The sequence below is a fragment of the Pseudomonas arabinosi genome (assembly GCF_047758675.1).
GTDB classification, from domain to species: Bacteria; Pseudomonadota; Gammaproteobacteria; order Pseudomonadales; family Pseudomonadaceae; genus Aquipseudomonas; species Aquipseudomonas arabinosi.
On record NZ_CP180480.1, the window covers coordinates 6,175,583 to 6,232,092 of the forward strand.

Consider the following 56,510-nt stretch of genomic DNA (forward strand, 5'->3'; position numbering starts at 1 on the left):
CATCACGAAATGACTGGTGCGCCGAATATGGCATGTATCAAAACTTCACCGAGGGCCGTCGCGGTACCACGCCGGATCAGGCGCTGGGGGAGCGCTGGCTGGAACGCTCTGCCAAGCATGGTTATCCGGACGCACAACAGACATTGGCCATGCACTACACCAGCCGAGGCGACCTGGCCTCAAGTTATGCCTGGGTCAAAATCATGAGTATCGGGGATGATCCGAGCAACGCTCAGACCCTGAAGGAAAGGATGACGCCGGAGCAAGTCGCTCAAGGCGACAAGCTATTTGTCGAGCTGAGAAAAGTCGTTGCCAGCAAGCAAGCCTTGTATGAAGAAGCCCGGGTAGAAGAGGCTGTTATTTTTGCCGCGGATATCCATACAGAGTCGCCTGATACGTTCAAAGGCATGTCGCCCGAAGCGCGCCAGAACTTTGTCAGAACAACCATTGCCACGGCACGTGAACGCGAGCTCTTTAAAAAGCGCGGTGCCGTCAGCAATTACGTCATCGTCGCGTGGCATGCACAGCAGCAATATCCGTCGGTCGATATCGCGCAAAACAAGCAGATCGTTACGGTACTGAATAACCTCGACCTGAGCGCGGATGAAACCGTCACTCAATCGCTGGCCATTCTGAAAAAAACCTACCCATAAAGCGGTGCTCTGTGCACCTTGCGATGACCACAAGGTGCACAGATTGATCAGTGGGAACCAGGCCTGTGGATTAATGGCGGTCTTGTTGATTCACCACCACCGTGCACGTAATCCCCGCCGCCAACAGCACACCCTCCGGCACTTCATCAATGTGAATCCGCACCGGCACCCGCTGCGCCAAACGCACCCAGTTAAAGGTCGGGTTCACATCGGCAATCAGCTCGCGACTCTCCGGGTTATCACGGTCGTAGATGCCGCGAGAAATGCTTTCCACATGCCCCTTCAACACTTCCCCGCTCATGAGTTGCATGTCGGCTTTATCGCCGACCCGCACGTGGGGCAATTTGGTTTCTTCGAAGAAGCCGTAGACCCAGAACGAGTTCATGTCGACCACGGCCATTTTCGCTTCACCGATGCGCGCGTAATCGCCGCGATGCACATTGAGATTGGTCACGTAACCGTCCACCGCTGCGCGGACCTCTGTGCGTTTGAGGTTCAGTTCGGCGGCTTCGAGCTGCGCCTGAGCGTGCTGGTAATCGGCCAGGGCCGAGTCGGCGATGTTGCTGGCGTCATCACGGTTTTCCCTGGAGATCACCAGGTTGTCCATGTCGGCGCGGCGGTGGGCATTGACCTTGCGCATCTCCCACGTCGACTTGCGTGACGCTACCAGCGACTGTGCCTGTTTGACCGCAATGCGGTAGTGCTCGGGATCGATCCGCATCAGCAAATCGCCCTTCTTCACCTGTTGATTGTCGCGCACTGGCACGTCCACCACTTCCCCGGTGACGTCGGCGGCGACGTTGATGATGTCGGCGCGCACCCGACCATCGCGAGTCCACGGCGTGTCCATGTAATGCACCCACAGGGTCCGGCCGATCCACATCGCAAGGGCCAGCACCAACAGGGTGGCGAGCAGGCTGAAAAGCTTTTTCATCAGGGCCTTCTTCAGTGATAGAGAGTCAACGGTAAACAGTCAGCGCCAGAGCGCCGAACAGACAGGTAAACAAACTCAGGCGCAGCAGCGCCGGGTGCCAGAACAAACGGTACAGATCGAACCCGGACAGGAACCGATCAAGTGCCCAGGCCAGTGCAGCCGCAATGAAAAACATCAGGGTCATGGTCGGCATGTACACGCCGTGGAAGGCGATTTCACGAGGCATGTTCAAGTCCTTGAGGCTTGGTGTTGGTGTAAGCCGCGAGCGGTGATTGCGGGTCCAGCAACGAAGTGCGGATGAAGTGCAAATAGCTCTTCACCCGACGCAGGGCCGAGGTGTCGAAGTGCGGCGCGAAAGGTTCGTCGGTGGCTTGCACGCGGCTGATCGCGTGATCGACGGCGATCAGTCCACGCTCCAGATTGCTCTGGCTCGGTTGCAGAAACAGCCGCACCAGCGAGCGGCCCATCACCCGGATTGCCTGACGCCACGGTTGGGATTCGGCATAGGCCGGATGCACCGGCAGGATCGCCTGCTCCTTGCGCAACTCGATGATCGCGTGGCCGACTTCCAGCACCACGAACATCCAGCGCAGCAAGTCCCGTTGCACCTGCGGCTGCCCCGCCGCGAGACCGTAGGCCTGATGCAGCAGGTCGCGGGTGCTGCTTTCGAAACTCGACGCCAAACCCTTGAGTTTGCCGCTGATGGCGTACACCACCTGGCCACGCAAATCCTGCTCCAGCCGACGCCACAACCAGCGGCTGTTCGGCGGCAGAATGATCGCCCCGGCCGCCGCGCACACCAGCATGCCGAGCACCATGGCGATGTAGTCATTGATGAACGCGTAAGGGTTGTAAACGGTGAGGTTGTCCGGCACCGAACCGGTGCTGAAGAAGATCAGCAAACCGAGACCGACACCGGCGTATTGCGGCCGTGAAGTCAGGAACGAACCGAGCACGATCACCGGTGCGAGCATCACGCAGAGCAACGGAAAACCGTCGATCCAGGGGAAGATGAAAAACATCTCGACGAAGCCGATCAGCGCCCCGAGGAGCGTCCCGCAAGCCATCTGAAAGGCCATGCGTTTTGGATTCGGTGTCGCCGCTGAGAGGCCCACGGTAGCGGCGGCAATCAGGGTCATGGTCGCACCGCTCGGCCACGCAGTGGCGACCCAATAGCTGCCCAGAACCACCAGAATGAACGCCGCGCGAATCCCCGAGGCGGCCGACGCCATCCAGTTGGTTTGCGGGGTGAACGGCTCATCCCATTGCTCGCGCGCATGACTGTGATCGGCCAGCGACGCGTGGGTCTGTGCATAACTGTGCAAGTCGTCGACGAAGCGATAGAGCAGCTCGTACGCGGTATGAAAATCCAGCTGCTCGGCGTCGCTCGGGTCGCTCTCCTGAAATACCGTCCGCAAGCTGCGAACGCGTGCCGGCAAACCTTCTTTATAGGCGGTCAACGCGATCACCAGACGCCCTGCATCAGCGTTGGTCAGCGCGCGGCCGCTGAAGCCGTCGAGCAGTTCGGCGAGGTCTTGCAAACCCGGTTTGATCGCCGCGACCACGTGATCGGTGCCGCTGCTGCGCAAGCGTTCGAGCAACTGGTGCAAGGCGTTGAAACGGGTGGTAATGCCCATGAACTCGCTGTTCAAGCGGCTGAGTCGACCGTTGCGTCGACGCATGTGCGGGTCTTCGAACACGGTGACACTGCGCAGCCCTTCCAATCCGACAGCCTCGGCGATGAAGCGCACGTTGCTTGCCTCGAAAGCCTCCCGTTTACTCCGACCGCGCAAGCCATCGGTGACGAATAGCGCGAACACGCCGAAGCGCTGATACAAGGCGTTGCGCATGGCGGCGCTGGCGGATTGCGGCATGATCGCGGCGCTGACCAGCGTGGAGCAAATAATCCCCAGGGAGATTTCCAGCACCCGCCACACGGCGGCCATGAACGCGCCGTCCGGGTGCGCCAGTGCGGGCAAACCAACCATCGCGGCGGTGTACCCGGCGAGCACAAAACCGTAGGCGCGGAAGTTGCGATAGCGCGCCGCGCCCGCTGAACAGATGCCCACCCAGATCGCCAACGAACCGAGGAACAGCTCGGTGTTCTGCGCAAACAAGGCAATCAACGCGACCATCACCGCCGAGCCGGCCAATGTCCCAAGGAAGCGATAGAAACTCTTGGCCAACACGTGGCCGCTTTGCGGTTGCATGACGATGAACACAGTGATCATCGCCGTGCGCGGCTGCGGCAACTCCAGGCGCATGGCCAGCCACAGGGTCAGGAACGCCGCGAACAAGACCTTGAAAATGTAGACCCAGGTCACGCCATCGCTGCGCGCCCAGTCGAAGAAACCCCGGCGCCATTCAAGGGAATACAGCCAGCGCAAAGGTGCGGGCAAGGGAGTCATGAAATCCTGCTCATAGAAATTAAGACCGGACACGGCACCTGTGGGAGCGAGCTTGCTCGCGATAGCGGTGTGTCATTCAACATCTCTGTTGCTGATCCACTGCTTTCGCGAGCAAGCTCGCTCCCACAGGGGTATGTGTTCAATTCGAGATACTTTTAAGAAGAGTCGGGGTTTTCGGTGCCGCGGTCTGGCTGTCTTTCGGCACATCGTCGCCCGCGCCCAATCCACCGCCCAAAGCCGTCACCAATTCCGCATGAGCACTCAGTCGCGCCGCCTGCACCTGCTGCTGAACCTGCTGCTGTTTGAACAACAGCGTTTGGGCGTTGAGCACGTTGAGGTAGTCGGTGAGGCCGCGCTGGTAGGCGATCATCGCGATGTCATAAGTCTTCTGCGCAGTGGCCACCGACTCGGCAGCAAAGGCCTGTTGCTTGTCCATGGATTCGCGGCGGATCAACTGGTCAGAGATATTTTTCAGTGCGTTGACCAGCGTCTGGTTGTACTTGGCCACGGCGATGTCGTAACCGGCCGAAGCTTCGCCCAGCTCCGAGCGCAACCGGCCGCCATCGAAGATCGGCAACGAGATCGCCGGGCCGACGCTGTAGTTGAGCTTCTTGCCAGTCAAAAACTCCAGCGCCCCGCCGCCGGTGGCCATGTAGCCAAGGCTGCCGACCAGGTCGACGTTGGGGTAGAAACCGGCATGGGCGACATCAATACCGCGCGCCTGGGCCGCCACTTGCCAACGACTGGCAACCACGTCCGGGCGTTGGCCGAGCAGTTGCGCGGGCAAGGTCGACGGCAACCTCAGTGCTGCGCCCAACGACAACGTCGGCCGTTGCAACTGCGCACCCTCCCCCGGGCCTTTGCCCGCAAGGGCCGCGAGCTGATTGCGGCTGAGGGCGATTTCTTCGTCCAGCGCATCGATCTGGCGGTGTGTTTCCGGCAGCGGCGTTTCGGCCTGACTAACTTCGAAATGGGTGCCGATTCCACCGTTCAGGCGCTTCTGCGCCAGGTCGAGAATTTGCTGCTGCTGTTTCAAGGTCGCGGCGACGATGTCCCGTTGCGCGTAATGCAACGACAGCTCGATGTAGGCGCGCACGATGTTGTTCTGCAATTCGAGCTGGGCCAGACGCGCTTCCGCAGCAGTCATGTGCGCCATGTCGACGGCGCGCTCGGTGGCGTTACTTTCACGGCCCCAAAGGTCGAGGGCATAGCTGAAGCCCAGCGCGGCATTGTTGTCCCAGGTGGTGGTGTTCGCCAATTCGCCCGGTCCGTAGAACTGATCAGTGGGCCAGTTGTGGCGTTTGAGGGTGGATTCGCCATTGATCTGTAGCGACTCGGCGGACTCGGCGATCCCGGCCATGGATTTGGCCTGACGCACTCGCGCCGCCGCCATGGCCATGGTCGGGCTGCCTTGCAAGGCGAGGTCGATCCAGCGGTTCAATTGCGGGTCGCCATACGCCTGCCACCATTGGGCGGTAGGCCAGTGAGCGTCCTGTGCAGCGTTCTGAATGGCTTCGTCGGTGGCCAATGAGTTGGCCTCGAGTGCCTTGCCCTGCGGGGCAATACCTCCGGTACCGATGCAGCCGCTGATTGCCAGGGTTAAAGTCAAAACACTGAGCGTCTGAAGCGCTCTGTTGATGCGACGCGGCACTGCTGCGATTTCCTGAACTGAGGGAGATCCCCTGTAGGAGCTGTCGAGTGAAACGAGGCTGCGATCTTTTGATGTTGCCTTTAAAAGCAAAGATTAAAAGATCGCAGCCTCGTTTCACTCGACAGCTCCTACAGAGGTGGCCGCAATTCTAGGGGTGGGTTTGGATGGCGATAAGCTGGGAATCCTGTGAATCTTTGTTACCGTTAACGCGATAATCCCTTGGTCGGGGTCTCAGTCGCCGTAACTTCGTGTCACAATTTGCCATCGCCTCCGAGAGCACCCCATGGACACTTTGCAAAACATGCGCGCCTTCAGTCACGTGGCCGAGGCCGGCAGCTTCACCGCCGCCGCCGTGCAACTCGACACCACGACGGCCAACGTTTCGCGCGCGGTCTCCAACCTGGAAGCCCACCTGCAAACCCGCCTGCTCAACCGCACCACCCGACGCATCGCCCTGACCGAAGCCGGCAAGCGCTATCTATTGCGCTGCGAACAGATCCTGGCCTACGTCGAAGAAGCCGAAGCCGAAGCCAGCGACGCCCACGCCCGCCCGGCCGGGCAGCTCAAGGTGCACACCATGACCGGCATCGGTCAGCACTTCGTGATCGACGCCATCGCCCGCTACCGCAAGACCCACCCCGACGTCACCTTTGACCTGACCATGGCCAACCGCGTGCCGGACCTGCTCGACGAGGGCTACGACGTGTCCATCGTCCTCGCCAGCGAACTGCCGGACTCGGGCTTCGTCTCCCAGCGTTTGGGCATCACCTACAGCATCGTTTGCGCCTCGCCCGCGTATGTGAAAGCCAACGGCTGCGCGCAGAAACCCAGCGATTTGCTGAACCACGCGTGCCTGCGTTTGGTAAGCCCGGTGATTCCGCTGGAGAAATGGACCTTCGACGGTCCTGAAGGCCAGGAAATGGTGACCATCAATAGCTCACCGTTTTTGGTGAATTCGGCTGATGCGATGAAGACAGCAATCATCAGCGGCATGGGGGTCGGGGTTTTGCCGGTGTATGCGGCGATTGAAGGCTTGCGCAACGGGACGCTGGTGCGGGTGATGCCGAACTACCGGTCGCAGGAATTGAATCTGTATGCGATCTACCCGTCGCGGCAGTATCTGGATGCGAAGATCAAGACGTGGGTCGAGTATCTGCGCGGGTCGTTGCCGGAGATTTTGGCGGCGCATCAGGCGGAATTGGTAGCGTATGAGTTGAGTGGGAGCATGGGTGGGGTTCGGGTGGCGAACTGATTTCGCAGAACCCTGTGGGAGCAAGCTCGCTCCCACAGTTAAGCGAAGGACACCCGGAAATCCGGGTACTCGCATAAAAGCGAGGAAGAATGTTAGCGTGCTTGGCATTCACCTGCGCCCGAGAGCCCTCCTCCCATGAAAAAGACCGTCCTCGCCTTCAGCCGCGTCACCCCCGAAATGATCGAACGCCTGCAGCAAGACTTCGACGTCATCGTCCCGAACCCGAAAAACGGCGACATCAACGCCCAATTCAACGAAGCCCTGCCCCACGCGCATGGCCTGATCGGGGTCGGTCGCAAACTCGGTCGCGCACAACTGGAGAGCGCCGCCAAACTCGAAGTCGTCTCCAGCGTCTCGGTCGGCTACGACAACTACGACGTCGCCTACTTCAACGAACGCGGGATCATGCTCACCAACACCCCTGACGTCCTCACCGAAAGCACCGCCGACCTGGCCTTCGCCCTGCTCATGAGCAGCGCCCGCCGCGTCGCCGAACTGGACGCCTGGACCAAGGCCGGCCAATGGCAAGCCACCGTCGGGGCGCCATTGTTCGGTTGCGATGTGCACGGCAAGACCCTGGGCATCGTCGGCATGGGCAACATCGGCGCGGCCATCGCCCGACGTGGGCGGCTGGGCTTCAACATGCCGATCCTCTACAGCGGCAACAGCCGCAAGACCGAGCTGGAGCAAGAACTCGGCGCGCAGTTCCGCAGCCTTGATCAACTGCTGGCCGAAGCTGATTTCGTTTGCCTGGTGGTGCCGCTCAGCGAAAAAACCAGACACCTGATCAGCCATCGCGAACTGGCGTTGATGAAGCCAAGCGCGATTCTGGTGAACATTTCCCGCGGCCCGGTGGTGGACGAACCCGCCTTGATAGAAGCCCTGCAAAACAACCGGATTCGCGGCGCCGGGCTGGACGTTTACGAGAAAGAGCCGCTGGCCGAATCCCCTCTGTTCCAGCTGAAAAACGCGGTGACATTGCCGCACATCGGCTCGGCGACTCATGAAACCCGCGAAGCCATGGCCAACCGTGCCTTGGCTAACTTGCGCAGCGCTTTGCTGGGTGAGCGACCGCAAGATCTGGTGAACCCACAAGTGTGGAAAGGCTGATCAAAACGGGCAGATGTTTTTAAACATCTGCCCACTGGGTTACACAACTTGCAATTCAGTCAACCCACGTAAAGCAGTTAAGCAGTTAAGCAGTTAAGCAGTTAAGCACTATAAACTCCCCGCAACTTATCCGACTCAACGGAAAACAGTGACGGAGAACACAAGCTTGAACAACCTTACAACCGACAAGCTCATCAGATATATAAAAACCCTGCTCATTATCTATATAAGCTTTTTTGGCCTGCTCGTGATGTACAGCAACTTCACCGACTACGCATCAAACTATGAATACGTCGGCCACGTGCTAAGCATGGACACCACCCGGAGCAACCCCACACTGAGTTACAGGGCAATCACCTCGCCCATGCTTCACCACCGAATTTACTGGTTGATTATTACCTTGGAAGTTACCTTCACGACCTATTGCCTGATAGGCGCCTTTCATCTTTATCGACAAATAAACGGGTCTGCGGAAGAATTTCACGAGGCAAAAAAGTTTTCACTCATTGGTTTAATGATTGGTATTTTTGTCTATTACGTTTGCCTGCAGGTTATCGGAGTCGAATGGTTCAACATGGACACCTCACAAGTATGGAACGCCAAGGACTGGGCTCGACATATAGTTGACTTCCTACTTCCATTGCTGATATTCGTCGCGCTCCGGACCGAGCGCTGAGCTACCTCAACGCTCCACCCGAACCTTTACGCGAGCTTGCCGTTCCCTTGCACCATCGGCGCCCTGGGCTTACGAAACACCAGCACATTGCCCAGCATCACCAGTACCAAACCCACCAGCGCGGGCGCGGTCCATTGGTAGCCTTCGGCAAACGCCGACACGTTCAGCGCCACAATGGGGAACAGCACGGTGCAATAGGCTGCGCGCTCCGGCCCCATCCGCCCGACCAGCGTCAGGTAGGCGGTGAAACCGATTACCGAACCCGGAATCACCAGGTACAGCAGCGAGCCGATGTAGCGCGCATTCCATTCCATGTCGAACGGAATGCCTTTGACCAGGCACCACACCGACAGCATGGCCGCGCCATAGGCCATGCCCCAGGCATTGGTGGTCAGCGGTTTCAAGCCGGCCTTCTGTTGCAGGCTCGACAGCATGTTGCCCGCCGAGAAACACAGCGTCCCGAGCAATGCCAGCCCCAGCCCGAGCAAGGTTTGCGGGCTCGCGGTGTGGCCCGCCACCTCAGGCCAGAACAACAGGCCAAGCCCAAGCAGCCCCAGCGCACCGCCCATCAATACATTGCGAGCGACTTTCTGGCCGAAGAACACGCGTGCATTGAGCGCGTTCCACAACGTGGCGGTGGAAAACACCACCGCGACCAGACCGCTGGGGATCCATTGGCTGGCCGTCAGGAAACACATGAAATTGATGCAGAACAGGCACAACCCCTGCGCCAGACAGATCAGATGCCCGCGACGGTTCATCACTTGCAGGCGGCGACTCAGCAGCAGCATGACGAACAGCACCAACGCCGCGAGGCCGAAGCGATAAACGATCGACACCGGAATCGCCACCACGCCCAGTTGCCATTTCAAGGCAATCCAGGTGGTGCCCCAGATCAGCACGGTCAGCAAATACAACGACAGGTTCATGGCAAAGCTCCTCAATAGGGGCTAAGTGTCCTGCGCCAAGGCCTTTCGCACTTGCATAAACTTGCGCTTTTGTCGGGCCACAGGCTGGCAGCCGAACGGCTACGGAGTAGGATGCAAGGCGTCAAAGAGAAGCCATCATGCCTGCACTGGAAACCCTGCAAGTCTTTCAAGCCCTCAACCGCTCGCCCAATGCTCGCCTCGAGCACAGCGCCGAGCTCGGTGACGGCATGGCTGCAGCCTTGTGGAGCAATCATCACGACGCGCAGGATTACGAGGCGCCAAGCCACCACACCCTGTCCTGCTACATCGCCGGCGGCACCGGGACCTTTCGCCGTGACCAGCCCGGCACCAAGGGCGGCCCCGACAAGCTGTGCATCCTGCCGGCCGAGCATCAATCGGGCTGGGTGATCAACGGCGACATTCGCCTGGCGCACGTGTATTTCAGTCCCGAGCAATTCGCCCTCGGCTGCGTCACGCTGCTGGACCGCGAACCTCGCGAACTGCAGCTGCGTGAAGCCACCTTTCTGGACGACCCGGCGCAAGCCCGGCGCTTTCGGCAAATGCTCACACTCAACTGGGACGAACCCGGCGAACGCGTGCTCACCAGCAGCCTGGCCCATGAAATGCTCAGCCACGTTTTGCTCGGCCAGGTCGGGATGCGTGAGGGGTTGCGGCTCAAGGGTGGACTGGCGGCGCATCAGCGGCGGCAGTTGGTGGAGTTCATCGACAACCAATTGGCCGAGGCCATCAGCCTGGGGCAGTTGGCGGCGTTGTGTGCGTTGTCGGAATACCATTTTGCGCGGATGTTTCGCGAGAGCTTTGGGTTGCCGCCGCATCAGTATGTGTTGGCTCGCAGACTGAGCCGGGCGCGGGAGTTGTTGCGTTCGACGTCGCAGCCGTTGGGGGAGATTGCATTGGCGTGCGGGTTTGCCAGTGCGAGTCATTTCACCAATCGGTTTCGTCAGGCATTGGGTGGAACGCCTGGAGAATATCGGCAGGCGTTTTTGCGGTAGGCCTGAAGATTATTGGTGCCTGTCAGGCCGACATCGCGAGCAGGCTCACTCCCACATTTGGAATGCATTCCCCTGTGGGAGTGAGCTTGCTCGCGATGAACGATGACGCGGTCTGCGGTCAGAACTCCAGCGTGCTCGACAACGAAATCTGCCGCGAATCGCCCATCGACACAAAGAACCGGCTCGCCGCCGAGGTGTAGTAGGTGCGGTCAAACAGGTTCTTCACGTTGAGCTGGAACTTGACCTTCTGCCCTTCGACTTTGGTGTCGTAGGTAGCGAACGCATCGGCCACGGTGTAGCTCGGCAGGTTGAAATCGTTCACGGCGTTACCCGCTCGCTCACCGACATAACGCGCACCCGCGCCGACCCGCAGCTGATCGCCACCAACGATGGTGCCGAAGTCATAAACCGCTGACAGCGAGCCGCTATTCTTCGCGACGTTTTGCAGTTTTTTGCCTTTGTAGGTCGGGTCTTCGGTGACTTCGGCATCGGTGTAGGCATAGCTGCCGATCATGCTCCAGCGATCACTCAACTGACCGCTCAAGTCCACTTCCAGACCACGGGAACGCACTTCACCGGCGGCGCTGTAGATCGTCACCGGACCTTCGGAGTTGGCCACCAGCACGTTGCGTTTCTTGATGTCGAACAGCGCAACGTTACCGGTGACGCGACCCGGCATGTCGAGCTTGGCGCCGATTTCCCAGGACTTGGCTTCTTCCGGTGCGACGCTGCCGTCAAGCACGGTGCTGCTGCCGCTCAATGGCGCGATGGTCGAGTTGGGTTTGAACGACTCGGTGTAGCTGCCGTAAAACGACAGTTCATCGGTGTAGCGGTACACCAGGCCCGCACGCGGCACCCACTTCTGGCCGTTGCTGTCGGTGTTGGCCTTGAACGGCACGCCTTTGCCGGCGTACTGGTCGTATTCCTGGAAGCGCCCGCCGGCGACGAAAATCCATTGATCGGTCAGGTGGATCGAGTCCTGGAGGAATACCGAATCGCTGCGCAGTTCATCGGTCTGCGCGCTGTCCGCCGGGCTGACGGTGGTGCCGGCGACTTCACGGCCGTATACCGGGTTGATGTAACTGAAAGTACTCAAGCTTTTCTGACGGATCAGGTCTTCGCGGTAAATCTTGCGGTATTCGTCATCGACGCCGAACACCAGGTCATGTTTCATCCCCGCGAGCTGGACATTGCCTTCAAGGCTGGCGGTGGTGAAGCGGTCGGTGCTGATGGCGTTTTGAGTGCCGTCCATGCTGCGGGTCAGGGTGCCTTTCTTGGTGTCGATGGCGGTGATGCGCACCTGGCTGGCGTCGTAGGTTTCGCGGTTCCAGCTGTAGCCGAAGTGGGCTTTCCAATTGTCGTTGAGCTCGTGATCGGCCTCGAAGTGATACAGGTCCGAGCGCCCTTCCATATTGTTGAAGGGCTCGTCGAGACGACGCTCACGGGAGATGTCCAGCGGATGATTGTCACGCGGGTCGATGATCGTACCGCGGTCGAACGGGGTCAGAAACTCGCGGTGTTCGTAGGAGAACAGCAGCTTGGTGCTTTCGCCGAACCAGGCCAGTGACGGTGCTACCAATGTCTCGCGGTGAGTACCGAAGTTGCGCCAGTAGTCTTCGTCTTCGTGGTCCAGGACCATGCGATAGGCCAACCCGGAATCACCCAACGCGCCAGTGCTGTCGAGGCCGCCACCGCTGCCGTTTTTGCCGTCGCCATAGGTCGAGCCGCGCAGGGTCAACGCGTTGTACTGCTCAAGCTCGGGCTTTTTGCTGACCATGTTGACCACGCCGCCCGGGTCCTGGATGCCGTAAAGCAAGGAGGCCGGGCCCTTGAGCACTTCGACCCGGTCCACGGTCGCATTCATGCCACGACCCTGCACGATCGGCATGCCGTCGCGCATGATCGAACCGTTGCGATTGTCGCCGAAGCCGCGAGTCATCACCGAGTCCTGAGTACTCGCCAGTGTGTTGCCTTGGGTGATGCCGCTGACGTTGGCCAGCGCGTCGTCCAGATTGCGCGGCGCTTGATCGCGAATAACCTGCGCCGGAACCACGTTGACGGTCTGGGGAATTTCCTGGAGCAAGGCCGATGAGCGCATCACCGAACTGGTGGGCGGCGGCTGATAGCTCATGGACTGATCAGCCACCGAGGTGATGGTGGTCGCGCCCAGGTTCAAGGCGCCATCGGTAGGCAATGGCTCAAGCACCAACGTGTGGCCGTCGGTACGGCGGAAGGTAAAACCCGAACCGCTGAGCAAACGCTGCATCGCCTGCTCGGCGCTCATCTGCCCGCTGAGCGCTGGAGCGTTGATGCCGTACGGCGCCTCATCGGTATAGACCACGCTGATGCCGGTGATCCGGCTGAAGTCACTCAAGGCCTGGGGCAACGGTTTGGCGGCCATTGCGAAGCTGAACGGCGCACTCTGTCGGGCACTGCCGGCCTCAGCCGCCACCGCCACACTCAACGGCAGCAATGCCAGCGCCGAAAAGCTCAAGGCACACGTACCCAACCACTGTTTGACCGAACCCGATTTCGCCCTGGACTTCATTGCTCATGACCTGTGTAGAACCTACGGAATGCGAATGACTCGCAGTTTCAGTCACTACACGGATGGCGTCGGGGTTTACCTCACCAGAAATTTTGAAAATATTTGAAAAAAATCAAAAGATCGCAGCCTTCGGCAGCTCCTACATGAGTACGCGTTCCTCTGTAGGAGCTGCCGAAGGCTGCGATCTTTTGATTTTGCTTCAGCGCAAAATAATCAGATGCCCCAAAACCTTGCGCTGCTCAAACCCCAAGACTCCCTGCAACGAACTCAACACCGCCTGCGGATCCTTGCTCGGAAAACTGCCACTGACCCGCCGCGCCGCGAGCTCATCGTTGAGCAGCACAATCCGTCCCGGGTAATACCGCCCCAGGTCTTGCACCACATCAGCGAGTGTCGCCTTGTAGTAATTGAGCCAACCCTGACGCCACGCCAACTGCGCTTCGCTGTCGACACTGTGGAGTTTTTCCGCCGAACCCTCGCCATAGGCCACTTGCTGGCCAGCGGTGAGGATTTGTTGCGCGGAGTTCTTGTCCGCCGTCACACCAACCCGCCCCGACAACACCGTGACCTGCGCGCCGTGCCGTTGCAGACGCACTTCGAACTGAGTCCCCAGCACCCGCGCCTGACCCTTTTCAGCGCCCACCACGAACGGCTCGCCGGTGTGGGTCACGCTGAAAAATCCGGCGCCGCGCCGCAGCTGAACGTGCCGCTCACCACGACTGAAATCCACCGCAATCGCGCTGTCGGCATCAAGCGTGACTTGCGAGTGATCCGCCAACGTGACAGTGCGAACTTCCCCCGGCGCCGACACATAGTCCGCACCCAGATCATCGACCCAGCGCGACGGTTGCCAGCCAGCGCCGAAGCCAATCATCAGCACCAGACACGCGGCCATTGCCAACGCCCCGGACCAACGCCGAACGCTGGTACGGCGCGAGCGATTCATGGCATTGAGATAACCCTGCAAGGCAAACGCGTCTTCATCGGCCAGTGTTCGGGCCGGCGTTTCGGACAACTCCCACACCACTTGCGCCTGAGCGTAAGCCTCGGCATGGGCCGGGTCGGCCTGTAACCAATGACTGAAGGTGGCCTGATCGCCGCTGCTGGGCTGGTCATGCAACAGACTCAGCCAGGCGAAGGCCGCCTGTTCCTGAGCAGGCGTCGGGGTGACGCGTTCGGTGTTGTTCACGGTGCTTTCCCTGGCGTGCGCGGTTCAGGTTCCCGCAGGCTGGCCTTGCAAGCCTCGAGGGCGCGCATCATATGTTTTTCCACGGCGCTTTGGGACAAACCCATGGCCTTGGCGATTTCGGCGTATTTGCGCCCGTGGATACGGTTGAGCAAAAAGATCTGCCGCGTGCGCTCAGGCAACGCGCGCAACGCCGCTTCGACGTGACGCAAGTCGTTGCCCGCCTCCAACGCCGCTTGCGGTTCGCTGCCGTGGCTGTCCGGTTGATCCGGCATCCAGCCCTCGTTGACCCGCACCCGCGTGCCTTCGCTGCGCAAATGGTCGATGGCGATGTTGCCGGCGCAGCGCAACAGGTAAGTGCTGAGCTCTTCGACCTGCACCAGCGGTCGACGCCAGAAGCGCAGGAACAAGTCCTGCACCAGGTCCGCGGCCGTCGCCCGACAACCGACACGACGGCTCACCAGCGCTTCCATTTGCGAACGTTGGGAAAGGAACACCTGCAAGAAATGCGCACGCGCACCGCGATGTTCGTCGTCATGGGATTCCGGGGGGCTGGTGATCATCAGGTCAGCCCTGCGCAAACGCGGCGACGGGGCTGGCGAGCACGCTCAACCCGGCCAACGCCAAGGCCAGGCGCGGGCGATACGGCATCAACAACACCAGCAGCAAAGCGCTAAGCATCAACACCGCAAACCACTCCACCAATCCAAGGCCCCAGCCCGTCGACGACACCGCAGCCCACAGCGATAACGCCAGCAACAGCCAGCCGCTGAGTTTCATCCCCTGGCGACGACGGGCCGAGGTCTTGCGTCCCAACAATTCGGCGTGATGCCGATCCATGGATAAACACAGCGCGGTGAAACCGCCGTAGCACAGCAACAAGGCCAGGAACATTCAGTGCGCCTCTTGCTCAAGCATTATCGATTTCGCCCGCGATCGGGTGACGACTCTGGCTTGCCCCGCGCGCTGCATTTTCCACGCAGCCCACGCGAAAAACAGACCACTGCCCAGGCACGTCAGATCGAAACCGGCCATGGCCCAATCGCCCTGCATCAGGGTGACGCCCAAGTGATTAGGCGTAGTCAGCACGTTCAGCAGCGGTACCGCACAGAACAGCAACGCCGCCAGCGCCAACTGTTCGACCCACGCGGCGCGACCACGGCGGACCATGGCGTGCAACACACTCAAGCCCCAGACGATGAAGAAGCTGTTCACTTCCCAATCCGCCCGCCCGGCCATTCCGACCGGCAACAATCGATTGGCCCAGAAGAACGCCGCCACGGCGACCATCAACCCCGACATGCTGGCGATGTTCAGGACTTCCACCAGTCGCAATTCAAACGGCATCACACCGCTCTTCGCATGTTTGAGCTGACGCTTGCCGAGCCAGATCACCAGCCCGGTGCCGATCATCGCAGTGCCCGCCAAACCACAAATGAAGTACAACCAGCGCAACACCGGACCGGCGAAATGGCCCATGTGCAAGCCATAGAAACTGCTGGCAATCGCCATCGGTAGTGCTTGCTTCGGCGTCATGCTGAGCAGCTGCCCGGTCACGCCATTGAATGTCAACGCGCTGCCAAAGTCGTGGACCACTCGGTCGGCGCCGTCACGCACAAGAATGACCGAGGCATTCGCATCGCCTGGATTGTTGACCGTCAGGCGCCCGGCCCGCCCGCCCGACCATTGCTCGCTGGCCCGTTCCAGCAGCGGTGCCAACGGTGCCAACTGACCCGATTCACCGGCAAGTTCGGGGACACTGGAAGCAGGAAACACCTCATCGTAAAACGTATCGAAGTCACCGCCATAAGAGGCGACGATGCTCGCCGGCATCACCATCGACATGAAAATCACCAGGCTGCTGTAAGTGATCATCAGATGAAACGGCAACACCAGAACGCCCACCGCGTTATGCCCGTCCAGCCAGGAGCGCTGGCCCTTGCGCGGACGGAAGGTGAAGAAGTCCTTGAAGATTTTCTTGTGGGTGATGATCCCGCTGATCAGCGCGACGAACATCACCATCGCTGCGATCGTCGACAGCCAGCGCCCCCATGGATAGGGCATCTGCAACTGAAAGTGGAAGCGGTAAAAGAACTCGCCACCGCGGGTGTCCCGGCCCTGCACTTCTGCGCCGGTTTGCGGGTCGAGGAGTTTTTCGGTGAATTGACCGCGCGTGCCGGGCTTGGCCGGTGCTTGCTGCCACCTCACCGACAACCCGGGTTCGCGAGCATCCGGTAAATCGATGAGCCATCGCGAGGCACCTGCGGCGTTCTGCTCGAGGTAGTGCAGGGCCAGGGTCAGACTGGCTTCGGAGGACACTGCACGGGCGGGAATTTCCGGCTGCATCCAGTGGCTGATCTCATCCTTGAAATAGGCGAGCGTGCCGGTCAGGAAAATCGCGAACAGCAACCAGCCGAAGATCAACCCGGCCCAAGTGTGCAGCCAGGCCATGGCCTGTCGAAAGCCCTCTTTCATCAGTGGCCCATCCAGTAGGCCAACCCCGACACCGCCGCCAAAACCACGCTCGGCACGATCAATCCGAACCAGGCTTGCCACGCACTGCGACAGGCAAAGCACCAGAGTACGGCGACCAGATACACCAGAAACGAGGTCATCATCCCGGTGATCACCGCTTCGCCGCGAGCCATGGGCAGCCACATTGTCAGGCTGACACTGGCCAATGCCGCGACGAGGTAACCCCCCAGCACAGCGGCCAGCACTCGGGAAGTGACAGCCAGTCGGTAGGAAACGGGGAGCGCGGTGATTTTGCCTTTCATGTTTCGACCTTGAAACGGGTGAAGCCTCGTGAACGTCACGGGACCAACAAGGTCGCAATACTAATGATAAATATTCTCATGTGCAAAAGAGATCCGACGGGATCGTTGTTACAGCAGCCAGCGGTCAGTCAGCACAAACAAAAACGGGCCTGCATAAGCAGACCCGTTTGTCAGGGGTGGAAGGTAAAAATCAAATCAAATTTCAGCCGTTTTGCGCAGCCTGTTCGTTCTCGAGAAACTCGTCTTCCAGCAGCGCATCGGCTGCGACTCTCTCGAACGGGACCACAGCGGCACGTGGTTTGCCCCGAAGTTTGCCAAACAGGTGTTCCAGCGCATGTTCTAGTTTTTCGGCCGCCCCGTCGATCGCCAGTTCCAGGGAGTCGGCTTTATGGGTTACAGAAATCGGTTGGTGGCCTTTTGGCCGCGCCTCCAGCTGACAGCGCATGTCATGGGGACCGGGCTTGTCGCCGTTCTCGTCCCGCAGATGAACCTCGACGCGTGTCAGGTCCTCTTCATAACGTTCGAGCGTGCTCTCAATGGTAGTACGTACCCACTCCTCCAGTCGGATGCTGCTTTGAATATGGTTATCGCTGTTGACTTGGATTTGCATAGTTCATCCCTTATTTCAGCTAGCTCGCGAGAGGCCCTTCGGCTGGCCCTTGGGCGTCATCACCGTGACCTCTTACTTACACAATCGGTCTGCTCGCAGAACAATTCAACCCCTAAAAAAAGATAAATTTTCATACGCAAAAAAAGCCGGACAAGGAGCAAAAGCGCTGTTAAGGTCGGGAGTTGGGTCGCCTGACTCTTTTGTCACAATTGCTCACATCTGCCGCTCCGCCAGCGGATGCAGGCTTCGAAATATCCCCGCCTCCTCCACCAGCCAGTCATGCACCGCACGCACGCCCGGATGGCTCAGCGCCCCTGGCGCATAGAGCAGCACGTAACGCTTGTGATTCGGCACCGCCAAGCCAAACGGCACGATCAACGTCCCCCGCTCCAGCTCATCGTTAAGCAACGTTCGCCGCGCAATCGCCACGCCCATGCCGGCAATCGCCGCTTCGATGGTCAGGTGATTACGATTGAAGGTGTGCCCGCGCCGCACGTCCGCACCTTCGAAGCCAATGGCGTTGAGGTAGAACTCCCATTCCGCGTACTCGTAACTGCCGCGCCAGGCGGTGATGTCGTGCAGCAACGGAAAATGCATCAGGTCCGCCGGACCATGCAGAGGCGGCCGGCCACGCAACAGACTTGGGGCACAGACCGGAAATATCTGTTCGTCGAGCAAGGTTGTGGATAACAAACCGGGATAGCTGCCGTCATTCAGGTCGATGGCCAAATCGAAGTCGCCTTCGTGTAGTGGCACGCTGCTGTCCTCGGCCACCAGCCGCAATTGAATGTCCGGGAATCGCTGTTGCAAACGTGGCAGACGGGGTGTCAGCCATTTGCTCAGGAACGATGGGATCGAGCGCACCCGCAAAATTCCGCTGATCATTCCGGCGTCCAGTCGTCGCAATTCCGCATCAATGCTGCCGTATGCCTCGTTGACAGTAATGGCCAGTCGCTGGCCTTCAGCGCTCAACTCCACGCCGCGAGCGCGACGATGAAACAGGCGAAACCCCAGCCGCTCTTCCAATTGTCGGATTTGCTGACTGACCGCACCCGGCGTGATGTGCAGCTCTTCGGCGCATCGAGTGAATGACAAGTGCCGCGCGGCACAGGAAAACACGTGCAGCCAGACGTAAGTCTGGGCGTGCAATTGGCGACTCATTGTTTAGTCCTGCTAAAGGCTGTCTTAGGAAGTTTCGTTGGTCACGTAGGACCGAGGTAGGCAGTATCGCCGACATTGCGCTTGTCCTACAAAAATGGCAGCGATTTCTCTTCCATTGCTTGTATAGGCTTTAGCATGGCTATCAGTGTTTTCGATCTCTTCAAAGTCGGCATCGGTCCGTCCAGTTCCCATACCGTCGGCCCAATGCGCGCCGCGGCAACCTTCGCCCAAGCCCTGATTGACCAACAGTTGCTGGCTGACGTACGGCGCGTGGAAATCCGACTTTATGGCTCGCTGTCGGCGACCGGCGTCGGTCACGCCACTGACCGCGCCTGTGTCATGGGCCTGATGGGCGAATGGCCGGACAGCATCGACCCGACCAGCATCGACGGCCGAATCCAGACCCTGCGCGAAACTGGCGAACTGTCTCTGGCAGGCAAAACGACCATCGCCTTCAACTGGCAACGCGACCTCCTGCTGCTCGACGAGAGCCTGCCCTACCACCCCAATGCGATGTCCCTGACAGCCTTTGGTGAAACCGGTGAGCTATCTGAGCAAACGTACTACTCGATTGGCGGCGGTTTCATCATCGAAGCGGCCGAAGCCGAGTCCGGCATCGCGCCTACCAGTGATGTGGTGCTGCCCTACGATTTCTCCAGCGCCGCCGAACTACTCAAGCTCTGCAACCAGCACGGCCTGCGCGTTTCCGAGTTGATGATGGCCAATGAATTGGCTTGGCGCAGCGAAGCCGAAATCCGCAAGGGCCTGCTGCACATCTGGTCGGTGATGCGCGAATGCGTCGAGCAAGGCCTGCGTCACGAAGGCATCCTGCCCGGCGGTCTGAATGTTCCCCGTCGCGCGGCGAAATTGCACCGCAGCCTGCTGGAAATCGGCAAGCCGAATGTCATTACCTCCACGCTGTCGGCCATGGAGTGGGTGAACCTGTTTGCCCTCGCCGTAAACGAAGAAAACGCGGCCGGCGGGCGCATGGTCACGGCGCCGACCAACGGCGCGGCGGGGATCATTCCGGCGGTGCTGCATTACTACATGAAATTCAACCCGGACGCGTCGGACGATGACGTGGTGGCGTTCTTCTTGGGCGCTGCGGCTGTAGGCATTCTCTGTAAGAAAAACGCCTCTATCTCTGGCGCCGAAGTTGGCTGCCAAGGCGAAGTTGGCTCCGCCTGCGCCATGGCCGCCGCCGGTCTGGCGGACATACTCGGCGCCACGCCCGAGCAACTGGAAAATGCCGCCGAAATCGGCCTGGAACACAACCTCGGCCTGACCTGCGACCCGGTCGGCGGGCTGGTGCAAGTGCCGTGCATCGAGCGCAACGCAATTGCTGCCGTGAAGGCGATCAACGCCACGCAAATGGCCCTGCGCGGCGACGGCAAACACTTCATTTCCCTGGACCGGGTGATCCGCACCATGCGCGATACCGGCGCCGACATGCATGACAAATACAAAGAGACTTCACGGGGCGGCCTGGCTGTTAGCTGGGTGGAGTGCTGAGGAGCACTCCCTGACCGTCCGCACGTGAGCCCGAGCAAGAACAATAACGAGGCCAAACGATGACCGATGTACGTACACCTGCTGCCGATAATCCTGCTGTAGACCTGACACGCAATAGCGAAATAACCCACAAAGGCTGGAGTAAACACGACACCACCTGGATGCTTGGCCTTTATGGCACCGCCATCGGTGCCGGCACGCTGTTCCTGCCGATCAACGCCGGCGTGGGCGGCTTCTGGCCGCTGCTGATCCTGGCAGTGCTGGCGTTTCCGATGACTTTTTTCGCCCACCGCGGCCTGACCCGCTTCGTGCTGTCCGGGCGCTCCGGAGACATCACCGAAGTGGTGGAAGAACACTTCGGCATCGGTGCCGGCAAGCTGATCACGCTCCTGTATTTCTTCGCGATCTTCCCGATTCTGCTGGTGTACAGCGTGGCGCTGACCAACACCTTGAGCAGCTTCATGGAGCATCAGTTGCACATCGCCCCGCCACCGCGGGCGATTCTGTCGCTGGTGCTGATCCTCGGTCTGATGGCGATCGTCCGTTGCGGCCAGGGTGTCATCGTCAAATGCATGAGCGTGCTGGTTTACCCGTTTGTCGCGGCGTTGCTGCTGCTCGGTTTGAGCCTGATCCCGAACTGGAACGGCGCATTCTTCGCCACTGCCAGTGAAGGCATGCCGATGCCGCTGTTCTTCAAGACCTTATGGCTGGCAATCCCGGTGATGGTATTTTCGTTCAACCATTCGCCGATCATTTCCGCTTTCGCCGTCGACCAGAAACAGCGCTACGGCGAACAGGCCGAACGCAAAAGCAGCGGCATCCTCGCCATCGCCCACGCGATGATGGTGGTGACGGTGATGTTCTTCTGCTTCAGCTGCGTGCTGGCCCTGTCCCCGGCTGATTTGGCGGCGGCGAAGGCGCAGAACATCTCGATCCTGTCGTACCTGGCCAACCACTTCCAGACGCCAGTCATCGCATACGCTGCGCCGCTGATTGCGCTGGTGGCGATCACCAAGTCGTTCCTCGGCCATTACATTGGCGCCAGCGAAGGCTTTCAGGGGCTGATCGTGAAAAGCCTGCGCGGCCGTGGCCGGGTGATGTCGGCGAGCTGGCTGAACCGCGTGACCGCGCTGTTCATGATCCTCAGCTGCTGGGCCGTGGCGACCTTCAACCCGAGCATCCTCGGCATGATCGAAACCCTCGGCGGGCCGATCATCGCGTGCCTGTTGTTCCTGATGCCGATGTACGCCATCCGCCGCGTGCCGGCCTTGCGCCAGTATTCCGGGCAGGCCTCGAACGTGTTCGTGGTGCTGATCGGTTTGATTGCACTGTCTGCGATCATCTACTCATTCATGCCCTGAAACGGGCAGGCAAAAAGAAGGCGGGCCACAGAGCCCGCCTCTTTTTTGCCGTGTCTATTGTTCGACAATTTTTCCGGCATGCCCCTTGCTATGTCACCTGTGAGGCAAAAGGACTTATGAAAACCTCAGCGAGCGACGTGCCGGTGGTCTGGTGTTGCGAACTAATCCCGATCACGGCGGGTCAACAACTGCACGTTCAATCAGGCGGTAACGCATCATGGACAACCCTTTTCAGCTCATTACCGATGCTTTTGCAGCGGATTATCAGATCAACCTGAGCATTCAGGGTCTGGATGGCAGCATCATGTTGACCCTGTCCAACAGCGGCCACGTGGTCGCCAAACGGATGATCAGCGCCGAACAACGCAATGACCCCCAGCGCCTCAAACGCCTGGTGCAAAGCATTCAGTTCGGCATTGCTATCGAACAGGGCCACAGCGCCGTGGCTATCCTCGAAGCCATGACCAACGGCGACAATCACAACCTGCCGCCGCCACGCGTCAAAGGCCACAGCCGGCCAGCCATGCGGCTTTAAATCTCGCCCTTCTCCACTTCGGGATGCTCGCCGGAACCCGCACCGACCTTGCGTTGCGGGTGTGCGATCTTCACCGAAGGAAATTGCGACGAGGCGTAACGCACCACCAGAATCGCAAACGCCAGCAGCAGAATCCCGCCGCACAGGTAGATGATGCCGATGTCCGGTGGGTTGTGGTGCGAGACGTTGGAGATCAGCAGTCGCGTCAGCGCCGTGATCGCCACGTAGATCAGGAAGCGCACCGGCATGTGGTTGGTCTTGAAGTAAATCCCGACCATCGCCCCCAGTTCCAGGTAGATGAACAGCAGCAAGATGTCATCGATCTTGATGTGCCCTTCTTCGATCATCCCCAGAAATTCCATCACCGCCGCCCACGCGGTGACGGCACCGATGGCGAACAGCGCCAGGTAGTGGAAGGTCTCGACGAACAGATTGCCCAGGGACTCGGCCAGTTGGTGCACGTTCTGCCGCAGGTTCTCGGCCCAGTTGATTTTCACGATGATTCTTCCTTAGCTCGGTTCGAGCGGATGATGCGGGTTTGACGTGACGGTTGTTCTGCATGCAGAAAAAAGGCCAGAGGCTGTTGGGTGAGATGGCGATGGGCTGCCATTGGACACTTTTGTGGAGCGTTCGAGGGCCTCATCGCGAGCAAGCTCGGCTCCCACAGGTTTTGCGCAGACCACCTGAATTCGGTCTACATTAAAAAGCCACTACCCAAAGCGCAGGGATTCGCTTATCCTTTTCGCTGTATATAAATACAGTGGTCGAATAAGACAACTTAATGTGAAGGCATGTGAGGTGGTGAATGGCCGTCGAAGTGGTATACCGCAGCAGCCGAGATCTGGAGCGCTTGTTCATGGATAAAGCCGAAGCTGACCGTCATGACAAAATGCTCGAACTGGCCGAGTTGCTGGCCGAAGTGTTGCAAAAAGCGGTTCCGTCCCTGACCGAGCAGCAAGTGGAAGAAGCCGGGATCTACATGGCGAAGAATCGCGATGTGTTCGCCAAGGCGTTCAAGAGCCAGCCGGACGCGTTGTCCGAATTGCTCAACGCGCCTGCTGAAGTCGTTGAAAAGGCTGCACCCGTTGAGGCACCTGCACCTGTTGAAGTCGCTGAGACGACCAAGCCAGCCAAAGCGCCCAAGGCTGCCAAGTAAGCAACGCCCGAATTGAATAGGCCCTGAGTCAAATGACTCAGGGCCTTTTTCATGCCTGCGAAAAACCTAGGCTTCGGGTTGTTCCAGCGCCTCGACCAGCGCCTTGAAAAAACGCGCCGCCTCGCCGCCCGTCACCACGCGATGATCGAAGGTCAGGGACAGCGGCAGGACCGGATGCACCACGACCGCCCCATCGACCGCCACCGGTTCGTCGCGGATCGCGCCAGCGGCGAGGATTGCCACTTGCGGCGGCACCACCACCGGGTTGGCGTAGCGACCGAACAAGGTGCCGAAATTCGACAGCGTCAGGGTCGCCCCCATCATTTCCCTGGGTGGAATCGATCGCGCCTGTACGTCGGCCCTTAATCGCATGACGCCTTCCTTCAACTCAGCCGAGGTGCGATGACCAACATCGCGCAGCACTGGCACGAACAAGCCGTCCGGGGTGTCCACGGCGATGCCCAGGTCGAGCCATTCGTGTTGTTTGAGCGACAGGCTTTTGCCGTCGAAGGCGCTGTTGAGCACCGGCTCCACGGCGCACGCGGCCGCCATCGCTTTGGCGAGACGAATCAGCGGTTCGCGGGCCTGACCCCAGCGATGCAGGTCGGCGTCACCGAAAATCGTCACGGGCACGACTTCGGCGTGGGACCGGGCCATGTTCAGCGCCATGCTGCGCCGTACACCGCGCAACCGTTCGCCGCCGAAGCGATCCAGTTCAGTTTGAGCCGCGTTTTCCACATCCGTGCGGGTAATCAGCCCCTCGTGGCCAGAGCCCGTCAACCCGCTCAACTCCACACCGAGCTGCCGAGCCAGTTGCCGCACGGCCGGTGTGGCGCGAGTCGCCAGGTGCTCTCGGGTCGAGGGGGCCGCCCCGATGAAAAACGAGTCCTCCTGACTGCTGCCGCCACCTTCGAGTCGCCCCACTACGGTGCCCGCATCGGCTTCGCCTTCGTAGCCGAGCAAGGGTTCACCGACGTGAATAATGTCGCCCTCGCCGCCGTAGAGTTTTGCCACCACGCCGTCATAGGGTGCAGGGATATCCACCAGCGCCTTGGCGGTTTCCACCGACACCAGCAGTTGATCAGCCTTGACGGTATCGCCGACTGCGACGTGCCAACGGACGATTTCCGCCTCCTGCAAACCCTCGCCCAGATCCGGCAGTTTGAAATATTTCATCGCGGCCTCCTTGGGTTCAGGAAAAGTGCAAGACGTTGTCGCAGGCCAGCAAAATGTCTTCGGCGTTGGGCATATAGAGAGATTCCAGTCGATACAGCGGCGGCGGAATGTCCGGCGCGGTAACCCGCTGGATCGGTGCCTGCAATTCCAGCAACACCCGCTCGTAGAGGCTCGCGGAGATTTCCGCACCGACGCCGCAGGAGCGCGGCGCTTCATGAACGATCACGCAACGACCGGTCTTGCGCACCGAGGCTTCCATCGTGTCGAGGTCCAGCGGCTTGATACTCGCGACATCGATCACTTCCGCCGAGACGCCCCGCTCGGCCAATGCGGTGGCGGCTTGCAGGGTTTCCAGCACACTGGCACCCCAACTGATCAGCGTGATGTCGCTGCCTTCGCGCAGGGTGAAACAGCTGTCCAGCGGCAGGCGTTTACCGTCATCCACCAGCGTTTGCGGGTTCATGCGATAGAGCCGGGTCGGTTCAAGAAACACCACCGGGTCCGGGTCATCGATGGCCGCCAGCAACAAGCCATAAGCCCGGGCCGGCGATGACGGAATCACCACCCGCAGCCCCGGAATATGCGCGAACAGGGCTTCAGTGCTTTCGCTGTGATGTTCCGGCGCGCGAATCCCTGCGCCCATCGGCGTGCGCATGACCATCGGGCACGTGATCCGCCCGCGTGTGCGATTGCGCATGCGGCTGGCGTGGGACACCAGGTGCTCCATGGCGGCGTAGATGAACCCCATGAACTGGATTTCCACCACGGGTTTCAGGCCCTGTGCGGCCATGCCGACCACCAGTCCGCCGAGCATGGTTTCGGCCAGCGGCGAGTCAATCACTCGCTTGAAGCCAAAGCTGTCGCGCAGCCCTTGGGTGGCGCGAAACACGCCGCCGTTCACCCCGACGTCTTCACCGAGGACGATGACGTTCTCGTCTTCGCTCATCGCCCGATGCAGCGCGAGATTCACCGCTTCCAGCAACGTGACTTTGCCGTTACTCATGGCTCGAATCTCCCGCGCGGCGCACCACCCTTTCGAGCAACTCTTCACGCTGCCCGGCGAGGGACGCCGGCCATTGGGCGTAGACGTGATCCATGACCGATTCGGGCGCCTGAGTCCCCGCCGCTTCGAAGTTATCCACAGCCCGCTGCACCAGGCCCTGGCATTCGCTGATCAGCGTCTGTTCGCGGCCTTCGTCCCACACGCCCTGGCCGACCATGAAACGTTGCAGGCGTTTGACCGGTTCTTCGAGCCAGGCTTGTTTGACCTCATCTGCCGGTCGGTAGCGTGTGGCATCGTCGGCTGTGGTGTGGTCGCCGAGGCGATAGCTCAGGCATTCCAGCAACACCGGGCCTTTACCGTGACGCGCCCGTTCGAGGGCCACTTGTACTCGGTCGTAAACCGCGAGCATGTCATTGCCGTCGACCTGCTCCCCGTGGAACCCGGCACCGATCGCCTTCTGTGCCAGCGTCGGGGCGCCGCACTGAATTCGCCGAGGCACCGAGATCGCCCATTGGTTGTTATTGACCACGAACACCACCGGCAACTGCCAGGCACCGGCGACGTTGAGGGCTTCGAGGAAATCGCCTTTGCTGGTGGCGCCGTCACCGCAGGTGGTGACGGCGACCCGATGTTCGCCGCGGATTTTGAACGCACTGGCAACGCCGCAGGCATGCAAGGCCTGGGTGGCAATCGGCACACAGATCGGAAAGTCCTGGGCCGCCGCCGGTTCGGCAAAGTCGCTGCCGCGCTCGTCGCCGCCCCAGTACAGGAGGATTTCTTCCATGCGCACCCCGCGCATCAACTGCACGGCGGTGTCACGGTAATACGGAATCAGCACGTCTTCGGCGTGCATCACGCTGCCGACGGCGACGCCAATGGCTTCCTGGCCCAACGTCGGCGCATAAGTACCAATGCGCCCGGTGCGTTGCAGGGCGACGGCTTTCTGATCAAAAAGGCGGGTCAGGACCATCTGCCGATAAAGGCGCGTCAGTAAATTGAAATCATCGGCCCAGGCAGGAAGTTCGCCGAGCAATTGGCCGTCAGGGGATAAAAAACGAGTGTAAGGCAGCTCAACCTTGTGAGGCATCACAGGGGCTCCTGGCACGCCGCGTCAGCGTGCGTCATCCAAACCTGACGCTTGTGGCGCCAGGCCTTGGGAGCAAGTCTGCCGGATAGGCCCTCACTCCTTCATCGGTACAGCACTTTCTCCGCCAGCTCGTCAGCCACTCGGGCCGGCGAACGTTTTTCCGCCTGGGCATGGGCGAAGACTTCGGTCAGCCGGGAGCTGATTTTCGACAGGTGTGCGGTGATGGTCGAGAGCTCTTCGCCGCGGTGTTTGAGCGAAACGTAGATCAGCCCGCCGGAATTGATCACGTAGTCCGGCGCATACAGAATGCCGCGCCGCTCCAGTTGATCGGCGACTTCCAGATGGGTCAGTTGATTGTTCGCCGAACCGGCCACCGCTGCGCAGCGCAATTGCGTCACGCTGTGACTGTTGAGCACACCACCGAGGCCGCAGGGCGCAAGAATGTCGCAAGGGGTGCTGAGCAGTGCGTCGTTGGCGATCGGGTGAGCGCCAAGTTGCTCCATCGCCAATTGCACTTTGCCGTGATCGATGTCACTGACCAGCAGTTCGGCACCGGCGGCGTGCAGCTGTTCGGCGAGGGCATAGCCAACGTTGCCGAGCCCTTGAATCGCCACTCGCAGGCCTTCGAGGTTATCGCTGCCCAGACGGGCCATGGCGGTGGCACGAATGCCGGTGAACACGCCCATCGCCGCGTGCGGTGCGGGGTCGCCCGCCGAGGTGGTGCTGGTGACGTGCTGGGTCTGTTGGGCGATGCAATCCATGTCCGCCACCGAGGTGCCACTGTCGATGGCGGTGATGTAGCGGCCGTCGAGCTGATTGATGCAACGCCCGAAGGCTTCGAATAGCGCGCCGCGGTTTTCCACATGGACCGGGCGAACAATCACCGCCACGCCACCGCCCTGAGCCAGACCGGCCAGCGCCGCCTTGTAACTCATGCCTTGGGCGAGGCGCACCGCATCCTCGACGGCGGACTCGTCGCTGGGATAGGCAAGGTAACGACACCCGCCCAGGGCAGGCCCCAGACGGCTGTTATGAATGGCAATGACCGCCTTCAACCCGGTGACCGAGTCGACGCTCAGATGCAGCGATTCAAGGCGTGTGCTTTGCATGAGAGCGAACATCGTAGGGCTCCCGAATCACTTCTTGTAGTCGCCAGTATAGGCTTGCGCCCGAAAATTGCAGAAGCGCACCGGAATAAGCGACGCCGCCAAGCAGACTTTCGGACATAACCTGCAACCACCTATGTCCGGCACTGGACGAATGGCGGAGACGGGGCTAAAACGAGGCATTACCCGGAGATTTTGATGACCCCCCGCCAACGTTTTTTCGACTGTCTGCAACGTTCACCGCCCGCGCTGTTCGAGGCGGCGCTGTGGATTGCCGCTGAACACGACAAGGAGGTCAATCCCGAGGCGGTGATGCACGATTTCAAGGACCTGCAACAACGGGTCAGTTATGGCTTGCCGATGTTACCGGTCAGCGAGTTGGCCCAGCCGTTGTTACGGCGTATGAATGACCTGGGATTCGCGCAGGACGACTCCACGCCATTGCGTCCGCAAGTCGCGCTGGTCAATAAAGTGCTGGAACGCAGACGTGGGCAGCCACTGAGTCTTGGGTTGATTGCCCTGGAACTGGCTAAAGGTCTGGAGATCCCCATGGTCGGGGTTAACTTCCCCGGGCATTTCCTGTTGCGGGTACCGGGCGCCGATCACCTGCTCGACCCTTGCGGCGGGCGTCGTTTGTACCCCAACGACTGTCGGGAATTGCTGCAACGCCAGTACGGCCCGAACATGCAGCTCAGCGCCGAGCATTTGCTCACCGCCGAGCCGGTGCAAATGCTGCAGCGGTTGTCGCGCAACCTGCGTCAGTTACACCTCTCCAACGATGACTGCATCGGCGCCCTGATCGACGCCGAACGAGTGCTGGAACTAGGCAACGCCAGCGCCTCCGACTACCTGGCCCGGGCCAGCCTCTATCAACGGCTGGATTGCCCGAACGCCGAGCGCTTTGACCTGGAGCATGCCCTGCTGCTCAGTGACGACCCGATCCAGCGAATTCGCCTGACTGAGCGATTAGGGCACCTGCCGCCTAATTCAATCGTTCATTAAAAGCAAAAGATCGCAGCCTCGTTTCACTCGACAGCTCCTACAGGGGGTCGCGATTTCCTGTAGGAGCTGTCGAGTGAAACGAGGCTGCGATCTTTTGATCTGATGTTTTTAAGGGGTGTCTGGCTGATTCGCCGGATGCGCCTTGATGAACGCCGGATGCGTCGCCGCCAACGCCGCCACTCGACGAATCCGCGGATACGCCTCAAGTGAAAGGCTGAAGCGCTCGGCCGCGTACAGCTGCGGGATCAGGTAAACATCCGCCAGCCCAGGCGTCGGACCAAAGCAATAACCCTCATCGCCGATCAACTGCTCCACCGTCGCCAACCCTTGGCTGATCCAGTGCCCGATCCATTCCACCACCTGCGGTTCATCGTGGCCCAACTGCCGCAGCTTGTTGAGTACGCTGACGTTGTGCAGCGGATGCACGTCGCAACCAATCACCGCCGCCACACCCCGCTCATGGGCGCGAGCCGCGAAGTCTTTGGAGAGCAGCGGCACCTGTGGATAACGTTCCTCCAGGTATTCAATGATCGCCGGCGACTGGATCAACAGCTCACCTTCGTCAGTGCGCAAGGCCGGCACTCGGCCTTGCGGATTAATACTCAGATACGGCGGCTGTCGATGTTCGCCACCCGGCGGCGCGATCAGGTTGATCGGCAGCGCCTGGTAATCCAGCCCCTTGAGCGCCAACGCAATGCGCACCCGATAGGACGAAGTCGAACGGTAATAGGTATAGAGTTCCATGACCCGATCCTCTTAGCGCGCCGGCAGCACTTTGCCTCGGCATTCACCGAAACCGATGGAGGCAAAACCGTCGCGGGTGCAACGGGCGCGCAGGATGATTTCGTCACCGTCCTCAAGGAACTTACGCACTTCGCCGGACGCCAGTTCGATCGGCTTTTTACCGCCCTCGGTGATTTCCAGAAGGCTACCAAACTGACCGTTCTCCGGCCCCGACAAGGTGCCCGAACCGAACAGGTCACCGGCCTGCAACTGGCAGCCGTTGACGCTGTGGTGCGCGACCATTTGCGCCACGGTCCAGTACATATGTTTGGTGTTGCTGAGGGTCAGGCGATGGGCCGGCAGTTTTTGCTCGCGCAGGCCTTCGGTGAGCAGCAGCACTTCCAGTTCGATGTCGAAGGCACCCGCCGCTTGATCGCGCTTGTCGAACAGATACGGCAGCGGCTGCGGATCGCCTTCCGGACGTGCCGGCTGAGCACGACGGAACGGCTCCAGCGCTTCGGCCGTCACGACCCAAGGCGAGATGCTGGTGATGAAACTCTTGGACAGGAACGGCCCCAGCGGCTGGTATTCCCAGGCCTGGATGTCTCGCGCCGACCAGTCGTTGAGCAGGCAGAAACCAGCGATGTGATCGGCGGCATCACCGATGGCGATCGAGTCGCCCATGTCGTTGCCTTGACCGATCCAGATGCCCAGTTCCAACTCATAGTCCAGTCGTGCGCACGGGCCAAAAGTCGGCTCGGTCTGACCGGCGGGCAAGGTTTGACCTTTCGGACGACGAACATCGGTGCCCGACGGGCGAATGGTCGAAGCGCGGCCGTGATAACCGATCGGCACGTACTTGTAGTTCGGCAGCAACGGGTTGTCGGGACGGAACAGTTTGCCGACGTTCTGCGCGTGCTCGATGCCGACATAGAAGTCGGTGTAGTCGTTGATTTTCGCTGGCAGGTGCATCTCGCAATTCGCCGCCAGTGGCAGCAATTTTGCGCCTTGGGCTTCAATCTTGCCGTGCAGCGTGCTGCCTTCTTTGAACAGTTCCAACAGGCGTTCGCGCAGGGCAACACGAGCGTCACGACCCAGTTCGAAGAACACATTCAACTGGCCGCCACGGGTGGCTTCGACTGCAGTTTTTGCGACGCCATCGAACAGGCCGGCGTCCAGTGCAGCTTCCAGATCAAAGATATGTTCGCCAATGGCCACGCCACTGCGCGGTGCCGAACCCTTCACGCTGAACACGCCCAGCGGCAGGTTCTGCAGAGGAAAATCAGCATGGCCGTTGGCGGAGGCAACCCAGCTACGAGTGATGGAAGTCTGAGTCATGGGTTATCTCCGGGTCGGGTCGAAAGTGGCGGGCAGCGTGGCCCAGCAGGCATCGTAGTTGTTTTGCAGTTGCGGGCAATCCAGGGCGAAACGGCTCGGGCGCAGCACCTGGCTGGTCTCGAACATGAAGGCCATGGTGTTGTCGATTTTCGCTGGCGCGAGTTCGGCGTTGATCGCCTTGGTACAAGTTTCGCCGTCCGGGCCGTGGGCGCTCATGCAACTGTGCAAGGACGCGCCGCCGGGCACGAAGCCTTCGGCCTTCGCGTCGTACTCGCCCTTGATCAGGCCCATGAATTCGTTCATCAGGTTGCGGTGGAACCACGGTGGACGGAAGGTTTTCTCGGCCACCATCCAGCGTGGCGGGAAGATCACGAAGTCAAGATTGGCCAGACCGTGGACGCTGGTCGGTGACGTCAGGACGGTGAAGATTGATGGATCCGGGTGATCGAAGCTGACCGTGCCGATGGTGTTGAAACGACGCAGGTCATATTTGTACGGCACGTTATTGCCGTGCCACGCGACCACGTTCAGCGGCGAATGATCGAGCTCGCAGCCCCACAACTGGCCGAGGAATTTCTGCACCAGCGTGGTCGGTTGTTTGAGGTTTTCGTAATGCGCAACCGGCGTCAGGAAGTCCCGCGCGTTGGCCAGGCCATTGCTGCCGATCGGCCCGAGGTCCGGCAGACGCAGCGGTGCACCGTGGTTCTCGGCAATGTAGCCGCGAGCCTGCGGGTCGAGCAGTTCGACACGGAATTTCAGACCGCGTGGAAGCACGGCGATTTCCAGCGGTTCCAGTTCCAGCACGCCGAGTTCGGTGGCGATGCGCAGGCGTCCCAGTTCAGGCACCAGCAGCAGTTCACCGTCAGCGTTGAAAAACACGCGCTCCATGGAGCGGTTGGCGCGGTAGCTGTAGATGCTGATCCCGGCCGGTTTTTCCGCGCCCGAGTTCGCGGCCATGCTCACCAGCCCGTCGATGAAATCGGTGGGCTCGGTCGGGATGTCCAACGGGTTCCAACGCAGACGGTTGGGGGTCACTTCACCCAACGGGCCGCCGGCCAGTTGCCGATCCAGTTTGACGAACGCAGGGTGATTTGCCGACGGTTGAATGCGGTACATCCAGGTGCGCCGCGCTTCACTGCGAGCCATGGTGAACGCCGTGCCGGAGAACAATTCGGTGTAGAGACCGTACGGGGCTTTTTGCGGGGAGTTCTGGCCGACAGGCAGTGCGCCGGGCAACGCTTCACTGCTGAATTCGTTGCCGAAGCCGGACTGATAAGCCAGCTCGGGCGCCGTTGAATCGAGGTTCATGGAGCCTCCTGAACAGGGAGTAGGCAATGGCCTGTCGCTCCGTTGAAGAGGTCTCGGCACGCCCGGGTTATTTTTATCGTAATTCGATTACGCTTAACGTAATTTGATTGGTATTGACCGTCAAGCTATAAAGACGCCCATTCGTCCCGGGATCAGACCGCCTCCATGGAAACGCCGCGCAGCAACGATAAACAGAAAGTCCGCTCGGCCGAGGTCGGCACCGACATCCTCAAGGCCCTGGCTGAGTTGTCGCCATCGACTTCACTGTCGCGCCTGGCCGAACACGTACAGATGCCGGCGAGCAAGGTTCACCGTTATTTGCAGGCGCTGATTGCCAGCGGTTTTGCTGAACAGAATGCTGCCACCAACCACTACGGTCTGGGCCGCGAAGCCTTGCGCGTTGGTCTCGCCGCTCTGAACAGTATGGACGTGCTGAAAGTCGGCGCCCTGCCCCTGGCCGAGTTGCGTGACGATCTGAATGAAACCTGCTTTATAGCGGTTTGGGGCAATCAGGGTGCGACCGTGGTTCACATCGAACCGGCGGTGCGCGCGGTGACGGTGGTGACGCAGTTGGGTTCGGTGTTGCCGTTGCTCAGTTCGTCCACGGGGCTGGTGTTCGGCGCCTATCTGCCGAAGCGTGAAACCCTGGACTTGCGTGAGCAGGAACTGCAGAGCGGTTCCACCCATGCGCTGGCGGATGATCAGGCCTATAAGGCGTTGTGCGAACAGATCCGCGAACGCGGTCTGCATCATGTGCATGGTTTGCTGATGCCGGGGGTCGATGCGTTATCGGCGCCGGTGTTCAATGCTGTCGGGAATGTGGCGGCGGTGATGACCATTGTCGGCCCGGCGTCGTTGTTTCACGCCGACGAAAACGGCCCGGCGGCGCAGCGGTTACTGGCTGCGACGCGGGCCGTGAGTTGGCGGATGGGGTATGCGCCGGCTGAATGATGCTGTGCGGGACAAGCACTTCGCAGCGCTTGCCCGCTACCTTTCAGCGGACCGTCGTTTCACTCGAGTTGACTGGGTGCTCTGCCATCACGCCTTTGATGTATTCGAGCAGAAACTCTTTCCCGGAGTCCTGCCCCATTGCCTTGGCCACCCAGTCCGTCACCACCCAGGCATCGTTTACCGTGCTGAACAGCGATTGCTGGGCACGAGTGAGTTGAGGGGTTACCACTTTGCTCCCGGTTTGCGCCAACGCGGCGGCTTTACCCAGGCCGATCAGTGCCACCAACATATCCTTACCGTGCCAGATAGCGCCGCTGTAATCCCCCCTGCGGTAAGCCTCGGCAGCACTATGAGCACTTTTCAGCATGGTGACAGCCGTAATCGCCACGCCGACGGGAGGAACAAACAGAGCGACAAGCCCCGCGGTCAACATCAATGAGTCGTATATCAGCCCTCCGATAAACTCCTTGAAACTGGTCGTGCGTTCATCGATGTTGCGTAAAGCACGCTCAACTTTGTAGTAATGAAAACCATACAAGTCCACGACCCGATACATGCCGCTGGGTTGTAAAGGCTTGAGCGTGTCAACGGTTGCTTGGAGTTTGTCAAAATAATCGTTCACCACCTTTTGATCTTCGATCAGCACCCGCTTGATGTAGTACTCCCGGAACGGACCGGCACGGTGGCGGATAGAACCGACAAACTCTTGGATGGGACGAAATGATTTCTGGTCAGGTGCATTCGGCGTGTAGAGGTAATCGTGGAAGCCTGCGTTAATTTTGAGACGGAAGATGTACACCCCTTCCACCACGCGACTGTTCAAAAGAACCAGTGAAAAAATCCCCTCGATCTCCGAAATCCGTTGCGCAGAATATTTGGAATCGGTGCTTTCTGCCAAACCATCAATGACACGCTGGAAAGCCGGCAGCGTCTGCAGGTTGATTCGACCATTGAAAAATTCAAAAAGAACGGCGCGGTGCATCTCACAGCGAATTTTTTTCGCATGTACCGCACGCTTGAATTTGTACGCAGCGGTGTCAAGAGTGCGGTAATCATCCTTGAGCATCTGCGTGTAATTGTCATCCGGGTGCAGCGTGACCGACAGATGAGCGAGGTCACGTATATCCAGTTTGCTGACGGCGGGATGGCCGCTTTTCAGATAGAACTTAGGATTACTCCCCGGAACCTGGTAAGCCGGGTGAGGTGCTGCGAAAGTAAGTTCTTCTACCAGAACACTGGTCAGGTCCTTGGTAAAATCATCGGTCTGAACGATGATTCGATCAGGATCGATATCAGCATCCTCCCCTTTCATTTTCAGTACGGCTTGCAGCCGGTTCTTGATCAAATCTCGGGTGTAAGTTTCGAAGGATGGAAAGGTGTTTTCACGCGCTTCAACGGTTGCCAACGCTCTTAATTCGGTATCCAGTCGTGCAAAACTCTGCCTCAGGCCAATGCCGGCCTGGCAATAACCGAGAGGAGCCACCGCACTGAGCAACAAGACTTCAAAGGAGTAGAGGAAGTCCACGTAGCGCATCAGAGGTTGCTGCACATCCAGACCAAGCTCACCATGGGTGTAACTCAGTTTATAGTGATAACCCAACTCTCCATTAAAGTGCGCACCCAGTACCGCCGAGTCGTCGAGTTCACTCGGCCTGATGATCGACTCGGCAAAACGGCGATCACGCGACAACGTTTCCTGAAACCATTTGATGAAAGTCCAGTCATCGACAAACTTCAAAAACTCGAAGTTGTTTTCAGGTGTTTTCAAACACACGTAGTAAGCACGGGTATTGGGCAAGAGAAACACCAACACGTCTTTCAATGGCGTCGAATGACGTCTGTCAATATTCACTCCTTTGATCAGAACCCGTGGATCACCCGCCATACCGCGTTGGATCAATTCTACTTCCGAGTCCTGATAGATGCCGCGATTGCGCGCAACGAATAGGGCATATTCCATGCGACTGTGCAAACAGTCCGCCAGCGCAACCTGAAAGGTTGCAGGGGCGGCCGGCGGGAGAGAAGACACAAACTCCACGCGCAAATCACGATTATTCAGCCAATGCTCGAGCGAACCCCGCAGCAAACTGCCAGCAGGAGCACCCTCTATAGTGAGTTCTGCCCTTTTGGCTGCGTCATGTAAACCCGTGAGAAGAAATTCGGTCAGGGTGCGGGTGTCTTTCTGTTCGATCGTGCGCTCACCGACTCGAATATTGTAAAGGCTGCAAACTTTTATCTTGTCCGGGTTCAGTTTTTCACCGAGCGAGTTCATGGCCCACTCTTCGAATCTACGCAGGACATAGTTGTTCAGCGAAAACAGTCGCTCAAATTCGGACTGGTACTGAAGCTCGTAATTCTCTTTCGAGTGCTCAAGTTCGAGATAACGTTGCTGGACGTTGTCGCCAGCCTTTTTCAACCATTCCGGCCACTCCCTACGTTTGATTGCTGCTTTCAGTGTGGCGTAGCGAGCGTTGGCAGAGCCCCAGAGCACGTTCAATTTTTGATTGCTGACCAGATTAGGTAGCCAGTCCTGCTGTTTCTTTTCCCGAGCAGTTACAAGGTCGCCAATGGCTGCACGCTGCTCCCGCAAGCAGGCGTCGACGTAATGAGAAAACACGCTTTTTGACAACAACGGATAAGTCACTTCATTGGCGCCAAGCGAGAAACGACTGCACAACGTTTCATGCATCTGCAAACTGCTTTGGAAATACTCATAACCGCTGTTCGGCGTGTATAAAATCCAACCAAATAAATCCGGCGACGGCTTGATTTCTGACAGCGAAAGAAACGACCTGTCAACTACAAAACTCGATCCCAATGAATTTACCGCGGCGTGAGTGGCGCCGGTTTTTATAGCAAAAAAGGTCGGCGTATCGGCTTCCATCAACTCGGCAACACGTAACGCTTCAGGTTCCTTCAGCACATCCGTCATCACACTCAGAGACAGCTCGGCCATCAGTACCTGAGTCAGGTTTTCCTGTAGCGCGTTTTTGTTACTGAGCGCCCCACCTGCGGTTACCGCAGAACTGCTCCAGTGTTTATCCAGCGCAGACTTCAAATGGTTTTCAAGCGACAGCAAGACTTTTGTAATGGCCTCCTCGACAGCAATGATCCCCAATCCATGAACTTTGAATTTTTCATCCAGCGTATCCGGAACATAATAAACACCATCGTCTCCCTGAACGTAACCAGGCAAGACATGAAATTCCAGACAATAAAGCAGCACTTCGCTCAACGTACCGGTTGGACGCAGACCCATACCAGATGATGCCTTGCCGCGATTGATATAAACCTTGTCGATATCGATGCCATTGCTCAAGCGCGACATCGCCACAGAAAGCGCCTGACGAACCACCTCACGTATGGACGGGATAGCCTGCACAATCTCATGCAACTCGTCTAATGTGCCACTCGCCTTCGCCAACTCAACAGCGCTGTCAACTTCATCACCTTTATGCCCAAGCATGAGGCTTCGGAAAGTTTCGTTCATTTAAAAATCCCTCTCTTGATTTGATCATCACTAGTTTGCTAGTCGATCGATTAACCAAAGATTAGATTTAAACCAAACAACTCCGAAACCAAACTTTATTGCGGCATATATGAAGCCGTGCCAAGAAATGAGCAAAACCTTCGGCAAATTACTGAATATTAAAAAAGCCCCAATACTTTCGCCCTCGCAACAGCCTGCGTCCGGCGCTCCACATTCAACTTCGCATTAATCCTTCGGGCATGTGTCTTGACGGTATGCAACGAGATATAGAGTTCATCGGCAATCTTTTGATTGGATTCACCTTGCGCAATCAAGCTCAATACTTCAAGTTCACGCCGGCTCAAAAGTTCTCCGGCGACCACCCCACCCACTTGAGCGATGGCCTGCGGATCCCGATGGATTTTTTCTGCGTCAGCATTGCGCAACTTCCACTCTCGCAGAGACTGATGCAGCTGACCCCGTTCTATCAGTAGTTGCCCGCGTTCCAGTGTTTGTTGCGCCAGCGCCAACTCCCCCTGGTGCCAGGCGAGTTGTGCAAACACCAGATGCAGTTCGGCTTCCAGGTTTAACATGCCACGCTGTTGCGCCTGGTCCAGCAAGCCCTGAATGGCTGACAGATCAACCAGGCTTGGCTGCAACTGCGCCTTGGCCGTAATCAACAGGTATTCGATCCGTGGAATGAGTTCCATTGTCGCCGGGGGTGCCTGCAGCGCCTGGGCCCCGCGATAGTGACGCAACACTCGGCTCAACGCTTCATGGGCCAGTTCCGCCCTGCCCTGCTGCAACCAGAACTGACTGCTGACCTGCAACAAAACACCGCGATAGACGGTGTCCGGAATCTGCCGCTGCTGCATCAATCGCTCGGCATCGCGCAAACGCCCAAAGGCCTGCGCGTAGTCCTGCTGATTGGCCGCCAGTTGTGCCAGTCCGAGAAAACCATAGAGCACGCGTTTATCGTGACTGCGCAAACAATCTTCAAGTCCGCGCTGGAAGAACTCGCCCGCACGCGCCTCTTGCCCCATGCACAACGCGAGTCTGCCCCGTCGCAATGCCACGCGACCCAGCAAAGGCACCGGGCGATGCTCGCGCTGATCAAGCAATGCCTGCATGTTGGCCAACAGGCTTTCGGCGCGGTCCGGCGCTCCCCGCTGTTCCAGTAATTGCGCGTGATCAAGCTCAAGCAAACCCTCGAACAACAATGATCCCTCAGCCCGCGCCAGACAGAGCGCCTCACGGTTGATCGCGTAGGCTCGGTCCAACTCACCACACAACAGCGCTTGTTGCGTTTGCCCGGACAGGCACAACAGACGCGCCGACCAGGCATCAGCTGCAAGTGCGGCCAGGGCTTCCTGAAAATGTTCGCGAGCAAGCGCCATGCGCCCCTGTAAATGCAGAAGCCAACCTTGCAGCGCTTGCCAGCGAGCGATCCATTGACGCTGTTGCGCGGCAGATGGCTGTGGGAGAAAAAGCGCCATGTGTTCAATACAGGCTGCGGCCTGATCAAAGCGCCCGGCAAACAGCAACGCAGCGGTGATCAGTCCGACCTGTTGCGGTGAACACAACGTCAGTTCTTCGCCTTGCTGCTCGTGCAGGCGCAGCATCAGCACCACCGTCTGATCTTCGAACAGATCCTCGAAACTGAAATGCTGCAACAGACTGACCGCCACCTCGTACTCGTGCGCCAACAAGGCCTGCTCGAACGCCGCTCGCCAGTCTTGCCGCGTGGAAAACCACTGGCAGGCCCGCCGATGCCAGGAACGGCCCTGCGGCCATTGAGCGTCTTGCATCACCCGGGTCAACGGCGGAAAAATCTGCAACCACTCACTGGACGCTTGCCACGGCTCGATAAAACAACCGAGCTGTTGCAGCTCGCGCAGGTACTGCCCGCCTTCTCCGGCACCAAACAAATGCTCGCAAAGATCGGCATTGAACCGCGGCAAATGCGCCAGCACTCGCCAGACCTCAGCCAGCTCCGGCGTCAGACTGCTGAACAGTTCGTGTTGCAGGTAATCAAGGAGCGTGTCGACGCGTTGCTGTGGCTGAAGATTTTGCGACCAGTCACACTTTTGCAGCAGCGCCATGCGCACGCCGGCGCACCAGCCACCCGTGCGCTGGATGATCCGCCGCGCGACGCTGTCGGCCTGCTCCGGGGGAAGGTGATGCAACGCTTGGGCAATCTCGTCCGAGGTGAGGGCCAGCGTCGCGCTTTCGCACTCATACAGTTCGCCGTCCAGCAGCAACCGTGGCCAGTTGCACTGCGGACGCCGACGGGTGGCGATCCACCAGGTCAACGCCGGATTGTTCAGCGCCAGCAAGCGATCAAGCAGGGCATCCAGCGCCGCGTCGGGTTGCCGGGAATAGTCGTCGATCACCAGCCAGGTCGGCTGCAGGCTGCGCGTCAGTGCCGCAAAGATCGCGCCCTCGTCACGTTCGGCCAAGCCCAGGGCATTCGCCAGGCTACGACACAATCCATCGACCGTTGTGGTCGCCCCCGCCAGCGGCAACCAGTACACCGCGCACTGCGCCGGGGCCTGAAGCACGCACTCGGTGAGCAGCGCGCTCTTGCCGCTGCCGGCCGGCGCGCAAAGTAATTTCACCCGGGCCGTGGAGGCCAGTAACGGCTCGGTCAAGCGAGCCCGTGACTGGTGATGAGTGGACAGACGGGGCAGGAATCCAGAACGGTCCAGACACGGGATCATGGCGGTCATTGCGGCGTGCCTTTTTATAATTGTCCGGCAACCCTAGCCCTCTCTAACCCACTTGTTGAGAAGTATTCAGCACGCTGATTGGCGGCCATAAAAAAGGCGACCACCCAGTCGCCTTTTGTACTGCCAATGTATCAAAGCCCTTACCGAACGCCCTCGGCGCGCAGGGCCGATGGGGTGTAGTCGGCGGCCTTGGCTTCGAAGCCGAATTCGAAACTGTGCTTCTCTTCGTTCTTCATTCCCAGGGCAATGTATCGGCCGGCAATGATGTCGTAGAGCGCTTCGAGGGTGTAGGCCGGGGTCTGGTGATCGTAGTAGTACTGAGCGTGCCCCTCGGCTACTCGCCACAACTGACCGCGACCGTCGTAATGGTCCGCCAGCGCCACTTGCCAGCTGTCTTCGTCGAGGTACATGTGGCGTTTGGCGTAGATGTGCCGCTCGCTCGGCTTGACCGTACCGATAATTTCCCAGACCCGGTGCAACTCATAACGGGTCAGGTCCTGATTGATGTGCCCGGCCTTGACGATGTCGTCGTACTTGAGGCTCGGCGAGTCGAGTTTGTAGCTGTTGTAAGGGATGTACATTTCCTTCTTGCCGACCAGTTTCCAGTCGTAGCGATCCGGCGCACCGGAGAACATGTCGAAGTTGTCGGAGGTGCGCAGGCCGTCAGCGGCAGTACCCGGCCCGTCATAAGCCACTTGTGGTGCGCGACGCACACGGCGCTGGCCGGCGTTGTAGATCCACGCCAGACGCGGCTCTTTCACCTGATCGAGGGTTTCGTGCACCAGCAGCACGTTACCCGCCAGTCGTGCAGGTGCCGTCACCGATTGCTTGAAGAAGGTCAGCACGTTGGCGGCCTTTTCCGGATCCAGTTCCTTCATCAGCTGCGGTACGGCGATCTCTTCCTCGAAGCGGATCGGCGTGTAGCTGCCGTTCGTTTGCGGGGTCACCTGAGTGATGATGCGTCGCAGGTTGCCGCCGTGATAGCGGGTGATGTGGTTCCACAGCACCTCGACGCCGGTCTTCGGAATCGGGAAGGCGTAGTAACGGTTGCCGGTGAAGTTGGCCAGGCCGTTACCGTCGTTGATGCTGTTCACGTTCAGCGCGCTGCGTTTGGCCGACTCGTAGATTTCCGGCGGCAGGGCCACGGTACGATGGGTCGGGTAGACCGGGATCTTGTAGGTTTCCGGGTAGCGTTTGAACATCGCCACCTGGCCATCCGACAGCTTGTCCTTGTACTTATCAACAGTCGCGGCGGTGATGGTGAACAACGGTTTCTCGCTGGCGAACGGGTCAGCCAGGAAGCCTTTACTGTCCACCGCGCCGGCATTTTTCGGGATACCACCGGTCCAGGCCGGGATCGAGCCGTCGGCGTTGCCAGCCTTCTCGGCGCCCAGCGGCGTGAGGCTGGTGCCCAGCTTGTTGGCTTCTTCAGGCGAGACCGCCGCCATCACGTTGGCAGCCAGCAGACTCAAGGCCAGGGCGCCGCATTGCAGAATCATCTTGCGCATTAAAATCATCCTTCTCAGCCAGATCAGAAGTTCACGCCGAAGCTCAGCGCCAGGAAGTCGCGGTCTTCCAGGGTGTTGTAGTCACCGCCGAAGAAATCGGTGTAACTGAGGCTCGCGGTATAGGTGTTGCGGTAGTCGGCATCGACGCCGACGCTGACGGCCTTGGCGCCTTCGTTGAACAGCCCGTTGGGGCCGTAGCCGGCGACGTCATGGGACCAGGACAGGTTGGGCTTGAGGTTGATCCCGCCGATCACGTTGGCGTAATCGAGGATCGCCCGGGCGCGGTAGCCCCAGGAGGTCGAGGTGACGAAGCCGTCGGTATCGCCGCCAAAACCGTACTGGCCATAGACCGAGTCACGGCCGTAGCGCAATTCGGATCGCGACTCCAGGCCACCGACGTGCACCACCGCCGCTTCGCCAACCAAGGTCAGCCGTTGGGCACCCAACACTTGGTCAAAGAAGTGGGTCAGGGTGCTCTGGACCTGCGTCACTTCCTTGCGGCGGTAGCCTTTGTTGTCGGCACCTGGCGTGGTCGCGATAGGCGATGCCGCGCCGCCTGCGATCGGGTTGAGCAAGGCCAGGGTCAGGTCGTTGGTGTTGACTTGCACCGGAGCGTTGGGGCGATAGCTGATCTCGCCGGTCCACGCCGTGCCGGTAGGCAAGGTGGTGGAAAAGCTCGCGCCGTAGAGACGGATGTCTTCCGGGTATTCAAGGTAGTACTGACCGCGTCCGAGCATCACACTCTGAGCCAGTGCCGACCCGGTACCGGGCGCGATTCTGTTGGCGGCACCGACAATGGCCGGGATCCGTGCCAGCGTTGTCAGGCCGGCAGTGGTGGTGCCGACCGTCGGGCTACGGCTGTGATAATTCATGAAGTACAGACCGTACTCGGTGTCGTCGCCGAGCCAGCGCAGCGCCGTCCCCCACTGCCCGGAGTCGCGGGCGTCGCGGTCACCACTGCGCTGGACGATCACACCTTCCTTACTGACTTCGAAGCCTTGGCCAAACGCTGCAGCGACCGGTTGCAACGGTGCAATCGCCGGGCTGGCAACCGTGTAATTCTTGTTGCAGCCGTCAGCCACCACGTCGTTGCCGAAGAAGGTGCCGCAGTTGTCGACGACGGTCTGGTCCCACTCCAGTTGATAGAAACCTTCCACCGAGAGTTGGTCGGTCAGGCTTTGGGAGGCGAACAGCATGTTCACCGGAATCAGGCCTTCCTTGATTTCGGCGCCAGGACGGCGGAACGCTGAAACGTCGATCGGGTTGATGCTGTTGATCGAGTTGCCGATGAAGGTACTTTCACCCCAACTCACCACCTGCTTACCGGCGCGCACAGTGCCCGGCAGCTCGGCGATGGAATAGTTGTGATAGACGAAGGCGTCGAGCAGCTGCGCCCCGGAGGACTTGGAGCCTTCCTTGCGGTTGCTGTCGCTGATGTCCTTGAACGGACGGCTTTCGTCCTTGAGTTCGAAGTCGTACCAGTACTTGCCACGCACGAACACCCCGGTGTCGCCGTACTTCAATTCAAGGTCGTGAATACCCTTGAAGATCTTGGAGAAGGTTTCGCCCTTCTTGAAGTTCAGCCGCCCGTCATCCCCGGTCGAAGACTGGCCGGTCCCGCCATTGACGATGCCCACCAGAGATTTATCGGCATCGCGCATGCCCCAGCTCGCGCCGACGGACAGCGAAGAGTCAAAGGTCCCCTCGATTTCCCCGATGTTGAATGAAACAGCCTGCGCCTGGGCGCAGCAACCCAAGGCAACCGCAGCGGCGAGCGCTTGCGGCGTGAAGATGGCGCGCATTGTTGTTTTTGTCATGCGTCTTCCCCGGTGAGTGACAGAAGGCCCCACCCTACTGCCGCACGTTGGGAGCGATAAGCGCACCAAGGAGGTATTCGCGATGTACCTCCAAAGGATGAATGCCCGCATGGGACGGGGATTTGAGCGGGTTATGGATGGGCTGGATGGGGGGTTATCAGCCAGGTGCATAGGGCGTTTGGAACGCAAACCTGTAGCAGCTGCCGAAGGCTGCGGCTACATGAATGAGTCCCCCATGAGGAGCGGAACTGTTGCCGATACTGCAACAGTTCATGTCATGAATCGCTATTTTTCCTTTGGGCTCAAGGCCTTATTCTTGCCGGGCTTTCACGGCAAACGGCCGGAAAGCACGAAGCAATGGCGGTGGCTAGTCCACGCCATTAGCGACAGATTTCAGATGAATTGAAGATTTTCGGTTCATCGCCCTGTGTTCACTGACGTTGATTTATTGCTCCTTGATCAATCGTCTTACTTTGGCCGCTGCGTTTGCAGCGGCCTTTTTTATGGGCGGTGGTTTTGTGACAAAGGCGAAGAATTTAATGAAGTAAAAGTTGGCGCCAACTACTTAATCTAATCTACTTTTTATTACCTACACACCTCTCGGAAAACGACTACATAGTTATGTAATCACGTGAAGTGCCCTCGCGACTAAGGTTAAAAACAAGTCAGCCACTCTTCTGCAATAGCGCACTGACACTACCCTAATTCAATTGCGAGAAATCTCTTCATGAAGCCTATTGATTACAACAAGTACCGCTCCACCAAAAGCTTCAACACCCGCGTACGATTTCTGATATTCCACTACACAGCCGGCAACTTCTCCAGTTCGGTCAACACACTCACCGGCCCGAATGTCAGCGCCCACTATCTGGTTCCCGACATCACCGACCCGAGCTACTTGAAGGCAGGTTATACCGGACAGGAAGTTTTCAATCTCGTCGACGAAACCAAGCGTGCTTGGCATGCGGGCGTCAGTACCTGGGGCAATCGAAGCAATCTGAACGACACGTCTATCGGCGTTGAAATCGTCAACCTTGCAACGTTTAGCCAAGGTGTTTTCAGCTTTCCGCCGTATCAGCCAGAACAAATTGCCGCCATTGAAGAGTTGGCGTTAAACATCCTTGAACGCTATCCGGATATCAGCCCCACCCTTGTTCTGGGGCACTCGGATATTGCGGTCGGCCGCAAGAGTGACCCAGGGCCGAAATTCCCCTGGCATGCCCTTTACTTGAAAGGCATCGGTGCCTGGTTCGACGATGCCACCCGAGATATCTATCTGCAGCAATATTGCGAGACCGGTATTCCAGCCCGAACCGAATTGCTCAAACTGTTCAAGACTTACGGGTATGACGTTTCCGGTGCGTCAACCGATTCAGGCTTCACACAACTGGTTCGGGCCTTTCAGCTGCACTTTCGCCCGGAAACTTACGACGGCATCATGGATGCGCAAACAGCTGCGAATCTGGCGGCATTGGTTCACAAGTATTTTCCTTGATCGCCGCTGCAAACCAGATGTCGGTACCGAATATTAAGAACCGGCAAGGTCAAGAACGATGACCTTGCTGGTTTCCATCAAATCGAATATTTCTGCAAATTCCCCATCATTTCCTTCAGCGCTTCAAGATTGTCCTGCGGATGCGCCGCGCCTTCGAAATCACAAATCTGCTCCCAATGCGCCGCCACATCTTCCGGCGAGAACCCAACCCGAGGATCAAACCCCGCGCCGAGGCTTCGCTCCCAGCGCACCTTGCCCATCCAGCCACCACCGACTTCAAACAGCCCGGAGGTTTCCTGGCAGTTCTCGCTGGCGAGGTACACCACCAGCGGGCTGACCAGTTCCGGTTTGAGTTGTTCAAAGACTTGCGGCGGGATCAGGCCTTCGGTCATGCGGGTGCCGCCGGTGGGGGCGATGGCGTTGACCAGGATGTTGTTCTTGCGGCCTTCGATGGCCAGTGTGCGGGTCAGGCCGTAGAGGCCGAGTTTGGCCATGCCGTAGTTGGACTGGCCGAAGTTGCCGTAAATGCCCGAGGTCGAAGCGGTGAAGATGATGCGGCCGTAGTTTTGCTCGCGCAGGTGCGGCCAGGCGGCGCGGGTGACTTTGTAAGCACCTTCGACATGGACGCGGTAAACCAGGTCCCAGTCGCCGTCTTCCATTTTGTGGAAGGTTTTGTCCCGCAGGATCCCGGCGTTGTTGACCACTACATCGACACGGCCGAAGGTGTCCAAGGCGTTCTGAACGATTTTGTCGCCGTCGGTGACGGAGTCATGGTTGGCCTCGGCGATGCCACCGGCCTCACGGATTTCGGCCACTACCCGGTCGGCTGCCGAAGCGTTTGCGCCTTCGCCCTGAGCCGAGCCGCCGAGATCGTTGACCAGCACTTTGGCGCCCTGTTTGGCGAACAGCAGCGCGTGGGCCCGGCCCAGGCCGCCGCCTGCACCCGTGATGATCACGACTTTATCTTCGAAGCGCACAGACTCATTCATTGGGGGGACTCCAGCAGGCCAGGGGACAATGAGTCCGAGTGTCAGGCACGGCGACGCGGGTCACAATGAACTGGGGTGAGGCTGAATGGTGCGCGATAAGGCAGAGGGATAATCAGGAGCAGGCAGCCTTGCGCGGCGGTGAAACCAGCTGATCGCGAAACTCCAGATAGTGCTTGAGCACCTGCCCCGGCGCCTCGGTTTGCGGGTAGTGGCCAATACCGGGCAACAAGACCGTGTCCGGGTTCGGGATCAGTTCCCGATAGCGCTGGACCATGTGCGCGCCGGAGATCGGATCGACCTCACCATCGATCACCCGCAACGGCAATTCACCACGCTGCATCGCGCTGACCCAACGCTCGCGCTGGGCACGTCGCTCAGGGATGTAGGCGATCAATTTATGCATGATCCGTGGCCCTTGATTGCTCTCGATCAAGCTCCAGAAATCATCCATCTCGCTCTCGGTGGGGCGGCTCTGGGGGCCGAAGATCTGCCGGAAACTCTTCACCAGACCGTCACGGGAAAAGGCTCGCCCGATCATCCAGCCCAAGGGGCTGAGCAGGAGTTTTTGCATCAGTATCGGGCGATGAGTTTCAGGAAAGAGGCCGCCATTGAGGAACACACAACTGGCGATACGGATGCGTGCTTCGTAATGCCGGGCCAACAGCTCCTGAGCCACGCTGTCGCCATAATCGTGGGCCAACAGGTGCACCGGCTGCTCGACCCTCACATGTGCCAGCAAGGCCTGTTGCAGATCGGCCTGCTCCAGCAGGCTGTATTCGTGGTCCACCGGTTTGGCTGAGTCGCCAAAGCCGAGCATGTCGCAGGCAATCACCCGATAGCGCTGGGCCAGCGGCTGCCACAGGAAGTGCCAGTCCCAACTGGCGGTCGGGAAGCCATGAATGAGTAACAGTGGCTCACCCTGCCCGGCCGTCCAGTAACGGATAGTCTGGCCACGGAATACGAACGTCTGGCCGCGTTTGCGCCAGACACACAGGGGGATCTCGGCGAGTGCCATTAGAGTTTATAACCCGCGTCTTGTTTATCGAGTTTGCGCAGCAGCGCTGGCCAGGCCAGTGCGCCGCCCATCCCTTGAGCGCTTTTGGTGACGCCGGCGATCATCGCCTTGGCGCCTGCCAGAATCTGCGGTTCGATGGCGATCAACTCGGCGCCACCGTTCTGCGCCAGCACCTGGATATCGCAGGCACGCTGGAAGGTAAACATCATCAGGAACGTGTCGGCGATGGTCGCGCCGCAGGTCAGCAGACCGTGGTTGTGCAGCATCAGGAAATTGTTTTCGCCGAGGTCGGCTTGCAGTCGCGCCTTCTCTTCATGGTTAAGCGCAACCCCTTCGTAGGCGTGATAAGCCAGGCTGGACAGAACAAACAATGATTGTTGGCTGATCGGCAAAATGCCTTGTTTCTGCGCCGACACCGCGACACCCGCTGCGGTATGGGTGTGCAGCACACAGACGACATCGTGACGAACCTCGTGCACCGCGCTGTGAATGGTGTAACCCGCCGGGTTGATCTCGTAAGGGCTGTCCATCAGCTTGTTGCCGGCCTGATCGACCTTGACCAGGCTGGACGCGGTAATCTCGTGAAACATCAGCCCGAACGGGTTGATCAGAAAGTCTTCGGTACCGGGGACCTTGGCCGAGATGTGGGTAAAAATAAGATCATCCCAGCCATGCAGGGCGACCAGACGATAGCAGGCGGCAAGATCGACGCGGGTCTGCCACTCGGCGGCACTGACCTGGTCTTTGACACTGTGTGGCGATTGGACGGGGGTTACGCTCACGACAAGGAACTCCTGTTCTTATTATTTTTCTCACGTGAACCAGTCTAGTCAGCCTCCGGGGTTCGTGTAGTTGCATTGGCAGCCAGCTTGATGGCCTAGCGAGTCAGTACGCCAACGAACGTGGATCCATGTCAAAGTACTGCCGCCAACAAGGGTGCGGCGAACAGATTCAGCAGCCCCGTCAGAACCATGACTAACCCCGCCACCGAGCCCTCTTCACCCCCCACTTCATGTGCTCGACTGACCCCGGCACCGTGAGCACCGACACCAAACAATGCCCCTCGAGCCAAGGCACTGCGCAGGGGCAACCACTTGAGCAGTATGCCGCCGAGCATCGCCCCGAACACCCCGGTGAACATCACAAACACCGCGGTCAGCTCCGGTACGCCGCCCAGGTCATGGGCCAGCGGCATGGCAAAAGGTGTGGTGATCGAACGCGGCACCAGCGACATCGTCACCGAACTGTCCAGTGCCAGCGCCTTGGCCAACCCGAACGAACTGCCGATGGACGCCGCGCTGCCCGCCAGCATCCCAAGCAGTAGCGCCGACCAATGCCGCATCAGCATCTGCCGCTGCTGCCAGATCGGCACTGCAAAAGCGACGGTAACCGGCCCCAGTACCAGCATCAGCCAATGGGTGTTGCTCGAATATTCGGCATACGCGGTGTGCAGCGGCACGGCGAGTGCCAACAACAGGGCCGGGACCAGAATCAGCGGCGACAGCACATAGTGCCCGGTGCGACGGTAAATCCAGCGGCTGAATAAATAAGCCAGCAGTGTGAAGGCCAGCCAGAACATCGGCATCAGCTCAAGCTTCACGAGACCTCCTCAACCGCACCACCAATTCCACAGTAAATGCGGTCACCAGCATGACCATCAACGTGCTGACGCCGATCACCAGCAAAATCCGCCAACCGTCGCTGCGCAACAGACCGCCGTAATCGAGCAGGCTCATGAGCGCCGGAATGAAGAACAACAGCATCTCGGCCATTAACAAGCCGGCGCCCATTTGCAGCGCTGCCGGTTTGACCACACCCAAAGCGAACGCCAGCAGCAACAGCACCATGCCGATGACGCCACCGGGAATCGGCCAGGAAAACCACACGGCCATCTGGCAGCCGAGCAGGTAGATGGCCAGCAGCACGGCCAATTCAGTCGCCAGTCTAGCCAGGTGTTTCAGGGTTGATGCGTTCATGTCTTCGGTCCTCACAAGGACTCATTTTATGGAATCGGCTGCTATCCCAGAAGCGAATTGTTAGACTCGATGACATTCCAAAATGGAATCATGCACATGGAATTCAAACAGCTACGCAGCTTCATCGAAGTGATGCATCAGGGTGGTTTTACTCAAGCCGCCAAGACCCTGCACATCAGCCAATCGGCGGTGAGCAAACAGGTTGCCCAATTGGAGCAGAGCCTCGGCACCCCCCTGCTCGAACGACTGGGTTCACAGTTGCGCCTGACCGCCGCCGGCAGCGTGGTCCTGCAACGGGCCGAAGGCATGTTGCGGCTGCGCAACGAACTGCTCAGTGAGCTGGATGACTTGAGCCAACTGGCCCGAGGGGAATTGCGTCTGGGTTTGCCACTATTGGGCAGCGACGCGCTGTTCGCCGGACTGTTTGCCGAATACCGGCGACGTTACCCCAACATCAGCATTCAATTGCTGGAGGGTGGCAGCCTGAACATCGAACAGGCGGTTTTGAGTGGAGAGCTGGAACTGGGTGGCAGCCTGTTGACGAAGGACCCGCAGTTCGCCTTCCAGCCTTTCTGCGATGAGCCGCTGGACGCCCTGCTGCCGGCCGATCATCCGCTGGCGTGGAAGACGGTGATTGGGCTCGAGGAGTTGGCCGACACGCCATTCCTGCTGTATCAGCGCAGCTTCGTGCTCAATGACCGTTTGCTGCAAGCCTGCCAGCAGCTGGGGTTTACGCCAAAGGAAGGCGGTCGCAGCGGTCAGGCAGATTTTCTTGCAGCGCTGGTGGCTGCCGGTCAAGGTGTGGTGCTGTTGCCGCGCGTGGTGGCTCGCGGGCTGGTGCGGCCAGGCGTGGTGCGCCTGACCTTGAACGCGCCGAGCTATCTACGCTGGGATATCGCCTTCATCTGGCGTCAGGGCGCGTACTTGTCAAAAGCCGCGCAAGCCTGGCTCGCCTTACTACGCGAGCGACCGGTCAGCCCCGCAGAGCGCTGACCAACTCCGCCAGCCAAGGCTCGGCGTCGGTTTCCGGCGTCACGCTTTCGCTGGCGTCCAGGCGCAGCATGGGCAGGACTTCGCGTAGGCCCAGTTCGCCGAACAATTCACGCATTTGCTCGCCGCCACCGCAGAACGTATCGCCGTAACTCGCATCGCCCAGGCCAATCACGGCGCCCGGCAAGCCACGCCAGGCAGCCGGTAACTGGTCGCGAATGGCGAAATACAACGGTTGCAGGTTGTCCGGCAACTCGCCCATGCCGGTGGTCGAGGTCACCGCCAGGAAAGCTTCGGGGCCAAAGGCCTGAACATCGGCGAGGCTCGCACGCGGGTTGTGCCAGGTTTCGAAACCCGCAGCTTTTAAAATATTGGCGGCGTGGCGGGCGACTTCTTCAGCCGTGCCGTACACCGAGCCGGAAAGGATGGCGACTTTCATCAATCTGATCCTGAAGCTGAGTAAAAAGACGGGGGATATTAACAGCCGTGGCAAAAAAGCTGCGATTGACTCTCAATTAACGCTGGTGACCAGTAGAAAGTTCTCAGTGTTCTTTTAGAATGCATCCCACAATCAAATTGGAAAGGACTCTCCGATGATTAACGCCCAACTGCTGCAAATGGTGATCAACGCTTCCAACGACGGCATCGTGATTGCCGAAAAGGAAGGCGAGCAGGACAACATCCTGATTTACGTCAACCCGGCGTTCGAACGCCTGACGGGTTACACCAGCGAAGAAATCCTCTACCAGGATTGCCGGTTTCTTCAGTCAGGGGACCGCGACCAGGAAGCTCTCCCGTTAATTCGCGAGGCGTTGAGCAGTGGCGGTTCCTGCCGGGAAATCCTCAGGAATTATCGCAAGGACGGCACGCCGTTCTGGAACGAGCTGTCCCTTTCGACGGTGAATAACCCGGATGACGGACAGACTTATTTCATCGGTGTGCAGAAAGACGTCACCCTTCAGGTCAAGGCGCAGCAGCGAGTCGCGCAGTTAGAGGCGCAATTGGTTGAGGTCCAGGCCGAGCTTGCCGCATTAAAAACGACGAACGGTGAAAACAAAACGAAGAATTGATTGTCATTAACTACAATCACCAGTGACTTTGTAACTATTTCTGTCGAGCTGACCATGCAACGCGACGCACTCCTGACTCAGGATGAGCTGGATTTTATCCAGACCATGCAACACAACCCGCAACTCAATGTGCGGGATGCGACGTCGAGCCTGCTCGTCAACGGTGGCTCACAGATACGTGACCTGCTCACACGCCTTGCCGCTCATGAGCAAGTCACCATTCAGGCCAACTTCGAAAATCAGCAAATGACCTTTCCGCTGCACTTGGTGGAAGACGAATTTCACGCAATGCATTTACGCCTCGGCGTCCCCAGCATCTATGAAGACGGACCGATGGTCCGGCCATGGCGCCTGGTACTCGAAGAACCGGTAGCGCTGGAGAATGCCAATGGCCAGCCCGGTACGATGTGGGTGCACGAAGTGTCGTTCAAAGGGGTCTTGGTGGAAGTTCGCAACAAGACCAAACCGCCCAAACATTTCGCCTTGTGGTTCAGCCCGTCTGGCTATGAGCGCATCGCGTTGCGCGGCTCCTTTGAGAAAGAAACCGAGAACGGCTTTTTTGCCTATCAGTTGAATCAGAGTGACAAGGACGAAACCGAGCGTCTGCGCCAGTACATCCTCCAACAGCATCGGCTGACGCATCCGGCCATGCATCTCTGATTCAAGTGTCCAGGTTGCCTGTCAGGAACTGTTTCAAACGCTGACGCATGACCAATCCTTCGTTACCCAGACATCCAATCGACGATCCAGCCAGGCTCTCCTGCACCAGATCGGATGCATCGCCCGCCAGCATCAACTGACAATCCAGGCTCAAGGCCAGGCGCTTCAACCGCCGTGGCAACTCGGGCGCAGGCGCGTGACTGGAAACCAGCACCAGCGCCTGGGGTTTGATCCGTTCGCAGACCAGGGCCAATTCGTCGAATGGCTGACCGATAGCCAACACTTGAATAGCCGAATCGACACTGCTCAGAAACAGCGCGGTTACCAGTACTTCAAGTTCACGACACTGATCGTTGAGGGCGCAGACAATCACCCGTCGAGGCTGCAGGACACGCACCAGCAGCAGGCGTTGCAACACTCGAGAGCGCAGAAAACCATCCAGGAAAAGCCACTCGCTGGCCTGGCCGAATGCTTCATGGCGCTGCAGCAATTGCTTCCAGAGTGGAAGCAGAATGTCCTGAAACACGACAGTCAGGGGATAACTGGAAAAGATCTGTCCATAGACCTGCTCCAGTTGAACCTCGTCAAAGGCATTCACAACCGCCTGAACTTGTTGCTGCCATTGCGTGTAGTCAGAGTGTACGAGTTCATTCGGGATGATGTGCGACAAGGTCTGAAGCGGTGCAATCCTGGCCAGTATCTTGCCGACTTTACTGACCGCAACGCCGCGTTCGATCCAGCCAAGGATGCTGCGGACCCGATCGATATCGGTCATCGAATACAGTCGGTGTCCACTTTCGGTGCGCGTGGGCTGTATCAGCCCATAGCGGCGTTCCCATGCACGTAGCGTGACCGGGTTGACCCCGGTCAGACGCGCCACTTCGCGTATCGGAAACAGTTCTTCCTGCTCGAGGGGAAGACCGGGCTGCAATCCAGAAACAACGTCAGTCAGCACAGGCATTTTATAATTCTACGTCCATGTAAAAATTGGATCCCACTCTACCTCCCCTGCCCCCATACCCTTCAAGACGTAGATGGCGATGAATATCTCTGACGTACCCGGCAGAATCAGGAATAATCCTTGCTTGTTCCAAGACGCAGCCCACCACCCCGGCGCTGCGCCTGGCGAAACTCCTACCCGGAGTGACGCGATTGTCATACGGAGATACAAAATGCCTACTTCACCCGTCACGCTGATGGTTGCGCGCCGCGTCGCCGATGGGCGTTATCAAGACTTGATCGCCTGGTTACGCGAAGGCGAACAACTGGCCACCGATTTTCCCGGCTATCTCGGCTCTGGCGTGCTCGCTCCGCCGCCCGGCGATAACGAATTCCAGATTATTTTTCGCTTTGCCAACGAGCAAACCATGCACGCCTGGGAGCATTCAGCTTCGCGTACCGCATGGCTGGCCCGCGGCAGCGATCTGTTTGCGCATAAAACGGAACATCGTGTCAGCGGCATCGAAGGCTGGTTCGGCGCGGCCGGCCAGCGCCCACCACGCTGGAAACAGGCCGTGGCGATCTGGTTGGCATTCTTTCCGGTTTCCCTGCTGTTCAACGTTGTCCTCGGGCCGTTGCTGAGCGATATGGGTCTGCTGAGCCGGGTATTCATCAGCACCTTGTGCCTGACCCCACTGATGGTCTACTTCTTCATTCCGCTGTCGACCCGCCTGCTGGCCAGTTGGCTGAACACCACGCCGCAACGACCGCTGCCCGCCGAGCCCTCCACCCAGAACCACTGATAACCCCTTGTGGGAGCGGGCTTGCTCGCGAAGGCGGTGTCTCAGTCAGTACACATGTTGACTGAGACACCGCCTTCGCGAGCAAATCGAATCGTCGCACCGCCGCTCCCACACAAGCCCGTTTTGCACAATAGGTGAACGGCTCCGTGCGCTGGTATAGTTTTGCTCTTACCGCGACGCGAGCCGTTCATGACCTCTTTCGTAGCCCCAATCCTCATCACCGGTGCCGGCCAACGTGTCGGCCTGCACTGTGCGCAGCGTTTGCTTGAGGATGGCCAGCCGGTGATCTTCAGCTACCGCAGTGAACGCCCCGGCGTGCAAACCCTGCGCGACCTGGGAGCGACCGCGGTGTTTGCCGACTTCTCCACTGAAGCCGGAATCTTCGCGTTCATCAGCGAACTGAAAAACCACACCGACAGCCTGCGGGCGATTGTCCATAACGCCTCCGAATGGTTGGCCGAAACCCCGGACACCGACGCCACCGCCTTCACCCGCATGTTCAACGTCCACATGCTGGCGCCCTACCTGATCAATCTGCATTGTGCCGACTTGCTGCAACGCTCAAGCCCGGCGGACATCGTGCACATCAGCGATGACGTAACCCGCAGGGGCAGCAGTAAACACATCGGCTACTGCGCCAGCAAAGCCGGGCTCGACAGCCTCACCCTGTCCTTCGCCGCGAAGTACGCGCCGACAATCAAGGTCAACGGTATCGCGCCAGCCCTGTTAATGTTCAACCCCGACGACGACGCGGCGTACCGCGCCAAGGCACTGGCCAAGTCCGCGCTGGGTATCGAACCCGGCTGCGAAGTGATCTACCAGAGCCTGCGTTATTTGCTCGACAACCCTTATGTCACCGGCACGACCCTGACCGTCAACGGCGGACGGCACATCAAATAAGCGGCCCCCGCGAGGATGTTCCATGACGTTATCCCTGCCCCAGAACGCCCTGTCCCAGAGCTATCGCGAGATCCTCATCGGCCTCGGTGAAAACCCCGACCGCGAGGGTCTGCAAGACACCCCGGCTCGCGCAGCAAAAGCCATGCAGTACCTCTGCCATGGTTACGAACAAAGTGTCGAAGAGATCGTCAACGGCGCGCTGTTTGCCTCAGACAATGATGAAATGATCATCGTCGACAACATCGAGCTGTACTCGCTCTGCGAACATCACATCCTGCCCTTCATCGGCAAGGCTCATGTGGCTTATATTCCAACGGGCAAGGTGCTGGGCCTGTCGAAGATTGCGCGGCTTGTGGATATGTTCGCCCGTCGCCTGCAAATCCAGGAAAACCTCACCCGGCAAATCGCCGACGCAGTGCAGCAAGTGACCAACGCCGCCGGTGTCGCGGTGGTCATCGAAGCCCAGCACATGTGCATGATGATGCGCGGCGTCGAGAAACAGAATTCGACCATGAACACCTCGGTGATGCTCGGCGCCTTCCGCGAGTCGAGCAACACCCGCCAGGAGTTCCTGCAATTGATTGGACGGAGCAAGTAGCAATGCCACAACTTCAACCAGGAACGGCACGCATCCGGGTCAAGAACCTGTGCCTGCGGACCTTCATCGGGATCAACGAGGATGAAATCCTCAACAAGCAGGATGTGCAGATCAACCTGACCATCCTGTATGCCGCTCAGGAAGCGGTGCGTGACAACGACATCGATCACGCGCTGAATTACCGCACCATCACCAAGGCGATCATCGCCCACGTGGAAGGTAATCGCTTCGCCTTGCTTGAGCGCCTGACTCAGGAAATTCTTGATCTGGTCATGGCCAACGAGTCGGTGTTGTACGCCGAGGTCGAAGTCGACAAGCCCCACGCCCTGCGATTCGCCGAGTCGGTGTCGATTACCCTGGCCGCGAGCCGCTGACCGTCTGGCACATTGCTCGTCAGACTTTTATCATCCGCGCACGATTTGATTGCACAGAGCCCGCCATGAACGATCAACAACGCCTGGAACTCGAAGCCGCCGCCTTTCGCCGGCTGGTCGCCCACCTGGACAGCCGCAAGGATGTGCAGAACATCGACCTGATGAACCTCTCCGGTTTCTGCCGTAACTGCTTGTCCAAGTGGTACAAGGCCGCTGCCGACGAACGCCAGATCGAGGTCAGCCTCGATGACGCTCGCGAAGTGGTTTACGGCATGCCGTACGCCGAGTGGAAAGCCCAATACCAGCAAGAAGCCAACGCCGAACAACAAGCGGCGTTCGCCAAAGGAAAGCCCAATGAGTGATTTGAACACCCTGCGCGCCAGTCTCAAGAGCGGCGAACACGTTTTTGCCGACACCCTGGCGTTCATCGCCGCCGGCTACGACTATCAGCCACAGGCTTTCAACAACGGCGGCGTGGAAAACGCAGCCGGGCAGAACGAAGGCTCGTGCAAGACCCTGGGCCTGGCGCTGCTGGAAGGCTTGAGCGATGAAGAAGCGCTGTTGGCGTTCGGCGAGCATTACCGTTCGGTGGTGGCGACGCCTGAGGGTAGCGATCACGGCAATATCCGCGCGCTCATTGCTCATGGATTGGCCGGCGTGAAGTTCACTCAACAGCCGCTGACTCGCCGCTGATTCAACACCTTCCAAACACATCCCGACTTTTAAGATTGACCCGGCAACTTTATTTCGTTTGCCGGGCACCGCTGCTCACGGCTTAGATAAAAAGAAGCATCCCTTCTTCTGAGTCAGGTATCCATGAGCAGCGAAACCATCAGCCAGTCGATCAACATCGTTCATCCCGTCACGCTCAGCCACGGCAAAAATGCCGAGGTCTGGGACACCGACGGCAAACGCTACATCGACTTCGTCGGTGGCATCGGTGTGTTGAACCTCGGCCATTGCCATCCGCGCATCGTCGAGGCCATTCGCGAACAAGCCACCCGGCTGACCCACTACGCGTTCAACGCCGCCCCGCATGTGCCCTACATCGTACTGATGGATCGCCTCACCGCGTTTATTCCGGTGGACTACCCGGTCAGCGGCATGCTCACCAACAGCGGCGCGGAAGCGGCGGAAAACGCCCTGAAGATCGTCCGTGGCGCCACCGGTCGCACGGCCGTCATCGCCTTCGACGGCGCCTTCCATGGCCGCACCCTCGCCACGCTCAACCTCAACGGCAAAGTCGCCCCCTACAAACAGAAAGTCGGCGTGCTGCCGGGTCCGGTTTTTCACCTGCCCTTCCCGAGCAAGGACAACGACGTGACCTGCGCCGAGGCATTGAAGGCCATGGATCGGCTGTTCAGCGTCGAAATCGATGTCGAAGACGTCGCGTGTTTCATCGTCGAACCGGTGCAAGGCGAAGCGGGTTTCCTGGCGATGGACGTGGAGTTCGCCCAGGCCCTACGTCGCTTCTGTGACGAAAAAAACATCCTGCTGATCGCTGATGAAATCCAGTCCGGCTTCGGTCGCACGGGTGAGCGTTTTGCGTTTTCGCGACTGGGCATTGAGCCGGACTTGATCCTGCTGGGTAAAAGCATCGCCGGCGGCGTGCCGCTGGGCGCGGTTGTCGGGCGCAAGTCGCTGCTCGACACCTTGCCCAAAGGCGGACTGGGCGGCACCTATTCCGGCAACCCGATCGCCTGCGCCGCAGCGTTGGCGACCCTGGACGAAATGACTGACGCGCATCTGCAAGCCTGGGGCGCACAACAGGAAGAAGCGATTGTTAGCCGCTACCAATCCTGGCGCACCCGCAAGCTGTCGCCGTATCTGGGCCGCTTGACCGGCGTCGGCGCGATGCGCGGTATCGAGCTGACCCATGCCGACGGCACACCGGCCTCGGCGCAATTGACGCAGTTGCTGGCGCTGGCGCGAGACGCCGGTTTGCTGCTGATGCCCAGCGGCAAGTCGCGCCACATCATTCGACTGCTGGCACCGCTGACTACAGAGGCCGC

At 59.1% G+C, this 56,510-nt stretch carries 53 protein-coding genes and 1 pseudogene (2 of these 54 running past the window's edge); 22 read left to right on the forward strand and 32 right to left on the reverse strand.

Translation table 11 applies throughout. The annotated features are described in order from the left end of the window. On the forward strand, positions 1–653 hold the 3' portion of the coding sequence (locus ACMXYJ_RS28715; RefSeq protein ID WP_415757864.1) for a hypothetical protein. The gene continues 355 nt to the left of window position 1, outside the view; 653 of the gene's 1,008 nt are visible here — the last part of the coding sequence; the start codon falls outside the window, past its left edge; the stop codon is at positions 651–653. Between the two features lie 70 nt (positions 654–723). On the opposite strand, the gene ACMXYJ_RS28720 is transcribed toward ACMXYJ_RS28715, so the two are convergent. From ACMXYJ_RS28720 to ACMXYJ_RS28735, 4 genes are all read right to left on the reverse strand, one after another. Beyond that, a complete protein-coding gene (locus ACMXYJ_RS28720) occupies positions 724–1,587 on the reverse strand; it encodes an efflux RND transporter periplasmic adaptor subunit (protein ID WP_415757865.1) in 864 nt (287 codons plus the stop codon). 25 nt (positions 1,588–1,612) lie between these two features. Continuing rightward, positions 1,613–1,813 carry a DUF1656 domain-containing protein gene (locus ACMXYJ_RS28725; RefSeq protein WP_415757866.1) on the reverse strand — a complete coding sequence of 67 codons (201 nt, stop codon included), beginning with the start codon at positions 1,811–1,813 and terminating at the stop codon, positions 1,613–1,615. Beyond that, positions 1,803–3,995: an FUSC family protein gene (locus ACMXYJ_RS28730; RefSeq protein WP_415757867.1), complete on the reverse strand. Its 2,193-nt coding sequence runs from the start codon at positions 3,993–3,995 to the stop codon at positions 1,803–1,805. The genes ACMXYJ_RS28725 and ACMXYJ_RS28730 overlap by 11 nt, the downstream gene beginning before the upstream one ends. A gap of 139 nt (positions 3,996–4,134) precedes the next feature. Further along, on the reverse strand, positions 4,135–5,646 hold the full coding sequence (locus tag ACMXYJ_RS28735; RefSeq protein ID WP_415757868.1) for an efflux transporter outer membrane subunit: 1,512 nt from the start codon (positions 5,644–5,646) through the stop codon (positions 4,135–4,137). Positions 5,647–5,929: 283 nt separating this feature from the next. On the opposite strand from ACMXYJ_RS28735, the gene ACMXYJ_RS28740 reads away from it, so the two are divergent. From ACMXYJ_RS28740 to ACMXYJ_RS28750, 3 genes are all read left to right on the forward strand, one after another. Beyond that, entirely contained in the window at positions 5,930–6,898 is a 969-nt protein-coding gene (locus ACMXYJ_RS28740; protein WP_415757869.1) for a LysR family transcriptional regulator, read from the forward strand. Positions 6,899–7,033: 135 nt separating this feature from the next. Then, entirely contained in the window at positions 7,034–8,008 is a 975-nt protein-coding gene (locus tag ACMXYJ_RS28745; RefSeq protein WP_415757870.1) for a 2-hydroxyacid dehydrogenase, read from the forward strand. A gap of 166 nt (positions 8,009–8,174) precedes the next feature. Beyond that, positions 8,175–8,684, forward strand: coding sequence for a DUF2165 family protein (locus tag ACMXYJ_RS28750; RefSeq protein WP_415757871.1), 510 nt, complete (start codon positions 8,175–8,177; stop codon positions 8,682–8,684). Between the two features lie 26 nt (positions 8,685–8,710). On the opposite strand, the gene ACMXYJ_RS28755 is transcribed toward ACMXYJ_RS28750, so the two are convergent. After that, positions 8,711–9,613, reverse strand: coding sequence for a DMT family transporter (locus ACMXYJ_RS28755; RefSeq protein WP_415757872.1), 903 nt, complete (start codon positions 9,611–9,613; stop codon positions 8,711–8,713). Between the two features lie 137 nt (positions 9,614–9,750). Between ACMXYJ_RS28755 and ACMXYJ_RS28760 the strand changes: the two genes are divergently transcribed. After that, positions 9,751–10,626 carry an AraC family transcriptional regulator gene (locus tag ACMXYJ_RS28760; protein ID WP_415757873.1) on the forward strand — a complete coding sequence of 292 codons (876 nt, stop codon included), beginning with the start codon at positions 9,751–9,753 and terminating at the stop codon, positions 10,624–10,626. Positions 10,627–10,744: 118 nt separating this feature from the next. On the opposite strand, the gene ACMXYJ_RS28765 is transcribed toward ACMXYJ_RS28760, so the two are convergent. From ACMXYJ_RS28765 to ACMXYJ_RS28800, 8 genes are all read right to left on the reverse strand, one after another. Then, positions 10,745–13,174 (reverse strand): TonB-dependent siderophore receptor, encoded by a 2,430-nt coding sequence (locus ACMXYJ_RS28765; RefSeq protein ID WP_415757874.1) that lies wholly within the window; start codon positions 13,172–13,174, stop codon positions 10,745–10,747. Between the two features lie 199 nt (positions 13,175–13,373). Continuing rightward, the gene (locus ACMXYJ_RS28770; RefSeq protein WP_415757875.1) at positions 13,374–14,363 is read right to left on the reverse strand and encodes a FecR family protein; all 990 of its coding nucleotides are present in this window, start codon (positions 14,361–14,363) and stop codon (positions 13,374–13,376) included. Further along, positions 14,360–14,923 (reverse strand): RNA polymerase sigma factor, encoded by a 564-nt coding sequence (locus ACMXYJ_RS28775; protein ID WP_095129391.1) that lies wholly within the window; start codon positions 14,921–14,923, stop codon positions 14,360–14,362. The genes ACMXYJ_RS28770 and ACMXYJ_RS28775 overlap by 4 nt, the downstream gene beginning before the upstream one ends. 4 nt (positions 14,924–14,927) lie before the next feature. Continuing rightward, complete coding sequence (locus tag ACMXYJ_RS28780) at positions 14,928–15,254, reverse strand: DUF3325 domain-containing protein (protein WP_415757876.1); 327 nt, start codon at positions 15,252–15,254, stop codon at positions 14,928–14,930. Beyond that, complete coding sequence (locus ACMXYJ_RS28785; protein ID WP_415757877.1) at positions 15,255–16,835, reverse strand: PepSY-associated TM helix domain-containing protein; 1,581 nt, start codon at positions 16,833–16,835, stop codon at positions 15,255–15,257. It abuts the gene before it with no gap. Beyond that, positions 16,835–17,137, reverse strand: coding sequence for a DUF3649 domain-containing protein (locus ACMXYJ_RS28790; protein WP_415757878.1), 303 nt, complete (start codon positions 17,135–17,137; stop codon positions 16,835–16,837). The genes ACMXYJ_RS28785 and ACMXYJ_RS28790 overlap by 1 nt, the downstream gene beginning before the upstream one ends. 202 nt (positions 17,138–17,339) lie before the next feature. Next, a complete protein-coding gene (locus ACMXYJ_RS28795) occupies positions 17,340–17,747 on the reverse strand; it encodes an HPF/RaiA family ribosome-associated protein (RefSeq protein ID WP_074873857.1) in 408 nt (135 codons plus the stop codon). Between the two features lie 213 nt (positions 17,748–17,960). Next, positions 17,961–18,908, reverse strand: coding sequence for a LysR substrate-binding domain-containing protein (locus ACMXYJ_RS28800; RefSeq protein ID WP_008150625.1), 948 nt, complete (start codon positions 18,906–18,908; stop codon positions 17,961–17,963). A 135-nt stretch (positions 18,909–19,043) separates the two neighbouring features. Here ACMXYJ_RS28800 and ACMXYJ_RS28805 point away from each other — a divergent pair, with 135 nt between their 5' ends. From ACMXYJ_RS28805 to ACMXYJ_RS28815, 3 genes are all read left to right on the forward strand, one after another. Continuing rightward, positions 19,044–20,420, forward strand: coding sequence for an L-serine ammonia-lyase (locus tag ACMXYJ_RS28805; RefSeq protein WP_415757879.1), 1,377 nt, complete (start codon positions 19,044–19,046; stop codon positions 20,418–20,420). A 59-nt stretch (positions 20,421–20,479) separates the two neighbouring features. After that, positions 20,480–21,781 (forward strand): serine/threonine transporter, encoded by a 1,302-nt coding sequence (locus tag ACMXYJ_RS28810; protein WP_150658952.1) that lies wholly within the window; start codon positions 20,480–20,482, stop codon positions 21,779–21,781. A 217-nt stretch (positions 21,782–21,998) separates the two neighbouring features. Beyond that, a complete protein-coding gene (locus ACMXYJ_RS28815) occupies positions 21,999–22,316 on the forward strand; it encodes a DUF3509 domain-containing protein (RefSeq protein WP_056743048.1) in 318 nt (105 codons plus the stop codon). On the opposite strand, the gene ACMXYJ_RS28820 is transcribed toward ACMXYJ_RS28815, so the two are convergent. After that, a complete protein-coding gene (locus ACMXYJ_RS28820) occupies positions 22,313–22,813 on the reverse strand; it encodes a phosphate-starvation-inducible protein PsiE (RefSeq protein ID WP_415757880.1) in 501 nt (166 codons plus the stop codon). The two genes, ACMXYJ_RS28815 and ACMXYJ_RS28820, sit on opposite strands and share 4 nt — an antisense overlap. A 308-nt stretch (positions 22,814–23,121) precedes the next feature. Between ACMXYJ_RS28820 and ACMXYJ_RS28825 the strand changes: the two are divergent. Beyond that, positions 23,122–23,376 (forward strand): annotated as a pseudogene (locus ACMXYJ_RS28825) (YebG family protein); the annotation flags it as partial. A 162-nt stretch (positions 23,377–23,538) separates the two neighbouring features. On the opposite strand, the gene ACMXYJ_RS28830 reads toward ACMXYJ_RS28825, so the two are convergent. The 4 genes from ACMXYJ_RS28830 to ACMXYJ_RS28845 form a co-directional block, all read right to left on the reverse strand. Further along, positions 23,539–24,648, reverse strand: a complete 1,110-nt coding sequence (locus tag ACMXYJ_RS28830) for a dihydrolipoamide acetyltransferase family protein (protein WP_415757881.1) — start codon at positions 24,646–24,648, stop codon at positions 23,539–23,541. Between the two features lie 16 nt (positions 24,649–24,664). Further along, positions 24,665–25,651, reverse strand: a complete 987-nt coding sequence (locus ACMXYJ_RS28835) for an alpha-ketoacid dehydrogenase subunit beta (protein WP_415757882.1) — start codon at positions 25,649–25,651, stop codon at positions 24,665–24,667. Then, complete coding sequence (pdhA, locus tag ACMXYJ_RS28840; protein WP_415757883.1) at positions 25,644–26,738, reverse strand: pyruvate dehydrogenase (acetyl-transferring) E1 component subunit alpha; 1,095 nt, start codon at positions 26,736–26,738, stop codon at positions 25,644–25,646. Before pdhA ends, ACMXYJ_RS28835 begins: the two co-directional genes overlap by 8 nt. 101 nt (positions 26,739–26,839) lie before the next feature. Then, positions 26,840–27,859 (reverse strand): Glu/Leu/Phe/Val dehydrogenase family protein, encoded by a 1,020-nt coding sequence (locus tag ACMXYJ_RS28845; RefSeq protein WP_415757884.1) that lies wholly within the window; start codon positions 27,857–27,859, stop codon positions 26,840–26,842. A gap of 183 nt (positions 27,860–28,042) precedes the next feature. On the opposite strand from ACMXYJ_RS28845, the gene ACMXYJ_RS28850 reads away from it, so the two are divergent. Then, the gene (locus tag ACMXYJ_RS28850; protein ID WP_415757885.1) at positions 28,043–28,846 is read left to right on the forward strand and encodes a SirB1 family protein; all 804 of its coding nucleotides are present in this window, start codon (positions 28,043–28,045) and stop codon (positions 28,844–28,846) included. Between the two features lie 108 nt (positions 28,847–28,954). On the opposite strand, the gene maiA is transcribed toward ACMXYJ_RS28850, so the two are convergent. Genes maiA through hmgA form a run of 3 tightly spaced genes read right to left on the reverse strand, consistent with a single transcriptional unit; the run spans position 28,955 to position 32,215 of the window. Beyond that, positions 28,955–29,590: a maleylacetoacetate isomerase gene (gene maiA / locus ACMXYJ_RS28855; RefSeq protein ID WP_415757886.1), complete on the reverse strand. Its 636-nt coding sequence runs from the start codon at positions 29,588–29,590 to the stop codon at positions 28,955–28,957. Positions 29,591–29,602: 12 nt separating this feature from the next. After that, positions 29,603–30,907 carry a fumarylacetoacetase gene (gene fahA / locus ACMXYJ_RS28860; RefSeq protein WP_415757887.1) on the reverse strand — a complete coding sequence of 435 codons (1,305 nt, stop codon included), beginning with the start codon at positions 30,905–30,907 and terminating at the stop codon, positions 29,603–29,605. Positions 30,908–30,910: 3 nt separating this feature from the next. Further along, positions 30,911–32,215 (reverse strand): homogentisate 1,2-dioxygenase, encoded by a 1,305-nt coding sequence (gene hmgA / locus ACMXYJ_RS28865; RefSeq protein ID WP_415757888.1) that lies wholly within the window; start codon positions 32,213–32,215, stop codon positions 30,911–30,913. A gap of 165 nt (positions 32,216–32,380) precedes the next feature. Between hmgA and ACMXYJ_RS28870 the strand changes: the two genes are divergently transcribed. Next, a complete protein-coding gene (locus ACMXYJ_RS28870) occupies positions 32,381–33,166 on the forward strand; it encodes an IclR family transcriptional regulator (RefSeq protein ID WP_415757889.1) in 786 nt (261 codons plus the stop codon). 43 nt (positions 33,167–33,209) lie between these two features. Here the strand turns inward: ACMXYJ_RS28870 and ACMXYJ_RS28875 are convergent, their stop codons facing one another. The 4 genes from ACMXYJ_RS28875 to ACMXYJ_RS28890 form a co-directional block, all read right to left on the reverse strand. Then, a complete protein-coding gene (locus tag ACMXYJ_RS28875; RefSeq protein ID WP_415757890.1) occupies positions 33,210–36,656 on the reverse strand; it encodes a hypothetical protein in 3,447 nt (1,148 codons plus the stop codon). Between the two features lie 158 nt (positions 36,657–36,814). Continuing rightward, the gene (locus ACMXYJ_RS28880; protein ID WP_415757891.1) at positions 36,815–39,364 is read right to left on the reverse strand and encodes a helix-turn-helix transcriptional regulator; all 2,550 of its coding nucleotides are present in this window, start codon (positions 39,362–39,364) and stop codon (positions 36,815–36,817) included. Between the two features lie 140 nt (positions 39,365–39,504). Beyond that, the gene (locus tag ACMXYJ_RS28885; RefSeq protein WP_415757892.1) at positions 39,505–40,872 is read right to left on the reverse strand and encodes a DUF1329 domain-containing protein; all 1,368 of its coding nucleotides are present in this window, start codon (positions 40,870–40,872) and stop codon (positions 39,505–39,507) included. Between the two features lie 23 nt (positions 40,873–40,895). Continuing rightward, on the reverse strand, positions 40,896–42,689 hold the full coding sequence (locus ACMXYJ_RS28890; RefSeq protein WP_415757893.1) for a DUF1302 domain-containing protein: 1,794 nt from the start codon (positions 42,687–42,689) through the stop codon (positions 40,896–40,898). Positions 42,690–43,416: 727 nt separating this feature from the next. Between ACMXYJ_RS28890 and ACMXYJ_RS28895 the strand changes: the two genes are divergently transcribed. Then, the gene (locus ACMXYJ_RS28895; RefSeq protein ID WP_415757894.1) at positions 43,417–44,184 is read left to right on the forward strand and encodes an N-acetylmuramoyl-L-alanine amidase; all 768 of its coding nucleotides are present in this window, start codon (positions 43,417–43,419) and stop codon (positions 44,182–44,184) included. A gap of 77 nt (positions 44,185–44,261) precedes the next feature. Here the strand turns inward: ACMXYJ_RS28895 and ACMXYJ_RS28900 are convergent, their stop codons facing one another. From ACMXYJ_RS28900 to ACMXYJ_RS28920, 5 genes are all read right to left on the reverse strand, one after another. Further along, entirely contained in the window at positions 44,262–45,173 is a 912-nt protein-coding gene (locus ACMXYJ_RS28900; protein ID WP_415757895.1) for an SDR family oxidoreductase, read from the reverse strand. Between the two features lie 112 nt (positions 45,174–45,285). Beyond that, positions 45,286–46,188 (reverse strand): alpha/beta fold hydrolase, encoded by a 903-nt coding sequence (locus tag ACMXYJ_RS28905; protein WP_415757896.1) that lies wholly within the window; start codon positions 46,186–46,188, stop codon positions 45,286–45,288. Continuing rightward, complete coding sequence (locus ACMXYJ_RS28910; protein WP_223429842.1) at positions 46,188–46,970, reverse strand: class II aldolase/adducin family protein; 783 nt, start codon at positions 46,968–46,970, stop codon at positions 46,188–46,190. The genes ACMXYJ_RS28905 and ACMXYJ_RS28910 overlap by 1 nt, the downstream gene beginning before the upstream one ends. A 131-nt stretch (positions 46,971–47,101) precedes the next feature. Next, a complete protein-coding gene (locus ACMXYJ_RS28915; RefSeq protein WP_415757897.1) occupies positions 47,102–47,788 on the reverse strand; it encodes an LrgB family protein in 687 nt (228 codons plus the stop codon). Further along, positions 47,778–48,164, reverse strand: coding sequence for a CidA/LrgA family protein (locus ACMXYJ_RS28920; RefSeq protein WP_415757898.1), 387 nt, complete (start codon positions 48,162–48,164; stop codon positions 47,778–47,780). The genes ACMXYJ_RS28915 and ACMXYJ_RS28920 overlap by 11 nt, the downstream gene beginning before the upstream one ends. Positions 48,165–48,260: 96 nt before the next feature. Between ACMXYJ_RS28920 and ACMXYJ_RS28925 the strand changes: the two genes are divergently transcribed. Continuing rightward, positions 48,261–49,157 (forward strand): LysR family transcriptional regulator, encoded by an 897-nt coding sequence (locus ACMXYJ_RS28925; protein WP_415757899.1) that lies wholly within the window; start codon positions 48,261–48,263, stop codon positions 49,155–49,157. On the opposite strand, the gene ACMXYJ_RS28930 is transcribed toward ACMXYJ_RS28925, so the two are convergent. Next, positions 49,138–49,593, reverse strand: a complete 456-nt coding sequence (locus ACMXYJ_RS28930) for a flavodoxin (protein WP_008150685.1) — start codon at positions 49,591–49,593, stop codon at positions 49,138–49,140. The genes ACMXYJ_RS28925 and ACMXYJ_RS28930 overlap by 20 nt on opposite strands. 154 nt (positions 49,594–49,747) lie before the next feature. Here ACMXYJ_RS28930 and ACMXYJ_RS28935 point away from each other — a divergent pair, with 154 nt between their 5' ends. Together ACMXYJ_RS28935 and ACMXYJ_RS28940 are read left to right on the forward strand one after the other, a co-directional pair. Continuing rightward, positions 49,748–50,224 carry a PAS domain-containing protein gene (locus ACMXYJ_RS28935; RefSeq protein WP_415757900.1) on the forward strand — a complete coding sequence of 159 codons (477 nt, stop codon included), beginning with the start codon at positions 49,748–49,750 and terminating at the stop codon, positions 50,222–50,224. Between the two features lie 54 nt (positions 50,225–50,278). Further along, positions 50,279–50,884, forward strand: coding sequence for a hypothetical protein (locus ACMXYJ_RS28940; RefSeq protein WP_415757901.1), 606 nt, complete (start codon positions 50,279–50,281; stop codon positions 50,882–50,884). Between the two features lies 1 nt (position 50,885). Here the strand turns inward: ACMXYJ_RS28940 and ACMXYJ_RS28945 are convergent, their stop codons facing one another. Then, positions 50,886–51,845 (reverse strand): MerR family transcriptional regulator, encoded by a 960-nt coding sequence (locus ACMXYJ_RS28945; RefSeq protein WP_415757902.1) that lies wholly within the window; start codon positions 51,843–51,845, stop codon positions 50,886–50,888. Positions 51,846–52,056: 211 nt separating this feature from the next. Between ACMXYJ_RS28945 and ACMXYJ_RS28950 the strand changes: the two genes are divergently transcribed. The 7 genes from ACMXYJ_RS28950 to ACMXYJ_RS28980 all read left to right on the forward strand — a co-directional run. Then, positions 52,057–52,626, forward strand: a complete 570-nt coding sequence (locus tag ACMXYJ_RS28950) for an antibiotic biosynthesis monooxygenase (RefSeq protein ID WP_415757903.1) — start codon at positions 52,057–52,059, stop codon at positions 52,624–52,626. A 189-nt stretch (positions 52,627–52,815) separates the two neighbouring features. Next, complete coding sequence (folM, locus tag ACMXYJ_RS28955) at positions 52,816–53,526, forward strand: dihydromonapterin reductase (protein WP_095129423.1); 711 nt, start codon at positions 52,816–52,818, stop codon at positions 53,524–53,526. Between the two features lie 22 nt (positions 53,527–53,548). Next, on the forward strand, positions 53,549–54,124 hold the full coding sequence (gene folE / locus ACMXYJ_RS28960) for a GTP cyclohydrolase I FolE (RefSeq protein ID WP_415757904.1): 576 nt from the start codon (positions 53,549–53,551) through the stop codon (positions 54,122–54,124). 2 nt (positions 54,125–54,126) lie between these two features. Next, on the forward strand, positions 54,127–54,498 hold the full coding sequence (gene folX, locus ACMXYJ_RS28965; protein WP_008150698.1) for a dihydroneopterin triphosphate 2'-epimerase: 372 nt from the start codon (positions 54,127–54,129) through the stop codon (positions 54,496–54,498). Positions 54,499–54,563: 65 nt separating this feature from the next. Then, a complete protein-coding gene (locus tag ACMXYJ_RS28970; protein WP_095129425.1) occupies positions 54,564–54,860 on the forward strand; it encodes a DUF1244 domain-containing protein in 297 nt (98 codons plus the stop codon). Next, positions 54,853–55,191 (forward strand): HopJ type III effector protein, encoded by a 339-nt coding sequence (locus ACMXYJ_RS28975; protein WP_008037347.1) that lies wholly within the window; start codon positions 54,853–54,855, stop codon positions 55,189–55,191. Before ACMXYJ_RS28970 ends, ACMXYJ_RS28975 begins: the two co-directional genes overlap by 8 nt. Before the next feature lie 123 nt (positions 55,192–55,314). After that, positions 55,315–56,510: the 5' portion of a 2-aminoadipate transaminase gene (locus ACMXYJ_RS28980; protein WP_415757905.1), read on the forward strand. It continues 55 nt past the right edge of the window; 1,196 of the gene's 1,251 nt are visible here — the first part of the coding sequence; its start codon is at positions 55,315–55,317; its stop codon lies beyond the right edge, outside the window.

Excerpts from the sequence above, each read along its gene's own strand:
- ACMXYJ_RS28720 (WP_415757865.1), bottom strand. The coding sequence starts at position 1,587 with ATGAAAAAGCTTTTCAGCCTGCTCGCCACCCTGTTGGTGCTGGCCCTT.
- ACMXYJ_RS28725 (WP_415757866.1), bottom strand. The coding sequence starts at position 1,813 with ATGCCTCGTGAAATCGCCTTCCACGGCGTGTACATGCCGACCATGACC.
- ACMXYJ_RS28730 (WP_415757867.1), bottom strand. The coding sequence starts at position 3,995 with ATGACTCCCTTGCCCGCACCTTTGCGCTGGCTGTATTCCCTTGAATGG.
- ACMXYJ_RS28740 (WP_415757869.1), top strand. The coding sequence starts at position 5,930 with ATGGACACTTTGCAAAACATGCGCGCCTTCAGTCACGTGGCCGAGGCC.
- ACMXYJ_RS28745 (WP_415757870.1), top strand. The coding sequence starts at position 7,034 with ATGAAAAAGACCGTCCTCGCCTTCAGCCGCGTCACCCCCGAAATGATC.
- ACMXYJ_RS28755 (WP_415757872.1), bottom strand. The coding sequence starts at position 9,613 with ATGAACCTGTCGTTGTATTTGCTGACCGTGCTGATCTGGGGCACCACC.
- ACMXYJ_RS28760 (WP_415757873.1), top strand. The coding sequence starts at position 9,751 with ATGCCTGCACTGGAAACCCTGCAAGTCTTTCAAGCCCTCAACCGCTCG.
- ACMXYJ_RS28765 (WP_415757874.1), bottom strand. The coding sequence starts at position 13,174 with ATGAAGTCCAGGGCGAAATCGGGTTCGGTCAAACAGTGGTTGGGTACG.
- ACMXYJ_RS28775 (WP_095129391.1), bottom strand. The coding sequence starts at position 14,923 with ATGATCACCAGCCCCCCGGAATCCCATGACGACGAACATCGCGGTGCG.
- ACMXYJ_RS28780 (WP_415757876.1), bottom strand. The coding sequence starts at position 15,254 with ATGTTCCTGGCCTTGTTGCTGTGCTACGGCGGTTTCACCGCGCTGTGT.
- ACMXYJ_RS28785 (WP_415757877.1), bottom strand. The coding sequence starts at position 16,835 with ATGAAAGAGGGCTTTCGACAGGCCATGGCCTGGCTGCACACTTGGGCC.
- ACMXYJ_RS28790 (WP_415757878.1), bottom strand. The coding sequence starts at position 17,137 with ATGAAAGGCAAAATCACCGCGCTCCCCGTTTCCTACCGACTGGCTGTC.
- ACMXYJ_RS28795 (WP_074873857.1), bottom strand. The coding sequence starts at position 17,747 with ATGCAAATCCAAGTCAACAGCGATAACCATATTCAAAGCAGCATCCGA.
- ACMXYJ_RS28800 (WP_008150625.1), bottom strand. The coding sequence starts at position 18,908 with ATGAGTCGCCAATTGCACGCCCAGACTTACGTCTGGCTGCACGTGTTT.
- ACMXYJ_RS28805 (WP_415757879.1), top strand. The coding sequence starts at position 19,044 with ATGGCTATCAGTGTTTTCGATCTCTTCAAAGTCGGCATCGGTCCGTCC.
- ACMXYJ_RS28810 (WP_150658952.1), top strand. The coding sequence starts at position 20,480 with ATGACCGATGTACGTACACCTGCTGCCGATAATCCTGCTGTAGACCTG.
- ACMXYJ_RS28815 (WP_056743048.1), top strand. The coding sequence starts at position 21,999 with ATGGACAACCCTTTTCAGCTCATTACCGATGCTTTTGCAGCGGATTAT.
- ACMXYJ_RS28830 (WP_415757881.1), bottom strand. The coding sequence starts at position 24,648 with ATGAAATATTTCAAACTGCCGGATCTGGGCGAGGGTTTGCAGGAGGCG.
- ACMXYJ_RS28835 (WP_415757882.1), bottom strand. The coding sequence starts at position 25,651 with ATGAGTAACGGCAAAGTCACGTTGCTGGAAGCGGTGAATCTCGCGCTG.
- pdhA (WP_415757883.1), bottom strand. The coding sequence starts at position 26,738 with ATGCCTCACAAGGTTGAGCTGCCTTACACTCGTTTTTTATCCCCTGAC.
- ACMXYJ_RS28845 (WP_415757884.1), bottom strand. The coding sequence starts at position 27,859 with ATGTTCGCTCTCATGCAAAGCACACGCCTTGAATCGCTGCATCTGAGC.
- ACMXYJ_RS28850 (WP_415757885.1), top strand. The coding sequence starts at position 28,043 with ATGACCCCCCGCCAACGTTTTTTCGACTGTCTGCAACGTTCACCGCCC.
- maiA (WP_415757886.1), bottom strand. The coding sequence starts at position 29,590 with ATGGAACTCTATACCTATTACCGTTCGACTTCGTCCTATCGGGTGCGC.
- fahA (WP_415757887.1), bottom strand. The coding sequence starts at position 30,907 with ATGACTCAGACTTCCATCACTCGTAGCTGGGTTGCCTCCGCCAACGGC.
- hmgA (WP_415757888.1), bottom strand. The coding sequence starts at position 32,215 with ATGAACCTCGATTCAACGGCGCCCGAGCTGGCTTATCAGTCCGGCTTC.
- ACMXYJ_RS28870 (WP_415757889.1), top strand. The coding sequence starts at position 32,381 with ATGGAAACGCCGCGCAGCAACGATAAACAGAAAGTCCGCTCGGCCGAG.
- ACMXYJ_RS28875 (WP_415757890.1), bottom strand. The coding sequence starts at position 36,656 with ATGAACGAAACTTTCCGAAGCCTCATGCTTGGGCATAAAGGTGATGAA.
- ACMXYJ_RS28880 (WP_415757891.1), bottom strand. The coding sequence starts at position 39,364 with ATGACCGCCATGATCCCGTGTCTGGACCGTTCTGGATTCCTGCCCCGT.
- ACMXYJ_RS28885 (WP_415757892.1), bottom strand. The coding sequence starts at position 40,872 with ATGCGCAAGATGATTCTGCAATGCGGCGCCCTGGCCTTGAGTCTGCTG.
- ACMXYJ_RS28890 (WP_415757893.1), bottom strand. The coding sequence starts at position 42,689 with ATGACAAAAACAACAATGCGCGCCATCTTCACGCCGCAAGCGCTCGCC.
- ACMXYJ_RS28895 (WP_415757894.1), top strand. The coding sequence starts at position 43,417 with ATGAAGCCTATTGATTACAACAAGTACCGCTCCACCAAAAGCTTCAAC.
- ACMXYJ_RS28900 (WP_415757895.1), bottom strand. The coding sequence starts at position 45,173 with ATGAATGAGTCTGTGCGCTTCGAAGATAAAGTCGTGATCATCACGGGT.
- ACMXYJ_RS28905 (WP_415757896.1), bottom strand. The coding sequence starts at position 46,188 with ATGGCACTCGCCGAGATCCCCCTGTGTGTCTGGCGCAAACGCGGCCAG.
- ACMXYJ_RS28920 (WP_415757898.1), bottom strand. The coding sequence starts at position 48,164 with ATGAACGCATCAACCCTGAAACACCTGGCTAGACTGGCGACTGAATTG.
- ACMXYJ_RS28925 (WP_415757899.1), top strand. The coding sequence starts at position 48,261 with ATGGAATTCAAACAGCTACGCAGCTTCATCGAAGTGATGCATCAGGGT.
- ACMXYJ_RS28930 (WP_008150685.1), bottom strand. The coding sequence starts at position 49,593 with ATGAAAGTCGCCATCCTTTCCGGCTCGGTGTACGGCACGGCTGAAGAA.
- ACMXYJ_RS28935 (WP_415757900.1), top strand. The coding sequence starts at position 49,748 with ATGATTAACGCCCAACTGCTGCAAATGGTGATCAACGCTTCCAACGAC.
- ACMXYJ_RS28940 (WP_415757901.1), top strand. The coding sequence starts at position 50,279 with ATGCAACGCGACGCACTCCTGACTCAGGATGAGCTGGATTTTATCCAG.
- ACMXYJ_RS28945 (WP_415757902.1), bottom strand. The coding sequence starts at position 51,845 with ATGCCTGTGCTGACTGACGTTGTTTCTGGATTGCAGCCCGGTCTTCCC.
- ACMXYJ_RS28950 (WP_415757903.1), top strand. The coding sequence starts at position 52,057 with ATGCCTACTTCACCCGTCACGCTGATGGTTGCGCGCCGCGTCGCCGAT.
- folM (WP_095129423.1), top strand. The coding sequence starts at position 52,816 with ATGACCTCTTTCGTAGCCCCAATCCTCATCACCGGTGCCGGCCAACGT.
- folE (WP_415757904.1), top strand. The coding sequence starts at position 53,549 with ATGACGTTATCCCTGCCCCAGAACGCCCTGTCCCAGAGCTATCGCGAG.
- folX (WP_008150698.1), top strand. The coding sequence starts at position 54,127 with ATGCCACAACTTCAACCAGGAACGGCACGCATCCGGGTCAAGAACCTG.
- ACMXYJ_RS28970 (WP_095129425.1), top strand. The coding sequence starts at position 54,564 with ATGAACGATCAACAACGCCTGGAACTCGAAGCCGCCGCCTTTCGCCGG.
- ACMXYJ_RS28975 (WP_008037347.1), top strand. The coding sequence starts at position 54,853 with ATGAGTGATTTGAACACCCTGCGCGCCAGTCTCAAGAGCGGCGAACAC.